Below are 57671 nucleotides of genomic sequence, written 5' to 3'. Positions count from 1 at the left end.
AATCCACCGCGATACAGCGGGAACTATGCGAGCCCACTCCCTGGCCACCTCATCACCGTAAACCGCGTAGGCGATCAGGTTCTGGCCCTGCTTGAGCAAGAGCACTCGCATCATCTCCTCCTTGCGTGGAAGCCCGGTGCATCCACTCCAACTAACGTCGTCATCGTATCAGCCCTGCTGCATCAGGTCACACACGCCAGGGATCGCAAGATCACCCTCAAGTCGGCCCGGGAACTGGAGCTGACCTATTCCTCCTCGCAGCCTCCGCTGTTGGTAACGGTGAGCAAGGAGGAGACCCACACCTTGAAAGCCTCCCGGGAGCCGGGCGGTTCGGCGATCGACGTGACTCATCTTGGCTTGCCCCTGGATGGAACGAAACCCGCACTACCGTCTCCTGGCTATGATCTGAAAGTCTCCAAGTACTGTCGGCTGAACAATGGCTTGATTTACATCATCAACGCCCCCACTCAACCAGGAGAGCCCGAGGAGCCGCTGGTCTGGCTACCCGATGGCGGCCACCCAGAAGTGCTCCAACGCGGTTCTAGCATGGATCTCTTGACGACGTGGCAAACGCCTTCTGTCGGCTTTGCGACGGATCGCCAGGTCGCCCTCCTGCGGCGCGACGAACGAGGAACGCTCTACTACCAGAGTTTCACGAAAACTCAGGAAGAGTGGCACCAAACCGCCTGTACCCCTTTTGCCACCTCTCCCTTATACTCCACGCTCCTTGGCATTGCCGTGGGCTCCTCCTCCACCTATGAACCTTGGGAAACCCGGTTCACGGGCATCCGGAGTTTCTCCCGCATCAAAGGGAACGAGCATGGAGGCCAGCCGCCAGATCGGTTCGAGGTATTGGACCAAGCCTCCCCTGCTGGCGAACAGGTCCCGTTGATCACCTCCGCCGGTGAGCTGATCCCCCATCATTTGCAGAACTGGGGTCCCATTCCCCTGACCGTCGAGCAACTCAGAACATCGGGCATCAACGCCTATCCCTACATCGACTCCCTTCCCCTCGGCACCTCGGAGGTCCGCATTGTCCGTGCCCCGAAAAACGGGGACACCGTGGCCAGGTTGATCCTGCATCCGGGAAGTCCGCGAGTCGTCGCTCTTACAGGGAAAGACGATGTCCTCGGCCAAGGACCCTGGCGTTTTCTCACAGGAAGGTCCGATCACCTGTCCGCAGAGTTCGTGGTGATCGGTCCTGGCGGACAACCCGAGTACTGGCGTTTTGCACCATCGCCCTCAGTCCGGGGCTGGCCATTGACAGATGAAGCGAAATTGGATGACCTCAACGTCGCCCAACTGCTGCAGGCGAAGTTCACCTCTGAACGCAAGCTCGATTGCCTCTGGGAGGACGGCTCTCGGGCGCGGTATGAGTTCCCCGGGAGAACTGATGTTGGCAACACTTCACCAACGCTGCGGACAGCCGTGCGATCCGACTTGTAGGGGTGCCAGTTCCTCGCCCATCAAAAATCCTTCAGCCGTTCCTTCTCCTTCTCTGCCTTCTCTGTTTTTAACCGCAGCTCCTCTGCCTTGGTGGTAAAGTTGAGTACGGAGTGGTTGGAGCTCAGACGTGCGACTTTTGCGGGAGGGGTCGTCGTTTCCCAGACAGATTCCGGCGCACTGGGAGGCACAAGCTCCCAAATTTGCCCGCCTTCATTGGCAGCTCTCAGGATGCCAATTTCGATGTTGGTGAATGGCGTGGCCGACCCAGCTGACGGTCTCGCCGAGTTGCGATAGGTGATGGAGACACACTTGTCCTCTCGGAACCTCGCGATGATCGTCACCCCGTTTTTCAAATGAGAGAACGTGCCATCTTCGCGGCCGGATTCGGTCGGCGTTCCGTAGCGCTTCTCGCATTCAGCCTTCGTTTCCCCCAGGCGGGCCTGGGAGGGGAGGACTGTCAGTTGAACCAGCAGCAAACTAAAAAGGAGTTTTTTCATCACAACGAGTGGAAGACCTGCATACGCTACTGGATCTCGCTCTTGACGAGCAATCATTTTGTCGATTGCGTCATTTTTGCAGGCAATGTTAGCTGAGGTTTTCCGTCACAATCTGGTCTCAACCCAAATGCATCCAGCATGACTCACACCCACAAGTTCCTTTCCCCTCTCTTCGGGCTCGCCCTGACAACCACCGCGCTTCTGACCCCGGCCGCCACCCAGGCTGGCCTGATCATGGAACAGACCATGGAGGGCTCGGAGGCGCCGAGCCAGACGACGATGCGCATTCAGAATGGGATGATCCGGACGGATATCAGTGAGGAGCTTTCCACGATTGCGGACACAAAGGCGGGAGAGGTGATGACCATCATCCACCCGGCCAAGATGGTGTCGGTGATCAGCCAGCCCAAGGGCGAAGCGGCGCCGAAGATTCCGAACCTGCCCACCCCCAAGTACAAGGTGCTCGGCATGACCGAGAAGGTGAACGGCTACGAATGCAACGTCGTGAGCATGGAGATGGGGGAGATGAAATCCACGTTCTGGGTGGCCAAGTCGTATCCCGACTATGACAAGATCAAGGCCGAGATGGCCACGATCAAGCCGGCCAGTGGTGCGCCCGAGACGCCGAAGGAACTGGACGGGCTGATCCTGAAAACCAGCACCGTGGGCCCGAAGTACCTGGGCATCGTCACGATCAAGTCTGTGAAGATCGAGGAAATACCGGCGGATGTGTTCAAGGCTCCGGCCGGGTACACGGTGAGCCGCCAGTGAGGTGAGGTTGAGGCCTGAAGGGGGCAGGCCTGGTTGACGCGCTCGCATGCAGCCAGTGTAGAAGAACCGTCTCGGTTCTTGCCCCCGCCTCACCCAGCGCTCCCAAGAGCCGGGACGGCTCTTCTACCTTGCCCGGGGCGTCCTCACTTGGTCTGGCAGCCCCAAGGAGCGGCGGTTTGTGCTTGCACAACCGCCGAGGGAAAGCGGAGTGAGCGATCCTCAACGGCCCTTCGCCGTATGCGACCCCATCGCTGCGGTCTGACTTGAGGGTGACATTCCTCCGGCCACCTCCGGCGGTTGTGCTTGAAGCACAAACCGCCGCTCCTTGGGGTCGCACAGACCTTGGGCGATGTAGGAGAAGCAACGCTTCCCATTTGCCTCCGCCCGCCGTTCCGTGTTGAATTCTGCCGTGCCTGCCGCGCCCCCACGGCGCGGCATTTCACGCCAAGCCCCCCTCGACAACTGACTCCCCATGGCCTTGCGAGATCTCTTTCAGCGCCTGTCCCAGGCTCCTACGAACCCCCATACCGCCCCGGTCAGCCGGCAGTTTGATGTGGCTGATCTCTACCGGGGGCCGGTCTCCGACACCGCCGCGACCGGCACAGGTGGAGGGCTGCCGCTGGATGAGAAGCTGCGGCAGGCGTACTTCTGGATCGTCAACACGGCGATCATCAGCCCGCACTATGATGTGGAGTACAACACCGAGCCGCCCCGCTCCTTCCTGCTGGGGGACTCCAAGAGCCGGCTGACGCTCCCTTCCTCGCAGAGCTACTCCAGCTTCGTCCTCCTACCGCTGTTGACCTTCGCCACGCGGCGCAAGTGCCTCTTCATCGGCGGACCGGGCCGGGGCAAGACGGCGAGCGCGCTGCTCATGGGAGTGCTAGGTGGTTACCCGGTGCGGGAGGTCCGACGGGCCATGCTGCACGGACATCCGCAGATGACCATCGCCGATCTGCTGGGCAATCCGCTGCCAGCCGACCTGGTGAATGCCCAGGACATCAAGGACATCCGGATCGCCTGGCGCGGGTGGCTGGACATGCGGGTGAAGATCATCGACGAATACAACCGCATCCCCACCCGCACGCAGAGCGCCCTGCTGACGGTGATGGGCGACAACTACGCGGAGATCATGGACCACATCCATGAGTGCCCGGAAGCGGCGTGGTTCCTGACGGCGAACGACGACCAGGGCGGTGGCACGTACCAGGTCATCGAGGCGCTGCGCGACCGTATCGACGTGGTGGTGCAGGCGCTGGCCTTCAACCCCCGCTTCCTGTCCGATCTGGTGACACGGATCGAGGAAAGGATCCGCCCCGAGGAAGTGGTGCCCAAGCAGATCATCTTCACCGAGACGGAGATCGACCGTCTGCAGGATGAGATCCGTGCCGTGGCGCTGCCTGTACAGGTGCGGCGGCGGCTGGAGTTCTTCACCAGCCAGTTTGAGTTCTGCGAGGTGGCGGGCGAACAGTTCGAGTACAAGACGAAAGACACCGCCCGCCTTGCCGGGGTGGAATGGGCCACGCTCACCGCCCGCGACACGGGGCGTGACAAGATCAAGGACCTGGGCTGCCAGACGCGCAACGGTCTCTCTGTTCGCGCGCTCATGACGATCATCCACTACGCCAAGGCGATCGCCTACTTCCGTGGGAATCCCGAAGTGGAACTGGAGGACCTGCGGCAGATCCTGCCATTTGTGCTGTTCGACAAGCTGGTGCAGGACGTGGATGCGCCGTTCTTCGAAAGCCCGGGCAACACCGCCTTCCGCTCCGACCGCGTGGGCTGGCTGCGCCGGGTGTTTGACCTGAGCTGCGCCGAGTACGACCGCCTGAACCTGGATCGCGACGATCCCGTGGCCCAGCTGGCCAGCGAGTTCCGCGTGGGCCTGGACGGGGTGGGCGAATCCGAAGTGGCCTCCCGCCTGGTGAAGATCGAGCGCCTCATCACCGACTGGGCCCGGGGCAACAAGATGTACGGCCATCTCTACGATGACATGCTGAAGCTGAAGTACCTGCACCAACGGTACACGAACTACCTGCGCTGGTTGAAGAGTCGGTAATTCAGTCATTCGGTAAACCAGTAATTCAGTAGCTCAGTGATTCAGTGAACCGGGATGCGGGCGAGTCGTTGAATCAAAAATCTTCCCTTCCTCTGTGCTCTCTGCGTCTCTGTGGTTAAACAGAATGGACCTCTTTCCCCCATGATCTCCGCCGTTTTCACCGCCATCCTCAAGTCCGGTCGCGAGGAGTTCAACGCCCAGTACGCGCTGGCGAAGAAACAGTTCCCGGCGCTGGAGGCGGAGTCGTTCTCAAACTTCCTGCAGATCACGCTGGATCCGCTGGTGGTGAAGGTGCATTCCACGAACCCGGAGGCAGCGGTGGCCGTGGCGCAGGCGGGCTATGAGGTGGGCCTGGAGCTGGTGGCCCAACGACTGGTGGGAGCCCAGGCCCGGCACCCGTGGATCCAGCGGCTCTGGGAAGAAGGGCTGCCCGTCGCACTGACTCATGTCATGGCCGCGCCTCGTGAGGTTATCGGGGCCCTGAGCAATGCTGCGCATCAACTGGGCACCGTGCCCGGCGCCCGGCCACAGGACTGGCTGGGAATTCTGACCCGTCTCGCCCCCTTGGCAGAATCGCCCGAGACCTTTCTCAAAGCGGGGCAGGTGGCGGCCTGGCGTTGCGGACTGGCTCACTACCGGGAGAGCGCGCTGTCGGTGGCGGACACGTTGCCTCCCGAACTGGCGCTGGCGGCGCTGACCATGCCTGAGACCTCCAACGGCTATCCGGCATCCCACGCGCCGGACATCTCCACCTGGCCAGAGATTCGTCAGCGACTGCAAGACGGGCGCTGGACCCGGGGACTGGGAAACAACGGCAGAGGCCATTCCAACGGGAGGGACCCGAGCACCTCGCGGCTGATACGGCGCACTGGGGCTTTTCGCGGATTCGGCGGCCTGTTTCCTGAACCACCGCGCCTGGTGGTGGCACAGGACCAGCTCTATGTGCGCAGCGGCAATGATGGCTGGCTGCTCACCGCGGATGCCTTTGGCGCGACCTTCCACCGGGCCACTCCGGAGGAGCTGGCCGCCGCCCGCCCGCAGATCCCACAGGTACCGGCCGGCGTGGAAGTGCCCGCGGACATCGGCCCCGTGACCAGTGTGGCCCGGCTGGACCACACCGTGGCCATCACCGGCGCGCTGACCCATGCGGTGCTGCTCTACGCGGTGCCGGGCCATGGAGGAGAAGACGACGCACCATGAAACGCAAGCCGCATCGGTTCGATCCCCAACAGCTGGAGGCCCTGCGCCTCCGGTGGGAGGAACAATGGCCGGCCGCGCTGGAGGCATGGAGCCGCTTCACCCGGTTGAGCCCGCCCCGGCTCTGCGTGACGCCGGACGAGGAGCGCCGCGAGGGGCTCGCGGGCAGCTTCGCGATGATCCGCCTCGCGGATCAGGCGGTGGTGGTGAGCTTGGCAGAGGTGATGGCCTCCGATGTGTCGGACCTGGGGGTCGAAATCCTGGCCCACGAGATCGGCCACCACGTGCTGGCCCCGGCCAACCTCACCGACCACGGCCGCATGCTCTCCCGCATGCGCTGGGGCCTGCCCACCCTGGAGCACCAGGCCCCCATGGTGGCCAATCTGTACACGGATCTCCTCATCAACGACCGCCTGCAACGCAGCGCGGGCCTGCGCATGGACGAGGTTTACCGCCGCATCCGCAAACAGCAGGAGGGCTCCGCCGATGGCGCAGTGTGGAAGCTCTACATGCGGATCTATGAAATACTCTGGCGGCTGGAGCGCGGGTCGCTGGCGGGCACGGTGGATGACCGCAGCGATGGCGATGCCTGGCTGGGGGCGCGGCTCATCCGCGTGTACTCCCGGGACTGGCTGCAGGGCAGCGGCCGCTTTGCCGCCCTGCTCCTGCCGCATCTGCTGGAGGACAAGAAGTCCCAGGAGCTGCTGGCGAAGTTCTTCGACACCAAGGGCGCAGCCGTGGGTGGCGAGATCACCGGCCTCACCGAAATGGAACCGGGCGAAAAGGAGGGTGCAATCCATCCCGCGCTGGATCCGGAGCTGAACGGCGAGTCCATGGGAGCGGACGCAGACACCGAGGTCGCAGGGGACGTCCTGCCCACGATGGTGCCCGCCAACCAGCAGGCGCGGGGTCAGGCACGGCAGCCGTTTGAATATGGTGAAATCCTGCGCGCAGCCGGTGTGCCCATCAGTGATCACGATGCTGCAGTGCGTTATTACCGCGAACAGGCGCTGCCCCACCTCATCCCCTTCCCCACGCGGGAGCTGCCCCGCAGTTCTGATCCCCTGCCGGAGGGGCTGGAGCCCTGGGCACTGGGCGATCCCATGGATGCCCTGGACTGGATGCAAAGTGTGCTGATCAGCCCCAAGGTCATCCCCGGCGTGACCACGGTGCAACGCATCTGGGGCGAGAGCGAGGGGGTGGAACCGCGCAAGGAACCCCTGGATCTGGATATCTATGTGGACAGCTCCGGCTCCATGGCCAATCCACAGATGCTCATCTCCTACCCGGCGCTGGCGGGGGCGATCATCTGCCTCTCCGCCCTGCGCACCGGCGCACGGGTACAGGCCACCCTGTGGAGCTGGAAGCAGCAATACACCACGACCCCGGGCTTTGTGAGGGATGAGGTGTCCATCCTGCGCGTGCTTACCGGCTACTTCGGCGGCGGCACGGCCTTCCCCATCCACCAGCTCCGCGACACCTTTGGCCCACGTCCGCCGGATGCCCGGCCTGCGCACATCCTCATCATCTCAGACGATGGGGTGGACACGCTCTTCCAACAGGATGAAAAGGGCAACTCCGGCTGGGATGTGAGTGCCATGGCGCTGGAGAAGGCGCGCGGCGGCGGCACCATGGTGCTGAACCTGGCCCAGAACTGGGAGCAGCATGCGGGAACCTATGCCTCGTTTGCCGCCATCAAAAGAGCGCGCGATGAACAAGGCTGGAACGTGCACCGGGTGGCCACCTGGGAGGATCTGGTGGCCTTTGCCCGGGCCTTCAGCCGGCAGCACTACGGCCGGGGTCAGCAGGTCACCCGCTCGGTAAAACCTCGAACCTTCACCAGCGGGACCGCCGGCCACGGCGCACCCCGCCCTCCGATCCAATTGTGAACCCGCTGGCGTCAGTTTCACAGGATCCCCTGGTGGTGGTGTGGCGTGTGACTGAGCGCTGCAATCTGCGGTGCCCTTTCTGCGCCTATGACGCCCGGCTGGAGCGCCCCCGGGGTGTGGCGGATCCGGCTGAGATACGCCGTTTTGCCGCCGTGCTGGCCGCCTGGTCCCAAGTCACGGGCCGCCCGGTGCTGCTGAGCTGGCTGGGCGGGGAACCGCTGCTGTGGAAGCCGCTGGAGGCGCTCACCCGCCATTGCCGGGATGATCTGCACCTGCGCCTCAGCACCACGACGAACGGCACCACCTTGCATCGCGCGGAGGTGCAGTCGCACCTTCAGGAATACTATGCGGAGCTGACCGTGAGCGTGGACGGCACTGCGGCGGTGCACGATGCCCTGCGCGGACAATCCGGTCTGCATGACGGTCTGCGGGAGGGCGTGCAGACGCTGGCGCGACAAAAGAACCTGACGGGCCAAGGCCCCCTGCTGCGGGCGAATGTGGTGCTCTTTCGCGAAACAGTGACCGCCTTTCCCGCTCTCTGCCAGAGTCTCGCGGACTGGGGAATCGAGGAAATCACTTGCAACCAGCTCGGCGGCCTGGACCGGCCGGAGTATTACCCCGCCCACCGGCTCCTCCCCGCCCAGGTGGACTGGCTGGCCGACCGCTGGCTTGGCTGGCAACAACGACTGGCTGATCAAGGGGTACACCTGCTGGGTGGGGCCGCCTACCTGCAGCGGCTGGCCATGACCGCCCAGGGCCGCCATCTGTCCGTGGCAGACTGCCACCCGGGGCAGAGCTTCCTTTTCGTGGACGAAGCCGGTCGCATCGCGCCGTGCAGCTACACCCCGGAGGCCTATGGCGTGCCCATCTCAGCATTGCGTACTGTAGGCGATCTGTTGTCCCTGCCGGACCGCTTTCGTCAGCTTCGCAACGGTCATCGTGCCGCCGCGTGCGAGGATTGTCACAGCACCCAAGTGTGTGCGAAGTTCACAACGGCCAAGGTCAAAGTTGGGACTTACGGGTTGTGAGCCAAGCCCGAACCTCCCGCCCCGCATTCCGCATTCCGCATTCATAATTCATAATTCATAATTCATAATTTCTCTCTCCCCCATGACCCACGAAGGCCCTCCACTCGAAACCCTGCTGCACCGGCTCGCGGAGACGCCGGCTGAGTTTCTGGATGAACCGAAGATCGGCTCCAAGGGACGAGTGCATGTGGACTCCGTGGTGGCAGATCTGCTGCGGCTGCATGGTGCCGCCCCCACACCCTCCGAGATGGCGGCCTTCACCGGCAAGGACGCCTCCCGGGACCGCAACCGGCTGGCTGTCACCCTGCTGCTTACCTGGCTGGCAGCGGATGAGTGGTTCATCAAACACCGGTTCAGTGCCGGGACCCTCCTGCCCCTGCTGGAAGGCACGGCCCGTGATCTGGCGGAGCAGACAGTGGCCCATGCATTCCTCACCGATCCGGACCGGAGCGAGGAAATCACCCGCATCACCCTGGCGCGGCTGGACTTCCGCCCAGAGGGCGAGTCACCCGCCCAGGCACAGGACCGCCTCACCAGCCTCAGTGCCACGGAACGGTCCCGCGTCATCGCTGCCGCCCGGGCTGCCGAGTTGAGGGCCCGGGCCATTCGCGAGGCGCTGGCCAAGAAGGCGGCGGAGGAATCGGCCGACAAATACACCCGCGAATAATCTCTCCGCATGGACGCCGATCCCCAGCCCACTGATCTGGACCGCTACCCCACCCTGACACCGGCGGGGCAGCGCCTGCTGAGTTTTCTGAAAGAGCATCCCCATGCTCCCATCTACCGCAATGAAAGCGGCAACCGCCTGCTGCCCGAGGAAGTGGCGCGCGTGCGGGCCTTTGAAAGCGAGGTCGCCGCGGCCGCCATCGACTGGCGCGCTGGGAAACCGCCGCGCTGGCTGGAGGAGTTCACCGCCAGCACCTATGCCGACGTGCCGCACTACCGCAGGCAGGGGGTGCCACCCGTAAGGTTCGAGGACATTCCCTCCGTCTCCCGCGCCGACCTGAGCCGGGACATTGCGGCCTTCGTGCCGGACAGCGTGCCGGTGGAGCGGATGATCAACTTCCGCACCAGCGGCACGAGCGGGCACCCCCTGCTGCTGGCCTCCCACCCCGTGGTGGCGGCCTCGTACCTGGCCTTTCACAAGCGGGCGCTGCGCCGCGTTGGCATCACGCTCCTGGCCGGCGCGGGTGAGGTGGGGGTGGTGCTGATCGGTCACCAGAAGAAGTGCTTCACCTATGTCTCCGTGACGCCCACGATGAATGAGGCGGGGCTGGCCAAGATCAACCTCCACCCGGACGACTGGCGTGATCCTGAAGACCGGGCGAAGTATCTGGATGACCTGAAGGCGGAGGTGTACACAGGAGATCCCATTTCCTTTGCCGAGCTCCTCACCCTGCCGGTGACCTGGCGGCCGCGTGCGCTCCTGAGCACCTCCATGACGCTGCTGCCCGGTCTCCGTCAGCGACTGGAGGCGCGCTTCCAGTGCCCAGTGCTGGATTTGTACTCCATGAACGAGGCAGGACCTATTGCCGTGGCAGATCCCAACTCAGGCGGGCATGTGCTGCTGCAACCGCGCATGTATGTGGAGATCCTGGATGACGAAGACCGCCCCCTGCCCCCAGGCGAACGCGGCGAGGTGACGCTGACGGGCGGCTTCAACTTCTGTCTGCCGCTGCTGAGATATCGCACCGGCGATCACGCGGCGCTGGACTTCCGCGGCCCGGAGCCAGTGCTGGTGGGCTTGCAGGGGCGGCCCCCGGTGAGGTATCGAACCACCTCGGGTTCGTGGATCAACAATATCGAGATCACCCACGCCCTCCGCCCGCTGGCCCTGCCCCAGTGGACGGTGCATCAGGGAACGGACGGAGCCGTGACATTCCGTCATGCCGGCATGGACTCTCTGAACACCCAACTGCGGCAGATCCTGCAATCGATTCTTGGCGACGGCCTGCGGTTGCACATCGAACAACAAGACTTCCTGGATGGCAAGGTCATCCAATACACCTCGGATCTCGCCGATCCCGCTACCTCATGAATCTGGATCTGATCCTGGAAATCGCCGCCAACACCGTCAACGCCCTGTCCATCCTGCTGGCGGGACGCAACAGCGTACACACCTGGTGGACGGGCATCCTGGGCTGCGCGCTGTTTGCCCAGGTGTTCTATGATGCGAGACTGTATGCCGACGTGGCGCTGCAGTTCTTCTTCATCGCCGCCAGTGCCCTGGGCTGGTGGCGATGGCTGCGTGGAGGAAACAAGGGCCTGTCCCCAACCGAGTTGCCGATCCGCCGCACGCCGCCCATGATGGGTCTGGTCCTGGTGATGGCAGCCCTGGCCGTGGCGGGGGCCTACGGGCTCATGCTGCACCATTACACCGATGCCTATGCGCCCTACTGGGACTCCACCGTGCTGACCTTCAGCGTGGTGGCGCAGTTCCTTCTGGTGGGCCGTCGGGTGGAGAACTGGTGGTGCTGGCTGGTGGTGAACACGATCTCCGTACCGCTCTTTGCAAGCCGCGGACTCTATGTGACCGCAGGCCTGTACTTCGCCTTCTGGATCAATGCGGTGATTTCCCTGCGGTACTGGCACCAGTTGCTGCGGACGCAACAAGCCAGCGGGGCGACATCCAATCCGGAGGCCGGTTCTGCCTCTGCTGTCGCATGATCACGCGCCGCTTTCAGCGTGGTCTGGTGGTGGGCAAGCTCTGCCCGCTGCACAAGGGTCATGAGGCTGTGATCCGCCGTGCCCTGGCGGAATGCGAAACCGTGGTGGTACTGAGCTACACCGTACCGGAGTTCCCGGGCTGTGAACCAGAGAAGCGGGCGGTGTGGCTGGAGAGCTTGTTTCCAGAAACCACCCGCATCGTGCTGGGAGCGGACAACCCCTGGGGTCTGGTGCCGCCGCCCAATGACGATCCCGATGAATCGCGGCACCGCCGGTTTGTCGGCCAGGGGTGCCGGGAGGTGCTGCACACTACCGTGGATGCCGTGTTCACAAGCGAAAGCTATGGCGACGGCTTCGCCGCGGAGCTCACGTGTTATTTCCGAGATGAAGTTGATGCCGACCATGCCGAGGTGGTTCACGTGCCCGTGGATCCAGGTCGCAGCATCTTGCCCGTGAGCGGCACCGCCTTGCGGGCAGATCCCCATGGCCTGCGGCAGTGGTTGTCCCCCGTGGTCTATGCCTCCTTTGTGAAACGCATCTGCCTCCTGGGCGGGGAATCCTCCGGCAAAAGCACGCTGGCCACCGCGCTGGCGCAGAAATATGACACGCTGCATGTCACGGAGTACGGCCGCGAGCTCTGGGTGGACCAGGGCGGGCACCTGTCGTATGAGGATCTGTTGCATATCGGAGTGGTGCAGGTGGCCCGGGAAGCAGAGGCCGCCGGCAGGGCAAACCGTTATTTGTTCTGCGACACCTCACCGTTGACCACCTTGTTTTACTGCCTGGAAGATCACGGCCGTGCCGAACCAGAGCTGCGGACTCTGGCGAAGCGGAAGTACGACTTGTACGTGCTCTGTGCCCCGGACATCCCCTTTGACCAGGATGGGACACGGCGGGACACGGCGTTTCGGCAACAACAGCATGATTGGTACGAGGAACAACTTACCGCCATGGGCGCGACATGGGTGGAGGTGCGGGGAGATGTGCAGGAGCGGATGGAGCAGGTAGATGCGTGCCTGCGCCAAGCAAGGTAGTCACAGTCCCGCATACGAGACTAGCACTACTTTCAGCTGCCACCCGCCGCGTAGTCCGGTTGTGCCAACCGGCTTTGGAAGCGGAGGAGGCCGCCGCGTTGGGCTCTTGATCGCAATGAGGTCTGCTGCGTCAGGACCGCACGTCCGACCGGGATAGGAATGCCCCTCCCTCCTTTTACGTACCGCAGGCCTGGAAGCTGAAAGGAGGCGGGGGTTCCCAGCCCCGCGTGGGAGCGAAGGGTTGGCCCGTCAGCTTCATGCTTGTCCAGTTTCCGCATTGGACTCAGTGCGCATTTCCCTCCGACCTCCTGAACGGCTGGGACAGCCGAACGACGATGTCAAAGCGGCCGCATCCTCCTATATAACACGTTGATGCCGAGCTCATCGATGGACTCCGACCTCCGGGGAGACTGATCAGAAACCTACAGAGGATCTGCCGCCCTTTTCTCCATCCGCGATCCATGGCCAGACGTAATCCGTCACAAACCACGGAAAACCCAAATGCAAGGAGTATGAAGACGAGCCCAATCCTCCGCCCCCTGCTCGGCATGGCTGTGGCCAGTGCCGCGATTCTCTGCACCGCTGGTCCTCTGCGGGCCGGGCTGGTGCTTGAGCAGACGGTGGAGGGATCTGAAGCCCGCAATGAGACGGTGATGCGCATCCAGGGCGGCATGGTCCGCGCTGACATCTGCGAAGAGCTGAGCACAATTGCCAACACCAAGGACCGGGAAGTGATGACGGTCATGCACCCGGCACGCGAGGTGACCGTCATGCGCCAGCCCGCAGCGGCGGCTGACAACACCACCACACCGCCGATGGTCCCAAAGTACACCGTCACCGGGCTGACCGAGAAGGTCAATGGCTACGACTGCGTCGTGGTCACCATGGAAGTGCTCGGCATGAAGTCCACCTTCTGGGTGGCCAAGTCCTACCCGGACTACGACCGCATCAAGGCCGAGCTGGCCACCGTGAAATCTGCAAGCGACACCACCGCCCTGCCGCCGGAAATGGATGGCATGATCCTGAAAAGCTGCACCGGCAGTGAAAGCTTCCCCTGCATCACCACCGTGAAATCGGTGCGGTTCGAGGAGATTCCCGACTCCGCCTTCCGGGCACCTGCAGGCTACACGATCACCCGGGCCGCGGACTGATGTGCCGGGGAAACGGCGGCCCAGCGTCAGGGTTCGCGGAACGAACTCGCCCGCAGGCGCACCGTTTCCCGCTCCGGTTGGGCTTTGAAGAAGAACCCGCCCTTCCTCTCTGAGTGGGCGGGCAGGAAGTCCAGCGTGGCACTGGCCGTCTCAGTCTCACCCCCTGACGCAGGCAGCTCCCCTTCCACTACCACTTCAGCGGCGGTCTCGCCACCGTCATTGCGAGCGCGGAACTTCAGCAGGTGGCCGTCCCCGCTGCGGGTGATGGAGTCCACCTCGACCGTAATGCGGGGTGGCGATTGATCTCCGGCCACCGCATCCCACACCATAAGCCCCAGGACAGCGGTGAAGACAAGGAGCCCCATGCCGGCGACGATCCACTCAGCGGGCGGGATGGGCGACGAAGTTTTGGCATTCATGGATTCGGATTGAGCTTGGGATGATGGGGTGGCGGCAAGATGAACCCGTCAAATAATGAGCCGGGAGGCACCTGCTCCAATGGCGGCAGGGAAGCCCAGTACAATGACACTGCCCATCAATGTGGCAGGGCCACAGGAGTCGGTGCGCTCAAACGCCCACAAGATGAGGGCACTGATGAGCAGGGCGATGACATACCCGGGAATGGTGATGCGCAGGAACACGCTCCAGAACGGCGTGCCGGAGGGTACATAGGCTTTCCCAGAAGACTCCACGGCATGCACGAACGCGTGCATCACCACCAGGGAAAGGAAGATCAATCCTAGCACGTGAGTCGGGGTCATCATGTAAGCAATGAGCATCATCTCATCCGTGGGGGCCATGCTCAGGGCCAGGAAGATCGCCCCCACCATCATGAGGAAGAGCTCGCCCTGATATTTCCTGAATCTTTTTTGATCCGCCTCCCGCTCCTCCGGGGAGGCGAACTGTCCGGTGGCGAGGAGGGCGCCGATGCTGGCGGGGAGGGTCTGCAGGCCGATCTTCCCGATGACCTCGCTGGCCGCCATGCCGGGCTCAATGAGCCCGAAGAGCAGCAGGATCACCCCGCTGGAGACAAAACCCACGGCGCAGGCCACAAAGGTGTCCACCACATCATCCACCCAGCCGAAAGTGGGCTCGAAACCCGAGTAGTGCGACAGTCCCACCAGCAGTGGGAGGGACAGAATGAAGAGGAGAGCCATGCGCCCACGATCTGCGTGAAAGCCCAGCCACCACATCTCCATGGTCATGAGCAGAGGCAGTCCAAACACGATCGCCCCCGCAAAGGCCCGGGCCAGTGCACGGAGAAAATGGCGGCTTGTACCACGGGGGGCGGGCTTGTGCGTTGCACTGGCACGACGGCTCATAAGTGTTTTGGGGCCGCGGCGGACCATTTCTCCTGTTCACCTACACATCGCGGACAAGCTCCAGCATGGATGCAGGCTGGCGCAAAACACCCTTGTCACCTCCGCACCGTTGTGGTGGACCTGGTTCATCCATGGAACCCAGCGAAGAACAGGATCGCATCCGGCGCTCCGCGGAGTGCTTCAATCTCACGTGGGACCTGCTGGTCAAACCGGAACGCAGCAAGGAGGAGGACGCCGAGATGGTCCGTCTGGCCCAGGAGTCGCTGGAACACTGGGTCCAGCGTGCGGACGTGACGGATCGCAACCGTTCCATCGGCCACTGGCTGGTCTCACGGGCCTGCGCGGTGGCCGGCCGGCATGCCGAGGCTTGGGAACACGGTCTCCAGGCCCTGGAGTTCGCCAGGGAGGACACTCCCTTCTACCTCGGCTACGCCCACGAGGCCCTGGCCCGTGCCGCGAAAGGCCTGAGACGACAACAGGCCTTGGAGGAGCATTTAAGGGAAGCCCGGGCTCTCGCGTCCCAGGTGCAGGACGCGGAGCAGCGGCTCATGTTGCGGGGCGATCTTGAGTGGTAAGTGGCAGGATGGTTAGAGGTAAGTTGTGGGATCCGAACCCGGAGGGTTCAACATGAATAGCCACAGGTCGACCGAGTGTAGCGAGGGTTACCTGTGGTTGCAAAGGTTCACATTCTACCGCGGAGCGGTAGGGTATGACGAACCCTCCGGGTTCATGAGATAACGCGCCACTTCAAACTTCAAACTTCAAACTTCAAACTTCAAACTTCAAACTTCAAACTTCAAACTTCAAACTTCAAACTTCAAACTTCAAACTTCAAACTTCAAACTTCAAACTTCAAACTTCAAACTTCAAACTTCAAACTTCAAACTTCAAACTTCAAACCAACCTACCAAACCTGCCAGGCCCGCAACTCAGAGTCGCTCCTGGCGAACACGCGGTTCCCGGCAAAGGCGGGATGCGCCCAGGTCTTGCCGATGATCTGATGACGGGCGAGTTCCTCCATCTTCTCGGGGGTGAAGCGGGCGTAGAAGAGCTCGCCGCTGGCATTGAGGCCGCAGGCGAGGTTTTGTTTTTCGTCCAGCCAGACGAGGCTGATCTGGGGGTTGCGGTCTTTGGGCGTCAGCTGATGACCGTCCTTCCACTGCACCTTGCCATCCTGGAGGCGGAAGCAAATGACGCCCTCCGCCTTGGTCAGGAGATACACGTATCCGTCCTTGTAGAGGGGCTGACTCATGAGGCCGCACAGAGTTTTTTCCTCGCTCCAGGCGAGGTTCACCTCTTTGACGTCCTTCTCCCCCAGACGCAGGGCGCGGGAGCCGTGCCAGTAGCCGGACACGAAGAGCAGCCCCTCATGGTACAAGGGCTGGGCGATGGAGACGCCGTAGGTGATCTCATAGGGGAAGCGCCAGTGCTCCGCCCCTGAGTCCGGGTTCAGGCTGGTGATATGCTTGGGCCCCCACTGGATGAGCTGCGGACCCGTGGGCGATTGGATCACCATGGGAGTGCAGTAACCGGCGGGATCGCTGCCACCGCGCCAGCGCTCGCGCCCGCTGTGGCGGTCCAGGGCCACGACACTGCCACTCGGTTGGGCGCCGCAGTGCAGCAGCACGGTGTCTTTCCAGAGGAAGGGGGGAGGCCGCAAAAACCCCCAGGTGGGAATGACGCCCCCGTGGTCCTTCACCAGATCCACCTGCCAGTGCACCTTGCCGGTGATCGCATCCAGGCACACGGCCACTCCTCGGGCACCCAGGGTATAGGCGCGTCCTTCGTGCACCGTCACCGAGGCCCGCGGTCCGTTGCCGTAGTCCATGGAGTCGTAGCTCGTCGGATAGGAGTGTTCCCAGCGCGCCTTGCCGGTCGCCCCGTCAAAGCAGAGAATGCGCTCCACCTCCGCCTTGCCGGAGCCGGACTGGCGGTCCATCACGTACACATTCCCCTGGGCCACGGTCACACCGCCGTAGCCGCCGCCCAGCGTTGCCTTCCAGAGCAGCCGGGGCTCAGACTCCGCCAGATCTACAGGACGTCCTGCCGGATTCCATGTGCCATTGCCTTCCGGTCCACGGAAGCGGGGCCACTCCTCCGTGCCACTGGCCCTGACGGGGTGAATGGCAGCGACGCAAAGGTTCACCGCCGCCACCAGGGCCAGCAGTGACAGCGAACGAGAAGCAGGAGTGAACCGGTGGTGCATTGGGGGGGAGAAGCCAGAGGTTGCAGACGACCGGACGGAGTCAGCGCCCGCCGGCCAGGGAGTCATCACCGCCAAGACGGCAAATCTTTCATCCTGATGCCTGCGGGCACCGCTGGGTCGTGCAGCGGCAGATGCCGCTGACCCTGTCAATTCACCGGCCCGGAACAGGATGGTGATTGTTAAAAAGACGGAAAAACCAAGTTGCCTACGCACACAGGGTCACGCTAGAAGGGGCACCATGGAATTTACCCCCTTCCTACTGACGGAGACTTTTGAGACTGCGGAAAAGGCAGGTGCCATCGCCGGTTCTGTGTTTGCGGCACTCGGGACGGCGTTCGGCGTGATCCGGTGCACCCAGATCATGCGCCGCCCCACCACCAGCACGCTGTGCGTCACCGCGCTCCTGCTCGTCATGATCGCCTGGGCGCTCTCGTCTGGCATCCGGTTTGTCACTCTGCTGACAGGCATCAGGAACGATGTGCTGCAGATGATCGTCAGCTTCACGGTGGCGGTGATCATGATCGGCGGCCTGGCGGTCGGGATCGTTGGCCTCTGCCTCTATGATTCCAGCCGCTACCGGCAAGGGCGGGCCCAGGCGATCTGGGCCATTGTCCTGTCCACCGTGATCGTCCTGAGCATAGGCGTCACCACGGCCATCAACGTTGCGAAACAGATTCAAGACCGTGACGGGGACTCACCCTCGGGCATTGCCACAGGAGGCCCCCGCGAGATAAAAAACGAGCAGTTCAACTTTTCCGTCACCGCTGACGAATCCTGGTGGGAAATCCCGAATCCCAAGCAACTCAACAAGCTGTCCTGCATGGCCCTCCGGCTCAAAAATTCGGAGGTCTTCATGATCGTGATCGCGGAAGAAACAGGTATGGGGCTCACCCTGGAGGATCTGAGCGAGACGGTGAAGATCGGGGCCCTTTCCGGTGCCAAGAACTCAACGCAAACTCAGGAGAAAGTTCAGCTGAACGGGCTGGAGTTTGCACGGATTCAAACCGTCAGCAGGCCCGAGGGAGTACAGATGAATCTGTACTACGACCAATGGGTGGCCGTGCATGGCGGCCGCTGCTGGCAGGTTCTCTTTTGGGGGATGGACCACCATGAGAAAAAAGTGAAGGCGCAGGCCAGCACGATGATGAGCTCCTTCCGCGTGCTCAACAAAGAACAAATCCTGGGCGAGGCGGCCAAGGACCAGACCAGACCAGAGCTGGGATACGCCACCCACCTGGAGCCCGGCATGTGGAACAAGTGGTCCGTCCCCTCAGAGCTGACGCGTCTTGCCGATTTCTCCGCCCAACGGCATCTGGAGGCGTTTGTGGTGGTGCCCCTGCGGTTTGAGGAAGGGACGGTCAATCTCGATGCCGCGGCCAGAGCCCTGCTCGCCACCATCAATCTGACCTACCCTACGGACAGTGAAAACCAGAACAGCTCGGAGAAGTCGTGGACTCCCCCGGACGCCGGCAGTTCTGCTTCGGGACTGGAGATAAGGCACCAGATGAAACAGGACGATGGTACCGGGTACCGCTACCTGGTTCGAGTAGCCCACTGGCCGACTGGCGCGGTGATGGTCGCTGGCTGGGCCACCGAGGACAAGGGAGACTTCCAGAAGGTGGAGACGGCGGTGTCTGCGGTGGAGCTGCATGAACCGCGGGGGGCCGCCCCAGCTGTGGCCAAAGAAGCCCTGGCCGACTACGGGACCGCCTGCAACCAGATCGGCCTGTACCACTTTACCCGGGAGGAATACCCCGAGTCCGTGCGGTGGTTTAAGAAAGGGTTCGAGCAAACACACACCGACCCCGTGATGTTGGAGAACATGGGGAACGCCCTGGAAAAGGCGAAACAAGCTGCGGAAGCTCTGGAATACTACAAAGCCTATGATGGAAAGTTCACCGACCACCTGCCACTGGAGGTCCGGAGGGCACGGCTCGCCGTCCTGACAGGAAAGACCGAGCAGGCAGAAAAACACTTTCTGGGGCTGCTCAACAAAGGGCTGAAGGATGAAGACGAACTGCTGGCCTGGATCAACCTGCTGATCGAGCAGGAGGACTACAAGACCGCAATCCACTCCGGTGAAGCCTGGCTGGCCCGACGCCCCAGCCTGAACGTGCGACGCTGGCTGGCGCAGACCGTCTTCACCAGTGGCGATCACAAACTGGCCCTGCAGCAGTTTGAGGAAATACTCGCGGCTGATCCTGCCAACAAACGCTCTGCGTACGACCTGGCCGAATACTGCAATGAGGCGGGGGAACACACCCGGGCGGCCGAGGTGGCGGAGAAGGTGCTGAAGGACGAGGCTGGATCCTCCCGCGCCCTCATGGCCCTGGGCTGGAGCCAGATGGGCCGGAAGTGGTACAAGGATGCCAAGCAGACCTTTGAGCGGGCCGCGCAGAAGAACCCCAAAGACAGCGAGGTGCAGAACGCCATCCGCTCCGCCTCCGCGGCGCTCGGCCAGGGCGACAACTCCGACATCAAGCAGATGCTGCCACCGGTGGAGACCCCGCCGGAGGTCCTCTCTGCGCTGGATCAGCTGAAGGTGCCCGACGACTTCGAAGAGGGTCAGTCCACCATCTCCCTGGTACGGACCACCGGGTACCACTACACGAAGGGCAAGCCCGCCCGTCGCACGCTGTACCGGAAGGTGAAGGTCCTGGACAACCAGGGGGCCAAGGATCTCAGCTCGCTGCAGTATTCCTTCAACCCGCTGGCCGAGCGTATTTTCATGAACCGGCTGGAAGTGCGGGACAGTGCCGGCGCACTGGTCTCCCGGGCGACGGTGGATGACGCCTATGTGCGTGACCTTCACGACGGGACGGCCAGTTCCGACCGGGTGTTGCATCTCCAGGTGGAAGGAGTGAAGCCCGGCTGCACCATCGAGTGTGAAATCACCATCGAGGACCTCTCCACCGCCACGCACTTCGAGTTCGCCCGCCGGGTGTTCGCCAGCTCAGCCCCGGTCGCTAGAGAGGCCGTCTTCGTCACGGGTGAGACCCCTGGTGTGAAGTTCCGTTTCGCCCAGGGCGAAAACGTGCAGACCATGAAGGACGACAAGTTCCTGGCGTGGGTCGTGCCGCCCCAAGGCATCACCGAAACGGAGAGCTACTCGCTGTGGGTCGAGCAGCTCTGCCCCATGCTCTGGCTCGGCGGCGAGGAAGGCGACTGGTCCACTGTGGGCAAAGACTACCTCAAGCAGATCCAGGACCGCCTGGAAGTGAGCAAGGAGATCAAAGAACTGGCGGCAAGTCTGGTGGAGGGGATCAAAGATCCCAAGGCCCGGGTGGCGGCCCTGGCACGACATGTCCAGAAAGAGATCGGCTACAAGGCCATCGAGTTCGGTGTGCGGGCCCGGCGGCCCAATACCGGCGCGGACACGCTCCGCTCCCGCTACGGAGACTGCAAGGACCACGCCCTGCTGCTGCATCTGCTCCTAAAAGCGGCCGATGTGCCCAGTCACCTGGCCCTGGTGAACACCGACTGGGAAACAGAGCCCAGCCTGCCTTCGCTGGACCAGTTCAACCACATGGTGGTGCACGTGCCTGCCCTGGGGAAAGACTGGCTGCTGGATCCCACAAACAAGACGCTTAGCCTTTCCAAATACCCGTCCAATGTAGCCATCCACAGTGCCGCCTTGATCCTGGACCCGGCCGGGCCCCGACTGATTGCCAAGCGGGGTTTCGTGCCCGCAGGAAGCTGCGTCGTGGAGAATCGCCGGAACGTCTCCATCAGTGATCGCGACTGGCTGGTGGAGGATCAGTTGGAACTCACCGGCTACTATGCCTCTGCCATCCGGGACGACTTCACCGGCCTGACAACCAAGGAGCAACGTGACAGGATCCAGGCCATCCTCGCACAGTTTGGCCCCATCCAGGTGGAATCGTTCCGCTTTGAGGCGCTAGAGGATCCGGAGATGCCGGCCCGGCTCTTCACCACCTATCGCGTGCGCGATGCCATTTCCATCACGGGAACAGGGCGGCAGGCCACGCTGCCTTCCTGCTGGGAGGACGACTACCTCGCGACGAAGTATGTGAAAGACCGCAAGACCAGGTTCGAATTCCTCTACCCGATGCAGATGAAGTCCCGGCTGACCTGGAAGCTCCCTGCCAAGCTCCGCACAGAGACGATGGCGGCCCTGGCGCAAAAGGGAGACTCCAAATTCACCACCTGGAATCTCGCTTCTGCGGTCGCGGACGACGGCACCGTCACGATGGACTTTGATTTTCAGGCGAGGACGGGAGAATTCCCGGCCTCGGACTACGGCGCATTTCATGACGCCTGGGAGGCCGCACGCCGCTCGTGGAATCCGCCGCTGCAATGGGAGGAGGCCCCGGCCAGCGGGCAGTAAATCCGGCCCGGGAGGGGAATTTGTGCCCCTCCCGTCCGTGGACGCGAGCCCGGCGTACTGCTAGATGAAGGGCTCTCTCCAGAGCCCAGACCCGATTCCGCTGGGTTTGACAAAACCTCCACCACCCCCTTCATTCGTCACCATGTCAACCACCGCCAATTTCCCCACCATGATTCAGCGTCCGACCAACTACATCATCCCTACCGTGATTGAGGCAGAGGGACGCATGGAGCGGGCGTATGACATCTACTCACGCCTCCTCAAGGACCGCATCATTTTCATCGGCACCCCCATTGATGACCAGGTGGCCAATATCGTGATCGCCCAGCTTCTGTTCCTGCAGATGCAGGATCCGAAGAAGGACATCAACATCTACATCAACTCCCCTGGCGGTTCCGTGACCGCGGGCCTGGCCATCTACGACACCATGCAGTTCGTCACCTGTGACGTGAACACCTATTGCATCGGCATCGCTGCCAGCATGGGCGCCGTGCTCCTGACCGCCGGCACCAAAGGCAAGCGCTACGCACTCCCGAACTCCCACATCATGATCCACCAAGTCAGCGGCGGTGCCCAGGGCACGGCCAGCGATGTGGAGCGCACCGTGGAGTTCATGTACCGCCTCAAGCGCCGTCTGAACAAGATCATCTCCCACCACACCGGCAAAACTGTGGAAGCCGTCGAGCGTGACGCCGACCGCGACTACTACATGAGCGGTGAGGAAGCCGCGGCCTACGGCCTGGTGGACAAGGTGCTCGACAACAAGAAGGAGTTCACTCCCGTCATGGAAGTCGTGAAAGAAGCCACCGGCGGCGGCAATGGCGGCGGCGATGTGTCTCCGCAGACCTCCGTGTAGTCTTGGTTTAATGCTCCGTCGGGAGTTGAAGTTGTTTCAACGAACGAAGTTTATTCAAACATGCAAAAGCAGGTCTCGAAAGGGGCCTGCTTTTTTGTTGGTGTGAAGAGAGCGCTCCGTACAGGCGTCTCAAGGGTGGGGTTAGACGTGCTCGGGCCTTTGGGCAGGCCGCAGCGTCCTGCGCGGGATGACTAGGGTCTGTCGAAACATGGCGACATCGGCGAGATAGGCGAAGCTTGCAGACGCTTCAGCTAGTGCCTGCCAAGGAACCTCGGGGGTGGTGAAACGTGGTCTGGCCGTTTCTCAAAATGGCCTTGCCTGGGAAGCTCGGGGAGCGCACGCATCCCTGCGTGCTGTTCGCGGCATCTTGCCGCGAATGTCAGGCGCAGTGCATGACATCGCATCCGCCTGACGTGGAGGCGTTGATGGCAGAGGGGAGAAAGCGGATGCTGTCGGCCTCCCCACCTGATCCTCCTCCGCGGAGGTACCCAACGTTGACTCGCTTAGGGCTCGTCCAACGTTGGGCTGTGTTAGAGATCCCCGCTGGGGATCAACTTCGAACTGAGATGGGAACCTCCAGGTGGTTCCTTGGCGGCCACTTGCTCAGTCGAAGTTCTTCCTCGAAGAGGATGGGGCTACAAGCCCAACGTTGGCGAGCTTCCAGCGAGTCTACGTTGGGTACGGTGTTGGAGGTTTTTACTCCGAAGGAGTTGCGGCGGTCTGGTCTTCACACGTCTCCACAACCGCCTCTTCCTCTCCCTACTACCTCAAAAGAGCCGGGACGGCGCTTCTACTTTGTCTAGCGGGCCAGACTCCTATCTACTCAGACAACACCGCACGAGCAAAAGACTGAATCTGCGCAGCAGCGAGCACGCCCAGCAACGCGGCCTTCAAAAACTCCAGACCGATGTAGGCGTTGTGATGCCAGGAGGCAGCCACGATCTCCCCTGCCAGCACCGCTTTGGCCCGCACATCCAGGGCGGGCATGAGGCCCCAAACTTGAAACGCCAGCACGGCGGTGATGATCGCCAGCAACACCACGCTGCCCCGCGTGCGCACCACCCGCAGCCGCAACATCAGGAACCAGGAGAACGCACAACAAATCAACTCGACCCGATTCAGCGCATGAAACACCAGCCGCCCGATGCTCAGAGCATGCTTCAACTCCACGCCCGGCGCTTTGAACTTCAACGGGGCTTCCACAAAACTGATGGCACACACAAACCCCAGCCATAGCAGGGTGATAACAAAAGCATAGAGGGCAAAACGGCGCATGATGGGCGCGAGTATGACTCAGGGCGTCTGCTCGCGCCAGTACGCAGGCAGGTCTTTCTTGGTGGCCAGCAGGATGGTACGGATGTGCCCCCGCTCGCTCTCAGACAGGCTGGCGAACTCCTTCTCCCGCCCATCGTGCCCGCGCAGAACCTGCCAGAGCTGGGAGTAGAATTCGTCCTTCATCTGCTGGGGCAGGGCCTCAAATGCCCGCGAGTAGATCATGTAACTGCAGCGGTGTTTGAAGAGGCGGGTGCGGAGCTGAAAGTCCTTGAGCGAGCGACCCTCTTCTGTCTCCTGGCGGTTGCGCCGGAAGGCGTCCTGAAACGACACGTCCCCTTCCACGCCATCATCCTGCAAGGTGTACTCATCGACGAAGAGCATCTGACGCAGCAGCTTTTCCGCCAGGCTGCGGATCACGCTCTGGGCCGAGCCCTGCGGCACCTCTGTCACGGGTTCATTGAAAGCCTTCTGCAGATCCCGCTGGCGGGCCATGGCGGCACGCGTGCTGCGGGCCGCCTCCGTCAGGAGGTTGTGGGTGCTGCACTGGTGCTCCAGCACCATGAGGGCCACGAGATCGCTCGTCTTCGTCAGATAAGGCTGCGTGGAGATGATGTCCTGCAGGGAGGTGATGTTAGCTCCTCGCTCCCGGTCCAGTTGCACGCCCGCCCCGGTCTCCTTGGCAATGGCATTGCCCATGTGCCTATCCTTGCCATGGCGACCCGTCACATACCAGCCACCCCAGCGTTCCGAAAGCGGACTCTCATGCGTGGTGACGTGGCTCCCTTCACTCAGGATGGGCTGCCCGGAGGCATCGGCAAACACCGAGCGCACCAGCATGCCCTTCACCCCGCCGGTGCGCGAGCTCTCATGGCAGCTCAGGCACTGCTCATCCGTTGCAAGTTCCGGGCGATAACCCACTGCCGCGCCACCTCTCTGGCTCAAGGTGTAGAAATGCGGCCCCGTCTCCGGATCCATGCCGATGATCTCAATCAGGCCGCCCTGCACCCAACCGACATACACCTCTTCAGAGAAATAAACCGCCCGCGGCCGCATCGGTCCGATCAGCGCGTTCTGCAGGCTGGTCTTGGAGAATACCAGCACCTGCGAGGCCACCGGCACATCCAGCTCCTTGAGCACAGCCTGTAGAAAGGTCTTCTCATCCCCCTCCACCAGGAGCTTCACCTGCCCACCCTGCACCCGCTGCCAGAGCCTGGCCACGGGATCCGAAGATGTCTTCCACGGTTCCGCCGGCGCAGGCTCCGCAGCAGAAAGCGGTAAATTGCAGGCGAGAAACACCACGCAGCATGAGGAAACAACTCGCGCGCGCCAGCCCGCCGCCGCAGTCCTCAGGGATGCGTGCCGTTCAGTGTCGCGCCCGCGACGTAGCCATGACCCGGACTGGGGCTGAGCAGGCGCAGGATCGGCTTGCCGTCCATCACCAGGTCCTCGAGCGTGTAGTGATCCAGCACGTCCAGAAACGCATCCCGCGCCTCCCGGAACACCCCGCGCAGACGGCAGGTGGGGGAGAGCTTGCAGAGATCGTTGGCGGGGTCGAAGCATTCGACAAGATTGAAATGAGTCTCTGTGCTGCGGATCACATCGCCGACCTTGATGTCGCGCGGTGCCCGGCCCAGACGAATTCCCCCACTCCGGCCGCGGCGGTTGCTGAGGTATCCCAGCTTGCCGAGGTAGTGGACGATCTTGACGAGATGGTGGTGTGAGACTCGATAAGCCTGGGTCAGTTCACTTAGGGTTACCTTTTCATGCTCGCGCGCTGCGGCATACATCAGTACGCGCAGGGAGTAGTCGCTGAAACGGCTGAGTTCCATGTTGAGGCATAAGTTGAATTACGCATGCACTTTTGCGGTGCTTGCGCAGACGTGGGAGCGTCGCTTGCGATATGCCAAGCATGGATTGGGCCAAGGTACGCATAACCCGCCTCTTTCGGGCAACTTTGGAGAGACAGGGTGGGAGAACGTTGAAGTTCAACCACAGAGGCAGTGAAAATGATGAATGCCGAACCGCCTTCCCGTCTGCGTGGAAGCTCCGGTCAGGGTAGCTCCTTCCTAATTCCTAATTCACCATTCCTAATTGTTGAGTTCTATGCCCTTCTCCATCTCGCCCGAAAAATCGGTTTCCCGAGGGCCATCCACTGTTTCTCAAAATCGGTGATGGGATAGAAGAACGCCCCGTCTGGCCAGTCCAGGCGGGTCATGGCGGGACGTTGGGTCAGGGCTTCGAGGGCGTTTTCGTAGTACGGGAGGTCGTCGGACTTGAGGAGGAATTCCCCTCCCGGGACGAGGACTCGCTCGATGGACTCTAGAAAGGCGGTGCTGTTGGGCAGGCGGCGGCCGTGATGTTTCTTCTTGGGCCAGGGGTCCGGGCAGAGGAGGTGCAGGCGGCTCACACTGCCCGCCGCGAGCAGCCAGCCGAGGGTGTAGGTGGTCTCCAGCCGGAGCACGCGGGCGTTCTTCAGCCCCCGCTGCTCAATCCGGCGGGCGGTCTTCTCCACGCGGCCAATCAGGCGCTCCACTCCCAGGAAGTTGCGCTCCGGGTGGGCGGTGGCCATTTCGATCAGAAACGTGCCGTCACCACAGCCCAGATCCAGCTCGAGGGGGCGGTCTCCCGTCTCGGGGAAGAGCGCATGGGGATCGTGATGCTGGAAGTAGTCTTCGGGAACAAAAACAGGGGTCATGCCGGATGTCAGAGCTGCCTTGGCCCGGTCCCACAAAGGGGCGGCGGGCGGAGCAGCAAGCTTTTACAAAATCAGAATCGGGATCAGGGTCAGAATCAGGCCGCTTCCACCGGGGCCGTGGGGGCATCCACCCAGCGATTGTGCTCCTTGATCAGATCGATCAGGCGCTCCACAGCCTCACCTTCCGGGATGTTGAACTTCACGGCGGTCTTGCCGACGTAGAGGTTGATCTTGTCCGGCGCACCGCCCACGTAGCCGAAATCGGCATCCGCCATTTCACCAGGACCGTTCACGATGCAGCCCATGACGGCGATGCGCACGCCCTTGAGGTGACCGGTGGCGGCGCGGATCTTCTGCGTGGTGGTCTGCAGATTGAAAAGCGTGCGGCCGCAGCTCGGGCAGGCCACATAGTCCGTCTTGAAAATACGGGTGCCAGCGGCCTGGAGGATGTTGTAGGAGATGCGGAAGGACTGACCGGGGGCCTCCTCACCCTGCACCAGGATGGCATCGCCAATGCCGTCGCACAGAAGGGACCCGATGTTCGTGGCAGCGCTGAGCAGCGTGGGCACGAAGTCCGTCTTGGGCTCCGTGGCAGGCTCAAACGTGTCCTTGAGCAGGATCGGATGCCGGGGCTCCAATCGTGAGGAAAGCAGACGGAACGCAGCGATCACCGGAAGGTTCACACCGTCCTTCACCGTCACGAGACAGGGACTCGTGGAGCTGTTGACATACGCGATGGCGGCATCGTCGCGGGGATCGAGTGCAACAGCCTCGCTGTCCTCCACCACCACCTCGGGCTTGAAGTCGCCGAGCTTGTCGATCTTGTGCGCCACGGCATCCCACTTCCGTCGGCTGGTGAAGACGGCCATGGTCTCGTGGCCGCCGACGCTCACGCCATTCACCTTGAGCACGGAGGACTGGCGGCGCTCGAACTCAAAGGGATCGTAGCTGACCGAAGGCGGATTGGCCACACCTTCAAAACGGGCGGGCACGCCGTCATTGTACGGCTGCACCAGGGTCTGGGCCACGGGGATCTCATACACCGCGTCCTCGGTCAGGCTCACGCGCACGGTGTCGCCAATGCCGTCCGCCAGGAGAGAGCCGATGCCGATAGCGCTCTTGATGCGGCCGTCCTCGCCATCGCCCGCCTCGGTCACGCCCAGATGGATGGGGTAGTTCCAGTCGCCGCCCAGATCATTGAGCCGGGCCACGAGGAGGCGGTAGGCCTCGATCATGACCTTGGGATTGCTCGCCTTCATGGAGAAGACGAAGTTGTGATAGTCCTGCTGGCGCGCCACACGGGCGAACTCGAGGGCGCTCTCCACCATGCCCAGCGGCGTGTCGCCGTACCGGTTCATGATGCGGTCGCTCAGGGAGCCGTGATTGGTGCCGATGCGCATGGCCCGATCCTTGGACTTGCAGAGCTCCACGAGGGGGATGAACTCCTCCTCGATGCGGCCCAGCTCCTCTGCGTACTGGTCATCCGTGTACTCGCGGATCGCGAACTTCTTCTTGTCCACGAAGTTGCCGGGGTTCACGCGCACCTTTTCCACCCACTTGGCGGCCTCCATGGCGGCGTCGGGCTTGAAGTGGATGTCCGCGACCAGCGGCACATCGCAGCCAGCGGCCAGAAGGCCTGCTTTGATGTTCTGGAGATTCTCCGCAATGGGCCGCGTCTGGGCGGTGATGCGGACGATCTCACACCCCACGGCCACGAGCTCCAGCGTCTGCTGGATGCAGGCCTCCGTATCGCGCGTGTCGGAGGTAAGCATGGACTGCACCCGGATCGGGTTACCGCCACCGATGCCCACCTTGCCCACCCGGACTTCCCGGGTTTCACGGCGCTGGTAGTGGTAGAGATCGGGGCAGTACTGAAGCGGGTGCATTACGGGTAGAGGGATAAGGGAAGAGGGGCGAGGGACAAGTGGCCGCTACTGGCCAGGAGCGGGAGCGGCACCGGTCTGGCGCTGATTGGCTGGGAGGAAGCGATATTCCTGCTTGGCCTCCCGTTTGTCTCCTTTGCCTCCACCGACCATGTCGCCAGCGTCCTTCATGCTCACGAAGACCATGAAGCCTAGGAGAAGGAAGACGCAGGCCATCTGCACCACCTCCAGAATGCGGATGTTGATCGGGCGGCGACGGATCCACTCAAAGAGCGCCATGGTGATGTGTCCACCGTCCAGCACAGGGAAGGGCAGCAGGTTCATGACGGCGAGGTTCACGTTCAGCACGACGCTGAACCAGAGCACGCGCTGCAGGCCATACGGATCGTCCAACAGGGTGTAATAGGCGCGGCCGATACCAATAGGGCCGCTCAGATGGCCCATGTTGATCTCCGACTTGCGGGAGATGATGGCGGAGATGGTGGCGCCCATGGTCTTGAGCGCGTCCCGGATCTGCGTCCATGGACGCGGGTGGGAGATCTGACGCAGACCGTTTTGGTCCCAGATCACGCCGATGAGCTGGCGGCCCTTGTCGTCATCCGGGCGGATGTCCGGCTGGCGGGGCGTGACGTGCACGGTCAGCGACTTCTCGGTCGGCTTGCCTTTGTCGCGCAGAATGCCCAGCTCCAGCTGCTTGCTGGGGTTCTTCTCAATGTAGTCGCCCAGTTGGTAGAGGCTCAGCAGTTCCTTCCCGTCCACAGAGGTGATGAGGTCCGTGGCCTGGATGCCCGCCTCGGCGGCCGGGCTGTTTTCCTGGGTGCCCGCCACCATCGGCGTCTGCTTCCCGGCGATGCCCACCTCACGAAGCTGCTTGCGCTTGAAGAGGAAGGAGAAGAAGGAGGTCTTTTCTTTCTCCACGATCTCTGCGGTCACCGGCACCAGCAGCGGCTTGGGTTCGCCCGGACGCTCCACAAGGAAGGGGATGGGGTTGTTCTCACTGGAGACCACGTTCCAGCGGACGCTGTCCACCAAGCCGCCGAAGGTCTTCACCGGACGACCGTCGATTTCGAGGATCTTGTCACCGGGCTTGAGTCCGCCCTTGTCCGCGTTGCTGTCAGGGGCCACCCAGCCGATTGTGGTGGTGACCATGCCTTCCTGCTCTGGTTTGCCCACATTGAACACCACGACGGCGAACAAACAGGCGAGCATGAAACTGAAGAGAGGACCGGCGAAAGCGACGATGATCTTGTCCAGCGGGCTGATCGGGGGAAGCTGCTCGCGCTCACCGCTACCGCCTTCAATGGCCTCCATGGGTGCCATCTGCGGCAGGGCCACGAAACCGCCGGCGGGGATCCAGCCCAGGCCGTACTGCACGCCGTTGTAGGTTTTCTTCCAGATGGGCGCACCAAACCAGATCTGGAACTTGTCCACCTTCAGCCCGCGCCAGCGTGCTGCCAGGAAGTGGCCCCACTCGTGGACGAGGATCATCAGGTTGAACACCATGATGACGAGGAAGATGATGCCGGCGTAATGGAGGGCGTTGAGGACTGATTCCATAGAAGGATGAGGGGAAAGGGAGTCTAGCACCCGCGCTGGGGGCGTGCAAAGCAGGAGTTCAGGGGGAGCAGCAGGGTTATCAAGGGGCCAAGTGAGCCGTCCCCAGCCCGGTCTGGGAGGGGTGTCACGCCGGAGTTGGAGCCTTCATCGGGCATTGTGTTCATTGATCGGATGCCAGAAAGGGGACTGGGGGGCCATTTTTCGGACGCCCACTGAATCGCGTCGCCTCCCACCTCAGCTTACGGCTGCGGGGCCGTGGGGGGCACGGCATCATCCGCGGCCATGTGGGCCTCTTTCCGGTCCAGGACCACCTCAGGGGTACTTGCCTCCACCTCGGTCTCGTTGTTCAGGCGGCGGTGCAGGATGGTCTCGTCCACCTCGCCGCACCACTTGCCCACCACGATGGCGGCCACGCCGTTGCCCACAAGATTGGTCAGCGCCCGGGCCTCGGACATGAAGCGGTCAATCCCCAAGATAAACGCCAGTCCGGCCACCGGCACATGACCGACGGCCGAGAGCGTAGCGGCGAGGACGATGAATCCGCTCCCGGTGACTCCGGCGGCTCCCTTGGAAGTCAGGAGCAGCACGAGCAGCAGGGTGATCTGGTGCTGAAGGTCCAACGGAGTGTTCGTGGCCTGGGCGATGTAAACCGCCGCCATGGTCAGGTAAATGGAGGTGCCATCCAGGTTGAAGGAGTAGCCCGTAGGCACCACGAGACCCACCGTGGACTTCTGCACCCCCAGATTCTCCAGCTTGGCCATGATACGGGGCAGCACGGACTCCGAAGAGGAGGTGCCCAGCACGATGAGGAGCTCTTCCTTGATGTACTTGATGAACTTCCAGATGCTGAAGCCGTGATACTTGGTGATGAGTCCCAGCACCCCAAAGATGAAGAGGAGACAGGTGGCATAGAAGGTCGCCATCAATTTCCCAAGGGAATACAGGGAGTCCAACCCGTGCTCACCGATGGTGAAGGCCATGGCCCCGAAGGCCCCGATGGGGGCCACCTTCATGACAATACCCACGATGCCAAAGAGCACGTGTGAGGTCTTCTCAATAAAGTCGAACACCAAAGTGCCGCGCCCACCGAACCGGTGAAGGGCAAACCCAAACAAGATTGAGAAGAGCAACACCTGCAAAATCTCCCCTTTCGCAAAGGCGTCCACCACACTGCTCGGAACAATGTTGAGGAGAAACTCCGTGGTGGATTTCATTTTCCCAGGCTCGGTGTACTGCGCCACCGAGGCGACATTGGCCGCAGTGGGCACTGAATTCATGCCCACACCAGGTTTCACCACATTGATGATCACAAGCCCCAGAATGAGAGCCACGGTACTGACGACCTCAAAGTAGAGCAGGGCCAGACCACCCGTCTTGCCCACCTTCTTCATGTCTTCCATACCGGCGATCCCCACCACCACGGTGCAGAAAATGATGGGAGCGATCAGCATTTTTATCAGCCGGATGAAGCCCTCGCTGAGGGGTTTCATCGCGACACCTGCGCCCGGGAAATAATGTCCGAGCAGCACCCCGAGGGCGATGGCGATGATGACCTGGACGTAGAGGATCTTGTAGAACGGTTTCCTGGCTCCCGGCGTGGGGAGGGCGGCGGCAGGGCTGGTCATGGTTGGCAGTGTTGAGCAGGGAGGGTGAGGAAACGAAGATTCGGCCGGGGGAGAAGCCGGGGCCGCATCAGATAGGTGAGGCGTAAAACTTTTCCATTAAAGAAAATGGACGGCTGACTCCAACGCCGTCCCGGGCCGAAGGTTTCAGCGGAAGTGGCGAGACGTTCCTGTGCATTCCCAACCCCTTGGCAACCGAGGCGGTCGCCCTACAACCCAAGGTGTTAGGGTGAGGGTTCGGGAATTGAACAAACAAAGTCGCTTTGTACGTGGCCTCTGCCCATGACACGCTGTAGGGCAATCCCGACGAGTCGGGATTGCCGCGCGCTACCCCTGACTCGGCACAACCGCGGCAGTCACCCTACAACCCACTGCACTTGGCCTCTGGTCCCGGAGGGACGCCGGAAATTAGCCGGGGGTGAGGGCCTGTCATCAGGCCGGGAACCACCGGACCAGCCCGCCCCCATTACCTTCGTCCCGGATGGGACGGCGGATCGAATCAGACGTGTGCGGGCGCGCTCACGGACGGGGTTCGATGCACCAACGTGCCCGCATCCATCACCGCCGCCCCTCACAAACCAAAGGCCCAACGCCCAAAGGTCCACATCACCAGCGGAATGAGCAAGGCAAAGAGCAGGTCCACCACCAGGCCCGCCTTCACCATGCGAGGCAGACTCACCAGTCCGGAACCAAAGGCAATTGCATTAGGAGGCGTTCCCACTGGCAGGGCAAAGTCCGCACTGGCGGCAATGGCCACCGGCACGCAGAGCAGCACTGCCGGTTGATCGATCCCCACGGCCAGAGCCCCGATCACAGGGAGGAATGCCGTGGTGGTGGCGGTGTTGCTGGTGAGAGCGGTGGCCCCGATCATGACCGCCACCACCAGAAACACGATGGCCAGCGCGGGCCAGGAGGCCATCACTGAAAGACCGCTGGCCATGGCTTTGACGAGCTGGGTCTTCTCAAACGACGCCGCGAGGCTCAGACCACCGCCGAAGAGCACCAGCACATCCCAAGGCAGCTTTTTCAGGCTCTGCCAGTCGAGGACGAAGACGCCCTTTTTCAGATCCACCGGAATGAAAAACAGCAACGAAGCGCAGCCCATGGCAATGACCTCATCGGTGAGGAGCGCACCCAGCGGCCAGTTGGCCCCAGGAGCCTTGGGCACCTCCGCCTTCCAGGCCTCCCGGGATACCCAGAGGACGATGGCGAGGGAAAAGGCCCCGATCACCACCCATTCAGGCCCGGTGATGCGGCCCAGCTTCAGCCTCTGTGTGGTGAGTTCGTCCTTCACGCCGGGCACTTCCTCATTACCCACCTTGAAGCTCAAACGCGTGAGGATGAAGTACACCGGGGGCAGGGCCAGCAGAATGAGCGGCACCCCCACCAGCATCCACTGCCCAAAGCCCACTTCGACACCATACGTCTTGGCCAGGAAGGCCTTCAAAATTGCATTGGGCGGTGTGCCAATGAGCGTGCCCATGCCGCCGATGTTGGCTCCGTAGGCAATCGCCAGCACCAACGCCGCACCCATCTCCACCGTGCCGCCTTTCGCGCCCTGACTGGCACGAAGCAGCCCATGCACACTGATGCCGATGGGCAGCAGCATCATGGCGGTGGCGGAATTGCTCGTCCACATGCTGATGAACGTGCCCGCCAGCAGGAAACCCATGATCAGCGCCCTCGGCTTTGTGCCCACGGCATGAATGATGTTCAAGGCGATGCGCCGGTGCAGGTCCCAGCGCTCCATCGCAATGGCGAGCATAAATCCACCCATGAAAAGGTAGATGATGGGGTCCGCGTACGCTGCGGCCGCCTCCTTCATGGGCGAGATGCCGAGTATGGGCAGCAACACGAGCGGAAACAACGCCGTCGCCGGAATGGGCAGCGCCTCCGTGACCCAGAAGACCGCCATGGTCACGGCCAGCCAGGCCACCTTTGTGGCACTGGGAGACAAGCCCAGCAAGGGTGGGCTCAAGAAGGTCGCCAACAACAGCGCCACCCCCAGCAGCAGTCCGATCCGCTGACGCCATCCATAGTCCCCTTCCAGCAGGTTGCCTTCGTCATCCACCAATTGATCAGGACGTTCTTCACCTTGCATGGAACGCATGCTAGAGGTCGCCGCTTGGAGAACGCAACGGTGCAAATGTGAATTCTGTCCGCTGCGCGGGGGACAGAAGACTGCAAGACCTGAGGAGGCCAAATGAAAGTAGTGCTGGGCTTTAGCCTGGCGTTGGAGGACGACGCAGCGGGCCTGTGACTACTTTGCTCTGCCCCCAACGCTGTAGGGCAAGCGCCCCGCTTGCCGCGCGCCGCCCCTGACGTTTCAGCCCCCATCACACTCAACCACCCGGCACGCGGCTTCTCTCCGCTCCCAATGCCGGTTGGGACAACCGGACTACGTCGCGAGCGGAGCGTTTGCCCTACAGACGGCTTTCGTCCTCCTATTTGGAACCTGGCATTCTGATGTCTAACAGCCTGGGATCTCCCATGCAGCGGGGCAGCTTGACTGACGAGCTAAAGCTCTGCACTACTTTGCTCCGCCCCTGACCTCAGGTCTGGCGTCTTGTGTCTTGTAGTCTTGTGTCTTTTTATGTCCTCCCCCGATCCCCAAACGCCCACCATCGAGACCCGTGAAGAAGTCATGTTCTTTGACACCGACTGCGGTGGCGTGGTGCACAACATCGCGTATCTGCGGATGATCGAGACCGCCCGCACCCGTTTGGCGGCCAAGCTGGGCATGGCGCTCAAGGAAATGGCGCAGACCCAGGTGTTCCCCGTCGTGCTGCGCACGGAGATCGACTACCGCAAGCCGGCTGTGCTGGCCGATGAACTCGTCATCCACGGCCGCCTCGACAGCGTGGAACGCGTCCGCTTCTGGTGCGCCTTTGAGATGCGTCGCGTGGTGGACAACACCCTCCTCATCACCTGCCGCCAGTCACTGGCGCTCGTTCAAATGCCTCAAGGTCGCCCCCTGCGCCTGCCGGATGACTGGGCAAAGAGGTATGCGCATTTGGTGAAGGCAAAGGCACAGTAAAAAGTCATAAGTGAAAAGTAAAAAGTGGAGCTGCTGACTCGACGCGACCCAAGGACCACCTACTGCCTTGCCCGTTTTCAACTTTTCACTTTTCACTCTTAACTTTTTACTATTCGTCATTCTCTTCAAACACCCACACTCTTTTCGCACCTTCATCCCCGGCACGGCGGGTTTCGCCATGGGCGTTGACGAGGTCGAGACGGCGGCAGGGTGAGCAGCGCTCCTCAATGGCTGCGGCCAGAGCTTGGGAATGGGTGACGACGATGATCTGCGTTTCCTCCGGGACTTGGGCAATGAGCTGGGCCACCGCCGGCATGAGCTCCGCATGGAGGCTCGTTTCGGGCTCGTTCAACACCAGAAGCGGAGGCGGCTTGGGACCCAGCAGGGCGGCACAGAGGCAGAAGTAGCGCAGCGTCCCATCGGAGAGTTCGTGCGCGTCCAGCCAGCGTTTCAGCGAACCGCGACCGATCTGAAGCTGAAACCTCCCCTGGTCATCCACAGGACGCCATTGCAGATCCGGAAATGCGGTTTGCACCGCTTCTTCCAACAGATGGCCCCGGCCGGATTCCATGATCGTTTGCAGCGTGGCCGCCAGGTTTGAGCCGTCATGCGCCAGCACGGGTGACCACGCCCCCGTCAAAGGACGCCGCAGTGGCGACTCCGAATCCGTGCGGAACTGGTGGTAGAACCGCCAAGACAACAGCGTCTCCCGAACCAGCGCCGGACCAGGGTGGCGGTTGGCATCTCGAACTTCAGAGATCAGAGACTCAGGGGTGTGCAGGGGCAGCGGTGACTTCTCCCATCCGCTGTCGAAGCTGCGCAGCTCCACCATGGGCCCCTTGCGCCTGGCCACCAGATGCACCTTGTTGCTCTTGCTGCCTCCGCTCAAGGGCACCAGGGAGAGCTCCTCCCGCTTCACATCGGGATCCGTACGAAACGCCGTGGGCGCGCCGGGTGCGAGCGGCACCAGTCCACACTCCATTTCATAGAGGAAGCGTTCATGCTCCAGTGACCACTTCACCCGGACCGGCTCGTTCTGCAACCGCTTGCCCGACCACACCAGACTGGGCATCCCGCCCTCCGCGGCAATGGCCTCAGCAAACCGCCCCTCTGCCAGCCGCTGCAACATCGCCAGGGAGCGGTACACATTCGACTTCCCCGCCCCGTTCTCCCCAGTGATCACCGTCAGCCGGGAGAGGCTCAGCCGAAAGTCCAACAACGACCGGTAACCTCGGAGGTGAAGGATCTTCAGCATCGGTTGGGGAATGAAGTTTTACCACAGACGCACAGACCTTTCGAAAACGAAAATTATGAATTAGAAATTAGGAATGAAACTTCCACCATCACCCTGTCAGGACGCTCCGGATTGAAGGAACCGCAGCTCATTCCTAATTCATCATTCCTAATTCCTAATTTTCGTTTTCCTCCGCGCCCTCTTCGTCTCTGTGGTTTTCCAACGCATTCCGCACCACCACCTCCAACGGCCTGACCAGGTTCGAGGTAAGCGGCCGCACCCGTTCCAGGATGCCGTTGCCGAGCTCGGTGCTCGTGCTGTAGCCCTTGCGGAACATCTCCAGCTTGGCATCCAGATTGTCCACATAATGCAGGGCCACGGCCTCGGGGGTCTTGGGGATCACCGGTGAGCCGAACTGCATCTCCCCGTGGTGGGAGCCTACCAGGTGCAGGAGATGCAGCCGCACCAGTTCGCTCTGCGGCTGCAGGGTCGCCCAGGCGGAGGCGGCATCGCTTTCAATGAGCTGCCGCCAGAGCTTGTTCACCAGCTCCATGCCCAGGGAGATGTGGCCGATGAGTTCGCCATGCAGCGTGTAGGGCATGGTAAAGCCGCCCTCCGGGTAGTTGTTCTCCCACAACTTCCCGCAGTCATGAAACAACACACCGGTCAGCAACAGGTCGCGATTGAGTTCCGCATAGGCTTCACAGATCTTGGCCGCGCTGCGCATCATCTGGGACACGTGCTCCACCAGCCCGCCCCGGCGGGCGTGATGATAGTCCCGCGCCGCTGCCGCCCGCTTAAAGCGGTCGCCATGCTGCTGGAGAAACAAAGAGGCCAGCCCGCGCAAACGCGGATCGTTCATGCTGGCCACGAGTTCCACAATGGTCTGGTAGTCCACCCGCTGCCGTTCCCGGGTTTCCTCATCGCCCGCCAGGAGGGACTGCACCTCCTGGTCATCCAGCAACCGCATGGCAGGGTTGCGCGGCTCCATGCCAAACTTGCCCGTGTCCACCCAGTGGGCCCCCAGCTCGATCCAGTTTCCGCGCTTGAGCGCCTGCGCCTCCAGAAAGAGCGGGCTGCCATCAAACACCCGCCAGGTCAGCGATTCTGTCCCGTCCGTCAGCTTGATGTCGTGGTACGGCTTCCCCTGCGAAGTCTCCTTCACCAGGTTCCCCTCCACCTGCACATGCACCCGGTAAGGCTGCGGCTGCGGCCCCGCCACCGTCTTGAGCTGACGCACGGTCAGCAGATCGAGGTCAGAGGGGGAGGCGCTGTGGGTTTCGGACATGCGGGATAGTAGGCGGCAAAACTAGAGACACAATCAGAGACACAGGACGAGAGGGCTCTAGGCACAAGACCTGAGGTCAGGGGTCGAAGAAGAGCCAGATTTCCTATTCCAAAACAGAAGTTCACGCCCACGGCGTGATACAGAACAGCCCGAGGTCAGACCGCGAAACGGTCGCTGCCCCGGGGATTTGGCGGTCTCGTTTGAGATGGTCGAGTTGGGGTTCATCCACCGCCCAACGAACTTCAACGGCACGCGCACCCTTCTCGCGACCTTTCAGGCCGCAATCCGAAGGAGACATAAGCCCAGGGTCTGCCCTCCGCCCTGGGCGGGGCTGTCTGGGCCCTTTAGGCCCGAGGGAGAGACGGGCGCGAGGCCCGCGCATCTGCTGACTCACGGATGTTACTCCCAGTCCATCATTCTAGTTTCTTCAACTGTGGTGAAGCAACTTCTGCCGCCCCCTCATCGCGAACGTCGAGGAAATATTATTTCATGCGGATACTAATGCAAAGAGCAACTATTCTTTAGGATAGTATTACTGCGATTCTGAAGTTTTTCACACACTTCAGGAAATTCCATGCGATCTGAAACAGTTATATTGTCGCCGCAGGGTACTCCCTCTCTGCGGCACTGCGGCTGACCGTGCGGACGGAAGCCGCACTTAAGAAGAACAGTACCATCCATCCTCTCTTGAAAACTCCGACTCAACACGCTCGTCGTGCGGGATTCAGGCTGGCATCGCTTGCGCTGCTCCTGAGTTCCCTTTCCCCTGTAGCAGCCCTCGCCGGTCCTCTCGACAAGAATCCGGTGAAGAACCCGAACCTGGATCCGGTTCAGGAAGCACACCCCATGTACCTCGGCACGATTACGGGGGGCGTAAAGACCAGCGATGTGTACACGGAGGGCAACTTCTCCATCGTCGCCCCGGTGTACAGCACCCTGGGTGCCGACGCCACCCTCTCAGGTGACGTCTTTTACCTCGAACCCTACACCTCCTGGGGTGAGGGCGGCGAGGTCGCGGCCTCTCTCGGCCTGGGCTGGCGTCACCTCTTCGGCTCGCAGCCTGTCTCGGCCCTTACCCGCAGGGATGCCGGCCAGGCCGGGTTCCTTGAGGAAGGCTTCTTCATCGGTGCGAACGTCTTCGTGGACATGCTCGACACCGAGGCCAACAACCAGTTCTGGCAGCTTGGCGTCGGCGTGGAAGCCGGCACCCGCTATGTCGAAGTTCGCGGCAATTACTACATTCCCCTCTCCGACAAGCAGCTGGCCGAGCAGACGCGCACCCGCGAGATCATCCGGAATTCGAACACCCGCCAGTCCAGCAGCACCACCCCGCTGAGCGATCCGTACGCGACGGGCAACACGGTGGCCCAGGACGCGCTCTTCACCACCCGCGCCACCACCACCACCCGTACCACGACGATTGACCGGCTCTTCCGCCGTTATGAAGAGGGAATGGAAGGTTGGGACGCTGAGGTGGCCGTTCTGGTTCCCGGGCTCGACAAGTACTTCGACCTCCGTCTGATCGGTGGTTACTACAGCTTCGACAACCAGCCCTTTGGCCCCCAGGTGGGCGGCACGGGCAATGTGGAAGGCTGGAAGGCCGGCGTGGAAATCCGCCCCGTGCCGGCCGTCATTCTGACCGGCACCTGGTATGAGGACGACCGCCTCACTGGCAGCGACTGGACGGCAGGTGTCCAGCTTCAGCTTCCCTTTGAATTGGGCGACATTGGCGATGGCAAAGGTTTTTGGGGTCGCATGGGCGACGCCTTCAAGCCCCGCCGCCGCCACCTGGCCGAGCGCATGGCTGAGCCCGTGCACCGCCAGAACGCCGCGATCAAGATCGCCAACAGCGTGGATGTGGACACCACCACCAGCACCAAGGTCAAACGTGTGACCAAGGTAGTCTCCCAGCGTCAGGGCCAGATCATCCTGGCAGATGACATCGTCTTCGTGAACAACGGCGGCGCGGTGGGCAATGGCATCCAGGCCGGGGACACCGAGGCCAACGGTGCCGACGGCACTGCCGAGCACCCCTTCAATACCATCACCGAAGGCGCCGTGGTTGCAGGGAACAACAGCAACACCAGCACCCGCCTCTGGAGTGTGTACGCCCAGGGCGACACGGGGAACCTCTACGAAGACACCTTCGACACGACGGGCAGCACCCGTTTCATCAGCTCCTACACTCCCATCAATGGTCTGAATGGCACCAAGTTCGGCGGCAATACCGAGAGACCCTTCTGGAACGGGGCGGTGCACGCGGAAGACGTCGACACCCTGGTGGTGCGCGGCTACACCCTATTCGGTGAAGGCTTCGGCGGCTTCGGGTCCCTCATTGAGGCCTACGACGTGAAAAATGTGGTCATTGAGGACAACATCGTCGGGTTCACGCCTGATGCGGCCATCTACGTGGAAGCCACTGAAGATGCAGACTACTACACGCGCATCGCGAACAACATTGCCGGACTCGCCACCTCGGCGGTTGAAGTCGAGCTGCGTGACGATGCCCGCATGCGCCTCGACCTCGTGAACAACCAGCTCTACACACTGGGTGAAACCGTCGGGGCCAGACTCGTGACCTTTGGCGACTCTTCCTTGACCGCCAACGTTTCCGGCAACCAGTTCGTCGGCCTTGATTTCGGTGGTGATGGAACGGCTCTCTTGATTGAAAGCAACAGCGACGAGCTGCTCACGGCCAATGTTTACAACAACAACTTCGAAGGCACCTTCGGAGGCAGAGGAGCCTGGGTAAGGGCACTGGACGGCACCGTTGACTTCAACTTCGTCGGCAACCGGTTCGACAGCTCCAGTGACATTGAAGACGGCGTCGACCTCTTTGCGGACGATGCCACCCTCAACGCAGTCGTCGTGGGCAACTTCTTTGCAGGCACGTTCGGTGACAGCGCCGTCGCGTTCTACTTGGAAGCGGCTGCCAATGGAACTCTCTTGGTGCAGGAGAACCGGTTCGGTGGCTACGTTTCCGACGAGACCATTGACCTGAATACCTCCAACCAGTCCAAACTCATCGCCACCATCTCCGGCAACAACTTCCCCGGCGAGCTCAACCAGGTGCTGAAGGGTGAAAAATACGGTCAATCGACCTTGGACGTGACCTTCACCAACAACGTCCTGAACGGTGAATACAACAGCAGCGCTATCGAGCTCAATGCCCACAACGGTCATACCAACGGCTCCAAGCTGGTGGCTGTGCTCGGTGACAACGTGTTCAACGGATACTTCGAGGGCATAGCCATTGATGTCGACAAGCTGGACAACGCTCTGGTGGACATCACCATCCGGGACAACCGCTTCCAGGGTGAGTTCGAGAACGACACCATCAACCTCTACACCTCAGGTGGCGAGGGCCCGGAAAACCGGATGATCGCCTCGATCACCGGCAACCAGTTCCGCGGAGAACACAACACCAACGGCGGTTATGGAGCCATCGTTCTTGATTCCCACGTTGACTCCAAACTGGACGCCGTCATCACCGACAACATCTTCGAGGGCAGCTTCGGGGCTAGCATCTTCGACCTGTACGCCGCTGACGACTCCCGGATCGAGGCCACCATCTCAGACAACCGCATGCGCAATGTGGCAACTGCAGCCGGGGACTTCCTCCACATCGAGTCCTACGACGACTCCAACGTCGTGATCCAAAACTTCAACCGCAACCTGATCCGCGGCAACGTGGATGACGGTCTGTCATTGGGTGAATACGGCACCAGCCGGATCAGAATCGACGGCACCCTCAACCCCGCCGCCTCCAACGAGATTCTAGATGTCAACTTCGACCTCATCTACATCCCGGGCAATGATCCAGCCGGCAGCTTCTTCCTGAACGGCAGCCAAGTGGACCTGCCGTAAGCAGCAACGCCAAGTTCTAGCACCTAACCTAACGCAAAAGGGGTGGCCGAAAGGTCATCCCTTTTTTTGCGCTCCCGTGGCGTTTCAGGCCCGACCCGCTGCGCGGGGGACAGAAGGACTATAAAGCCTAAGCTGGCTGACGTATGGTAGGGCGGAGCACAGTAGTCCTGTTGTGCCAACCAGCTGCGGGAAGGGAGGGAGCGAATGTGACTGCCCTTTGCGGCGATTCACCGCGACAGACTCTGGCCATCCGCGCATCAAGCGACCCTCTCTCGCGACCCTTCAGGTCGCGAAACTCGCAATGCTTACGAGCTCTACCTCGGCACAGCAGCATATTCCGTCGCATCGAGAAGACACGACTTCCTCAGCGAACCACGCAGTGCGAAGAACTGCGGTGCTTTCTCAAACCCGAAGACGCGATACACTTGATACTCTTCTTCGCGATCCTCTGAAACTCGCACCTCATTTCGAGAGGCGAAAAATGGGGTCCAAAGTCCGAAACGGGTCGTTTTCACCTCAATGAAGCGGTCGCGTCCATCCACTTCAAAGGAATGGATATCATAGCCGAGACCATCGCCCTGGGTCAGGGAGACGTGCTCGATCTTTTCCGCAAGTCGACGTTCCCCTGCTTCCCACAGCCGACGATGCTCGAAGGCCAGAGCCAACTGCTCCCCTGCCAATCCAAGGGATCGATTGCGTGATTCCATTTCGATGAAATTGCGACGGCAGGGTCGGGGTGGTGCACTGACCGTTCTTTCGTACAGAGCATTCTTTCGGTCCTTGCGCTCTGGCGGAGCCACTTGAATGGCCACTATGTTATTCACGGCCGCCACTTCAACCGTTTGCTGAACCTCATTCAGCAGAACGGCATCAAGCTCGCCCAGCGCTTCCAGCCTCTCTCGAACAACTCTGCCAAGCATCTCCTGGTAGTTTCCCAAGGGCTTGTAGCCGTCGATGTAGGGATACCCCAACTCCAACAAGACAGCGCTGATGTTCTGGTGTTTCCGCTCCACCGATCCCCGGGTGCGCGTCGTGACGATGTTTCTCAACAGCCGGTTGTTCTCAGCCTTGTTGAAAGGGATGCCATTGCGTTCGAGCAGGAGCATCTGCAGATAGTCTGAGACTACTGCTTCCACCTCTGGTTCTGACCAGTTTTCAGACATTCAGTGAACCGGACGTTGCCGGATGAAAGAGTCATCCACGTCTGACACCCGCAATCAAGCCGAATCCACTTCATGCCTGACGTCTTCACGCCCGAAAAGCGCTCGCAGGTGATGTCCTTGATCCGGTCCACGGGCAACAAGGACACGGAGCTGCGGCTCATGCTGCTGCTGCGCGCGGCGGGGATCAAAGGGTGGCGGAGGCATGCGCTCATCACCGTGCCGGACACTTCCCGCCATGCGACTCGGCCGATGCTCAAGGTGAAGCCGGACTTTGTGTTCTGGAAGCTGCGGGTGGCGGTGTTTGTAGACGGCTGTTTCTGGCACGGGTGCCCGCGCTGCTATGTGCGGCCCAAGCAGAACCGGAAATTCTGGGACACCAAAGTCGTGGCCAACCGAGCACGGGATACCAAAGTGACGCGGCAGCTCCGGAAGGCCAACTGGCGGGTTCTGCGACTCTGGGAGTGCACGCTGACCGCGAAACACGTCAATCGGACGATGGGCCGTCTGAACCGGATGTTGCAAGCCAGTACTCCTGATCGGCGGCCCTGAGCCGGCCACCGGGGAGTTCCGCCGCCCTGCAAACCGACCACTCCAACGCAGGGCACAACGCTTCTGGATGTGGGAATTTGCATTAAGTTTCCACCCGCTCAAAGGATGTTGCCACGGCTTGAGTTTGAACTCACTATGCGCCGATGGAACTCCCCCGAATCGTCGAGAGTCTCTTCCCCTTTTCCAAAGTCCACTCAAGGTCCGGATCCCGGTCCAGCACCCGATCTGGCCCCGGTAAGCGGTCCAAGGCGGACCAGGCCAACCCCTGGGCCGTCAAGAAGCAGAACGCCGCCGAGAAAGCGGAACGCAACTGCCCCGTCTGCTGCGGCTCAGGGCCCAAGGCGGAGGCCTACCGGGTGACAGCCCCCTCTGATCCAGGAGAGACCCTGCTCATCCGCCACTGTCTGGATTGCCGCTCCTATTTCTACGATCCCATCGACCTCGCCGAGTATGGGGCGGAGGCGCTGATGGCCTCGCTGGATTTCTACGTGGAGTCCGTGGGAGCACCCCGCTTCATCTGCCAGCTCCTGAGCCGCCTGCCCCGCAGAAAGTCGCCGCGGCTACTGGAGATCGGGAGCGGCTACGGCCTGCTGCTGGATGTGTGGCAGACCCAGTTCGGCGGCACGGGGGTGGGGGTGGAGCCCTCGCCCCTGGCGGCGGCCGGGATGAAGGACCTAGGAGTCAACATCGTGCGCCAGTTTCTGAAGCCGGGATTGCAGCTGCCCGGCGGGGAGGAGGGCTTCGACCACGTGGTGGCGGTGGAGATCATCGAGCATGTGGCGGATCCCCTGGCGTTCGCGAAGACGGCAGTGAGCCATCTTCATGAGACCGGCGTGCTGGTGCTGACCACCCCCAATGCGAAGCTGCTGGAGGATGAGCACGCCGCGCCGCATGAGCTCTGGAGCGCACTCAGTCCGGGCAAGCACACCCTCTTGTTCAATGAGGACAGCCTGGAGAGCCTTCTGCGAAAGGCGGGACTCACCCACTTCTACTTCCGCACCACGGCCTCTCAAATCGTCTGCTATGCCTCGCGACATCCATTCGAGCTGCGTGACGCGGATGCGACGACCGTGGAGCAGGTGCATGAGCAATACCTGCGCTTGCGGGTGCGCTCCGCTCCTGAGACGTCTGCGCTACGGCGCGGCATGGCCTTCCGCCTGCTGGAGACGCTGGTGCACCGGGGTGACTTCGCCGCGGCCATGGAGGTCTGGAGGTCGCTGGAGCAGGCGCTGATGGCGGCATTCGGCCCGGAAGTGCTGGATCCCAAGGAGCAACTCCGCCGCGTGAAGCGGGGCCGCAAGGCAGCGGAACTGCGGGGGAAGGTGCCCACCTTCATCGCCGCGCTGGAGCATCTGCTGGGCCTGATCGCCCTGCTGCACCTGGGCGAGCGCAAGATGGCACGACGGCACTTCCATCAAGCCCATCTGCTGGCAGTGCGACTGCTGCCCGGTGACGATGTCATCTACCCCCTGGTGGCCCCGGTCGTCTGGCAGGCACGGTTCGAGGAAGCGAACACGATGCTGGCAGAGGGAGGCGACCGCCTGGCGGAAGGGATGAAGCTGATGGAAAAGATCGCCGCCAGCGGTCAGGAGCGCCAGAGGGACTATGCGCTGGTACCGGCACCGGCACCGCTGTGCACCCGCGCGCATGTGGAGCGGCTCAAGGTTTTTGTCTTCCGCAACGAGTGGGAGGCAGCCCGCCGTGAGCTTGAGGCGCTGGAGAGCACTTGTGCGACGCTGAAACTGCGGCTGCCCCAAGGGCCGGGGGAACTGGTCGCCAGCATTGTCACCAACGGACTGGGGAGCGCCGTGCCCGCCGAGCCCTTGTGGTACCTGTACGCGCGGGGCAAGGTGGACGAGACAACGCCAGACCAGTGGACCGCGGGGCTGGATCACTTCCGACAACTCGGTCGCGCCTGTGATCTGCTGGCAGGCCAGACACCGGTGGCGGATGTCTTCCGCCAGGAAAGCCGCTTTTGCCAGGCGGAGCTGTGCGTACGGCTCTGGCTCAAGACGGAGGCCCAACAGCTGTACACGAACCTGGCCGCACTGGAGCCTGCCGCCCGGCCGGAGCTGGAGCGTGCCAGGCACTGGGCGACCCTGGCCAGCGAACGTCTGGCGGAGATGGCCCTCGCAACGGCGATAGATGGCTCCTCGGACCCTGGGTCTGGTATGATCGAACCGCAGACCTCCAGGCTCTTCGATTATCAAGCCGGGGCCCTGCAGGCGGAAGGGACCCACGTGCAAATCGAGACCACGTGGTCTGACGACCAGTTCGTAGGCATCAGCGGATTTGTCCTGGTGCAGACCGGCCTGCCAGAGGACGTGCAGATCGTGTACGAGGGTGCCACCCTGCTGGACATTCAGTGGCACGACCGCCCGGACGTCTATGAGCACGAGGTGTTCGCCAGCTACACACGCCAGCCGCGTTGCGGGTTCCGCGCACGGTACCAACGGCGCGCCGTGCATCCGCTGGCGGTCCGCATGCGCTCCGGTCCAGATGCGCCCGATTTCCAAAGGCTGCATCTGGCGGCCACCGGATTCCCTCCTCTGCCACCGGCCGTCCCGCCGGGCCTCACGCTGGCGGAGTTTGCCGGACGGGTGAATCGCGCGTGCCGCAGCGTGATGGAGATTGGCTCCCGCGTGGTGTGCCCGGACAGCGCCAGCAAGCGGAGGTTCTTCCAGCCGCATGTGCAGTACACGGGCTTCGACTATTACCCGGATGCGAACACGGACGTCACGGGGGATGCGCACCGGCTCAGCAGTTATTTCCCTGAAGGCACCACGTTTGACGCCATCTTCTCCCTCTCTGTGCTGGAACACATCGCGATGCCCTGGGTGGTGGCGATGGAGATCAACAAGCTGCTGCCTGTGGGTGGCCTGGCCTATCATTCCACCGTCTTCACCTGGCCGCTGCATGAATCCCCCTGGGACTTCTGGCGGTTCTCGCACGAGGGACTGCGGGTCCTCTTCTCCCCGGCCCTTGGGTTCGAGGTGATCACCCTTGGGATGACCGGCCCCTGCCGCATGCACATGGAGGGGGTGTTGGACGCAAACATCGGCCAGAGCCCCGCCCACCCGAACTATGCAGAAAGCAACATCCTGGTGTGCAAGGTTCGAGACATCAACCCAGACGACTTCCGGTGGAACGCCTCGATCGCCCAGGTGCTGCCGGAGCAGAGCTTTTATCCCGCGCCGGCTTAGGCGGGTCTGGCATGGCGGCCCCCTGCCCCGCCTCGCCATCCAGCCAAGCCAGCAGGCTCTGCACCCCTGCCTGCTCCGCCAGCGCTTCCGGAACGTAGGCGAAGTAATGCCAGGTGGAGAGACGGGGCCCTTCGAACGGGGCCACCAGACGACCGCTGGCGAGGTCCTCTGCCACCAGCAGCATGGGCCCCATGGCCACGCCCAGACCGTCCAGCGCCGCCTGGAGCGTGAGGTAGAAGTGATCAAACGTCACCACGGCCCGGGCCTCCAGGCGCGGCACCCCGGCCAGCTCCAGCCATTCACTCCATGCATCTGGCTGACTGGAGGTGTGAAGCAGTGTGTGCTTCCGCAAGTCCGCGGGATGCTTGAGCGGCAAGGCTGCAAGCACTGCGGGGCTGCAGACCGGAAGACGATGTTCCGTGAGGAACTCGTGCCCCACGTAGCCCTTCCAGAGACGGGGCCCACCCCGGATCACGAGATCAAAGCTCTCCCGCAAGAACCCCACCTCCTCATTGGAGGAAGAGAGGTGAATCTCCAGATGCGGGTGCTGCGTGTGAAAGCCGGACAGACGCGGGATGAGCCACCGCAGGGTGAACGTGGCCGGTGCATTGACGCGCAGCACCCGGCGGGGATTCTGCGCGAGTTGGCGGAGCGTTGCTTCCTCGATCCGCTCCAGCGCAGGCATCACCTCCCGCAGATACTCCTGCCCGGCAGCGGTGAGCGCCACCCCGCGATGTCGCCGTTCAAAGAGCAGGCGGCCCAGCCAGTCCTCCAGCTGCTGGATCTGTCGGCTCACGGCCCCGTGAGTGACGTGCAGCCCCTCCGCAGCCCGGGAGAAACTTTCGAGCCGGGCAGCGGCTTCAAAGACCCGCAGGGCATTGAGCGGAGGCAGCTGCCGGTTCAAACGGGTCTCCCCTTGCTGTGAGTTTTCCTGACGCACAGGGTCATCTTAAGTCGATTGTCACCCTCCGCCAAGCGGAGAGCTTCTGCGGCATGAAAACGAATCAACAATGCATCGTGATGGGAGCCCAATGGGGCGATGAAGGGAAAGGCAAGATCGTGGACCTGCTGGCAGCCCAGGCCGACCGGGTGATCCGGTTCAACGGCGGAAACAACGCGGGACACACCCTGGTGGCCCGCGGCAAGATGTGGAAACTGAACCTCCTGCCCTGCGGTCTGCTCCATGGGCGACCCGGGATCATCGGCAGCGGCGTGGTGCTGAATCCGGAGGCCCTGTTTCGCGAGATGGATGCGGTGCAGCAACAGGGTCTTGATGTGAGCCCTGATCAACTCATCGTGTCAGACCGGACGGCGCTCGTTTTGCCGGTGCACCACCAAGTGGAGGCAGCGGAGGAATCCCGACGGCGTCGGCCGATCGGCACCACCCTCCGGGGGATCGGTCCCGCGATCCAGGACAAGGCTGGTCGGCGCGCCATCCGCGCTGGGGATCTGGCCGATGCCGCCCTGCTGGAGGAGCGGGTGGAAGATTTGCTCTCCTACCACAACGCCCTCCTCACTGGCTGGGGTGAGCCGACAGTGAAGAAGGAAACGCTGCTCCAGCAGTTGCTGGCTCTGGCTCCCCGCCTTCTCCCCTATGTCGCCGCCGTACCCCCGCTGCTGGAGGCCTCCGCCCGGACAGGTGAACGTCTGTTGTACGAGGGCGCTCAGGCCATCCTCCTGGATGTGGATCACGGCACCTATCCGTACGTCACCTCCTCCCATACCGCCGCCGCCCAGGCCGCGCTGGGCACAGGCTATGGGGCGGCCGTGCAGGCCACGGTGCTGGGCGTCTGCAAGGCCTACACCACCCGGGTGGGTAACGGCCTCTTCCCCACGGAACTGAGCGGTCCGGAAGGCGACGCCTTGCGCGAGCGCGGTGGCGAGTATGGGGTGAACACCGGCCGGCCGCGACGTTGTGGCTGGTTCGATGCGGTCACGGTCCGCGCGGGCATCCGTGCCGGAGGCATTCAATCCCTGGCGCTGACCAAGCTGGATGTGCTGGACGGCATGGTGGAGGTGAAAGTGGCCACGGGCTACCGGTTCAAGGGCCAACTCCTCAAAGAACCACCAGCCAGTCTCTCCGAAGAACTGAATGCGGTTTATGAAACCCTGCCCGGCTGGCGACGGCCCACCGCCGGTATTCGTGATTTCCAAGAACTGCCGGAGGAGGCCCGGAACTTTGTCCGTCGCATCGAAGAGCTCGTGGACGTCCCGGTCACCATGGTCTCTACAGGAGCGCATCGGGACGACACCATCGTACTGGAGTCTCCTTTCGGGGTGGCATCTTAAACTCGTCCAGAGCTTTAGCTCGTGTTGTTCGCGCTCGAACCCACGACTGACACACTCCTTTGCCACGCCATTCCTGGGGCGGCAGACGATCACTATGTCCAATCACCCCACACGCATCCCGCTTCGCTCCCAAAGCCGGTTGGGACAACCGGATTACGAGGCAGGCGGTAGCCTAAAGTAGTGCAGAGCTTTAGCTCGCGTTGTTCGCGCTCGGCTACGCGACTGACTCACTAAAATGCCGCACTACTTTGCTCCGCCTCTGACATCTGGTCTTGTGTCTTAAAGCCGTCTGTCTCCCGCGTAGCTGGCCGGATTACCTTCTCCGTTCACGCCCGCTGGTACCGCCTTTGCTCTTGCTGGAGCTGCTACTCCGGCTGGAGATGGTGCGGGTGTTCAGCGTGCTGTCGCCACGGCGAATCATAGCGTTGTGCTGGTTCTTCCTCAGCTGACTGGAGTGGTAGTGATCTCCGTGCGGCACCTGCCGGTTCGAGTAGGATCCTCCACTGCGGTTCGCATAGTACCGTCGGTGATTGCCGTCGTGATCATGGTGGCGATGGTTGTCGTAGTACCGGTTCCGATAGTAGTACGAACTGCCGACCAATGCACCGCCACCGTAGGCGTAAGGATACCCGTATCCATACGGGTACCCCCCGTAATAAGAGGAGGAGTACGACGGGTAGCCTCCATAGTAGGAGCCCCGGGAGCGCACGGGATAGTAGTCGTCATCATCGTAATACCCACCGCCATAGGGTTCGCGGTAGGCATAACCATCCACTACGCAGCTGGACAGGAGCATCGCCAGACCCAGCGCGGTGGCCAAAAGGGGGATTTTTGCTAAAGGAGTCATGGCAAAGAGGTTTGACGTCCCCCTCTGCCCAATCATTCAAAGACGCGACAAACTATAATCAGCGCTGCTGATCATTTCTTGAATCCACCGCCGTGCCGAGGCGCGAACGAGGGCGATGTTAGGTGTTAAAAGTTAGATGTTAAGAGAGGCGAGAGACACGCTTGATGCCCCTCCCATCTCTTAACCCTTAACGTCTAACTCTTAACGCCTCTCCCGCCCGTGGATGCCGCCCTTCTTGTTGTCATCGTCATCCTTTTTCTTGGATGAGGAGCTGCGGCTGGAGGAGGAAGACTTGCGATCGTCATCATCCCCACGACGGATCATGGACTGGTGCTCCGACTTCTTCCTCTGGCTCGAATGGTAGTGATCCCCATGTTGCACCTGCGAGGACCGGGACGAACTGGAGGACGAGTACTTCTTGCTGGAGGAGGAGCTGTACTTGCGATTGTGGTCATGATCATGGTCGTGGTCATGATCATGATTGTCGTAGTAACGCCGGCGGTTGTACGAGGACCCGTACCCCGAGCCGTAGTAGTTCCCGTAGTTTCCACCATAGTAGTTCCCATAACCGCTGCTGTAGCGTCGCGGGTAGGAGGAGCCTTCATAGTAGCCGCCGGGGGAGTCGGAGTAGCCATACCCGTCGTCCACCACACAACTGGAAAGCAGGAGGGGCAGGGCCACGGCAGCAGAAACAACGGGAAGGGAAGCGCGGAGGTTCATGAGATGATAGAGGCTCGGGATGTTCTGACGCAGCGGGCAGCTCGTCCATTCAAAGAATGGAGAAAGTTCTGCATGGGCTGCCGCTGGCGGCGATGGATGGTGGAGCAGGATTGAAGGAGGCACGGCAGCCTACTTCCTACCCGTGTATCGGATGAACTGCTCCGCTTCGGCTGATCTTCTTGAGGCGTTGACACCGCCAACTCTCCTGCGAGCCGTGAGACTGCTGCACTGCACTTTTCACTGGGGTCCCGTAGGGCGATCGCCCTGATTACGCGCAGTCAGGGATGCGCGTAGCAAGCGGAGCGATCGCCCCACAGCTTCACACCCTGGGCGCGCAAATCAGTGAATGGAGCGGGGACATGCCCGCCCCAGTCCGGGCAAAGCGTCCCAGAAGGCGGCTGGGCTGCACTTTTCACTCTCAACTTTTTCACTTCGCCCCCTAAACAGTTCACCAGGCCCCCTGCGCGAGCACTAGTTGCGCTCCCTGCCTCCGATGCCACCGGAGGGGCTGCTGTCCTTGTCGTTGGAACTGTTGTCGCTCTTGCTGTCGCTGCTGCTCCCTTTGTCGTCGCTTCCACCGCCGCTGCTTTCCCGGCTGCTGACCGCATCAGATGAGGACGACGAGGAGGAAGTGTCACTGCTGCTGGAGCTCGATCCCGAATCCGAGCCAGAAGACCGCGAGCCACTGCGCTCAGCCTTGCCGTGCTCCGACTTTCCCTGCGATGATTTGGACTGGGTTCGACCACCGCCTCCGTAGTATCTCTCGTCGCTCAGGCTGCGGGCATCGGCCGCATAGTCGTAGCCGTGGTTCCGCCACTCGTAATTCTCAGGGGCGGAGAACTCCGGGATCTTGCAGCCGGGCAGAAGTAAAACCGACAACGCGGCACCAGCAATGACACAGACGGAGTGACGACCCAGGCGGGTCGCAGATGAGGAGAGGGACGGGCTCGAGTTCATGGGGATGTCAATCCAACGCTACGACGGAAGAAAACCGGTCGTACAGGAAATTTTGGACAATGACAGAAGCCCCCTTGGGTGGGCTGCCTTGCGCGAACGCATTTCATCCACTCGGCGCTTGGCCGCTATGGGCCTTCCGCTCCGCGGTAGCCTTCTCCGCCCGGGTTACCATGGCGAAACCTCCGGGTTCATGCATGGCGCGCCACACGGTTCCGGTCACCGCTTACCTTTTTACCTCTCACCTCTTACCGAACTACTCCTTGTCCGTCGGGGCGCTCTTGGCAGGTGGAGGCGGGGTCACCCCCAGGGCCTTTTGCGCCCTCGCTTTTACTTCTTCGACGTCGGTTTTAGACTCCAGCACCCGCTTCCAGTAGGACTTGGCGTCCTCCGTCTGGCCGAGCTGCTCATAGGTCTGAGCGATGTGGTCGAGGATTTCCGCATCGGCTCCGGAGTCCGAGAACTCCTTCATGAGGTGCTCAGCGCGAAGCAGTTCCGTAAGCGCTTCCTTGGCTTTGCCGCGCTTGAAGAGCAGCCAGCCCAGGCTGTCCACAAAGGCAGGATTGTTCTGTTCCAGCTCGTTGGCCTTGCGAATGAGCTGCTCTGCCTTGTCCAGATGCTGCCCCTGATCCAGCCACATGTAGCCCAGATAGTTCATCGTGTTGGCGGCCCGGGGAGGATCGTGCGCGGGCGTCAGGGTGATGCTCTTTTCAAACTGACGGGCAGCTGCGTCGAACTGGTGGCTGCGCTCCAGCGCCACGCCCCAGTGGAAGTGAAACTGGTCATCCAGGAGCTCCGCAGCATTGGTCTCCGCCTGGCGGGACGCCTGCTCAAAGAGCTTCGCCGCATCGGCATACTTGTCCCCCTGAGTCAACGCGATGGCCCGGTGGTAGGTGATGCGGGGCTCTCCGGGGAAGAGCTGCTGGGCGCGCTGGGTGAACTTCTCGAACCGCTCCGCATTGTTGGCAAAACGCAGCAGCTTGCAGAGGTTCAGGTAATCATTGAGGTCGCCCCCGCCCGCTTGGAGGGCGGCCTCGAACTGGTCCGCCGCAGGGCCGATCTCCTGCTTCTGCACGAGGTGGGCACCCAGCAAGCGGCGGTGCTCCACGTCACTGGGATAAGCCTCCACGAGGTCCTGAAGAGCTTTGAACGATTCGTCCGGCCGCTCCAAGGCTTCATAGAGCCGAACCAGCCGCTTGCGGGCATCGAGGCTGTTGGAATGGGCCACCATGTCCTCGCAGATCGCTGCCGCCTGATCGAGCTGGTTGCTGAAGAGGTAATAGTCCGCCACTTGGATGAGCGCGTCAGGATCGCGGGAACCTTGGGCCTGCTCTCGGGCTTTCGTGATGAAGGCATTCACCTTGCCAAGATGATCGGCGCGACGTTCCTGGTCGGCGAGAGGCCACACCTCCTGGGCCATGCGGGCCAGCTGCAGCCAGAAGGTGGCAGACGAGGGTTTGGCAAAGTCAGGAGCCAACGCCCGCTCCAGAACAGCACTGGCCTCATTGCGCCGCCCCTGGGTAAGGTGGAGACGCACCGCCGTCTCATAGGCTGCGGCATCCTGCGGGAAGCTGGTCAGGGCCTGCTCCGCGACCTTCGCCGCCCGCGCCAGCAGGCCGTTCTCTGCCGAGCCATGCGTGAGGCAGAACTGGATGAAATTGGCGGAGGGCTCGGGCGACTTGGGGTGGGCCTTGATCCCCTGCTCCAGGAGCGCCACGGCGGCCTCTTCCCCCTGGAAATTCAAGGTGAGCTCTGCGATGTGCGCGACGAGTTCCGGCTCGCCCGCATCCCCTTTCAGGAAGCTCAAATAGTGCGGCAGGGCATCGCGGACCTTGCCCGAAGCTTCAAGATTCCGCGCTGTCAGATAGTGGGCCAATGCGATGGCGTGCTGCTCGGCTGCTCCGGCCAGCTGCTGCCCCGGTTGCGCAGGCGCGTTGGCGTCAAGATCAGCCAGCGCCGGCACGGCGGCACCGAGGGTGGCGGGGATCAATCCGGAAGCCATCAGCCCCAGGCTGATGCTGAATCTGACCGCGGAATGCATCTTCATGACGGTAATGTAACACGGACACTAGCGGGAGTTGCTATCCGTTACGAGCAGGGAATGTGCGAGCCCCCGGGTCATTTTGACCACAGGCAGGGTCAAATCGTTCCCCAGAGGGATTTCTGACCGCTCCACCACCTCATAACCGCCAGCGGCATAGAGAGGCTCCCCGGCCAGGGTGGCGACCAAGTCGGCCCGCTGGAAACCTTGTGCCAGCGCGGCCGCTTCACACGCCTCAAGCAAACGTCGCCCCAAGCCACGCCGGGCCCACTGGGGGTGCACAAAGAACGCCCGAACGCGCGCCGCTTCCCTGGCAGGATCCAGCAGCGACTCATCACCCGCTGCAGCGGAGCGATCCGTGCTCCCACCAAAAAGAGCCCTCCTCCGACTCCAGCCTCCGCAAGCCACAATTTCTGCGTCGGCGGTTTCGATCACAAAATAGGTGCCGTCATCGATCAACTGCCGATCCACCCCAAACACCGGCCCCAGCGCCGCCTGCCGCTGCGCCTCCGTGTACTGGGCCGCTTGCAGGGTGTTCACCGAGAGCTCGATCAGCTCTCCCAAAACCGGAGCATCCTCGGCACAGGCAAGACGGAGGGAGGGGGCGTCAGGGGAAAGAGACACAGAGCAAAAATTAGGAATGAATTGCCTAGCTCCACAAGGAAGGGGCTTTGGAAGCCTCATTCATAATTCCTAATTCATCATTCCTAATTTCCAAAGCTCCTCTTGGAAACACCGAAAGCGTCGATGCACTGGGCACCGACGCTTTGCAGGACAAACTGAGATAAAGAAACGAACGGGCAGCGGAAGGCGGCCTGGGCGCACCTCCCTGCGGGCTCTAGCTCTTGTAACGCAAGCGCTTCTTGTGGCGGTTGGCCTTCATGCGCTTCTTACGCTTGTGTTTGTTGATCTTCGTCTTACGACGCTTCTTGAGCGAGCCCATGTCTGTATGTTTTTGGTTTTAGTTGGAGTAGAGTCTGGTCTTAAAAAAAGCGGTCAGTGGACGACTTTGTTCAATGGATACTCAATGATTCCCTCAGCACCCAAGGCTTTGAGGGCGGGTATCATCTCACGAACGACGGATTCGTCAATGATCGTTTCCACCGCGACCCAGCCGCCACCGGCCAGGTTGGAAATGGTCGGACGACGCAGGGAAGGCAGTGCGTGCAGCAGGTTTTCCAGCTTGTGGTCCGGCAGGTTCATCTTGATGCCCACCTTGTAGCGGGCCTCAAGGGCGCCGTTCAGGAGCAGGGCGAGACGCTGCATCTTCTCCCGCTTCCAGGGATCGACGTACGCGTTCTTGCTGGAGACGAACTGCGGATAGCTCTCCATGAGCGTGTCCACGATGCGCAACTTGTTCGCGCGGAGGGAGGAGCCGGTCTCCGTGATGTCCACGATGGCGTCCACCAGCTCAGGCACTTTCACCTCGGTGGCACCCCAGCTGAATTCCACCTCGGCGTTGACGCCGTTCTTTTCCAGATAGGTCTTGGTCAGGCCCACGGCCTCGGTGGAGATGCGCTTGCCTTCCAGATCCTTGACGCTCTTGATCGGGGAGTCCTCAGGCACCACAAGCACCCAGCGGGTGGGCAGGGAGGTGGCCTTGCTGTAGCGCAGGTCGGTGATGACCTCGATGTCCGCCTGGTTCTCAGCGATCCAGTCGCGGCCGGTGATGCCGCAGTCCAGGAACCCATGGTCCACATAGCGGCCAATTTCCTGGGCGCGCAGCAGGCGGATCTCCAGCTCGGCGTCATCCACGGTGGGCCGGTAGGACCGCGAGTTGACGATGATGTTGAAGCCCGATCGCTTAAAAAGATCAAGCGTCGGATCCTGCAGGCTGCCTTTGGGCAGACCGATTCGGAGGATGTTTTTCGGGGCTTCCGCCATGGTGCGATTTTGCAAAAGGGCGGAGAGGATACACAGGGGGGGCAGCTTGGCGAATGGAAATTTCAATCAAGGGTGGAGAGGGGTCAGTGAGGTGGCGTAAGAGAAGGTAAAACCACAGAGAACACAGAGGGGGTTCAGGAGCGGATTAGGGTCGGTAAAAATGAACCGATCCGCACATACGCGAACTCGAGCCCTGCAAGGAACGAAGAGGGTTGGAGTTCTGTCCCGCACGCGGGACGGACGTTCAGAAAACCCTTCCTCCTACCACAGCAGTGTTTTTTGCCGGGCATCGTGCGCATGCTATGATAAATAGCCCCCAACTCCTTCCCCCTTTTCTCCCCTCCCCATGAAGATTTCCATTGGCTCTGACCACGCCGGATTCGCTTACAAAGAGAAGATCAAGACCTTCCTCCAATCCCTGGGGCATGAGGTGCTGGACTTCGGTACTTATAGTGCCGATCCGGTGGACTACCCCACCTACGTGCGACCGGCCGCCGAGGCGGTGGCCAGGGGGGAGGCTGACCGTGGGATCGTGCTGGGCGGTTCCGGCAACGGAGAGGCCATCGTGGCCAACAAGGTGCGCGGCGTGCGCTGCTCCCTCTGCTGGAGCCACGACACCGCCCGCTGGGCCCGCGAACACAATGACGCCAACGTCCTCGCCATCGGCGAGCGCACCATCTCCCCGGAACTGACGATCGAGATCGTGAAGATCTGGCTGGAGACTGAGTTCACCGCCGGCCGGCATCTGGCCCGGGTGCAGGCGATCGAGGGGAAAGGTTAGGAGTTAGATGTTATGAGTGAAGGGTTATGAGGCGGGATTGAGCGGGGCAATGCTCATCACCCATAACTCTTAACGCTTAACTTCTAACGTTTAGCGCCTAACGTCCTCCCCACCTCTGCGGCGAATCGCGCAATCAGGCGACTCTCTGCCGCCACCAGTTCATCGTAGCCGTCTTTGCTGAGGGCCTCGGTGCCGGACCAGGAGCGGGTGGCGATGAGCTTGCGGTCTGGGAGGGAATAGACCCGCCAGGTGGCTTCCAGGACGGCATCTCCCTCTGAGGTGCCGTGCAGGTGGGTGAGATCCACGGAGATCTGGTACTTGAGCCCTTCATCCGTCTCCCACGGATAGGTGCGGAGATTGCCTGTCTTGAGCTGACGCCCCAGATTGGTGGCTAGGACGCGGGCGAAGTTGTCCTCCAGCTTGCCGGCCCAGCGATGAGACTCCGCCACGGCGATGCGGGTGCCGTTTTCCTGCATCACAAGATTGGGCCGGTCCAGGTACCCTGCCAGAGCCACGGGCCCGACGCCAATGCCCACGCCACTGCCAGAGGGCGCGGGACCATCCGCCGTGAGCACGTAGAAGGCCCGGGTGGGTGCGGAGGAACAAGAGGATAGAAGCCCGAGACCGAACGCCAGGGGTGCGAGGAGGAACAAAGCGCGATGGAGAGTCATGGAGGGGGGGAGATGACAATGACGGATCGGATCAGGCGGGGAGGACGCGCTCCAGCAAGGCTGGCAGCTCCGATACGCTCTGCAGCGTGTGCGAAGCTGCGACCGTGGCCTCCTTTTCGCCTAGGACTCGGATCGTGCAAGGCACCCCAGCGTTCACCGCCATCTGAATGTCGCGGTCGTGATCGCCGATCAACCAAGAGCGGTTGAGGTCCAGATCATGGGCCGCTGCCGCCTGCTCAATCATCTCTGGAGAGGGCTTGCGACAGGTGCAGTCGGGATCGCTGGAGAGGCAAGTGCAGGCATAGATGGCGTCAAACGCGGCCCCATGCGGCTCCAGGGCAGCCTGCATGCGGGCGTGAATGTCATCGAGCGTGGCCTGGGTCATGAGGCCTTTGCCGACTCCTTGCTGGCTGGTCACGACGACGAGTTTGAATCCGGCCGCCTTGAGTCGGGCGAGAGCCTCGATGATGCCCTCGGAAAAATGGAACGCCTCCCAGCTCAGCACATAGCCCGCACCGGGCGAGACATTGACGACACCATCACGATCAAAGAAAAAAGCGGGGTATGACATGGAGCTGAGAAGTGGCCTGCGCCAACCCACAGCTAGCGGATGGATACGCACCCGTCATGCGCAAATACGGACTGGCGGGCAAGAAGACCGGCGATACGTCAGTAACCCTGCCTGCACAGTTTTTGCATTTTTCCGCTTCATGAAACGCAAACGCACCCTCCTCTCCTGCCTGCTGCCCCTGGCGCTCGCCACTGCCGCCTTCTCTCAAAGCCCGGCTCCCCATCTGGGTGCGGGTGCCAAGCCCGAAGAGGGTGCGGAGGTCATCCTGGACGGATCCCGCCAGATGCTGGATGACAAATGGACCTACTGGGAGGGGCCCCGCTTCGCCTCCGCCCTGCCCATCAAGTGGAAGGCCGTGGAAGACCCGGTGGACGGCGGCACCGCCATCATGACCGATGACCGGGCGGCGGACAAAGGAAAGTACGGCGCGGCAGACATTGTGACGAAGAAGCCGTACCGCGACTTCCGTCTGCACATCGAGTTCTACATCGCCAAACCCGGCGGCAACAGCGGGGTGTATCTGCAGAACCGCTACGAAATCCAGGTGCTGGACGGGGACAAGACCAAGCACGGCATGGGGGCGGTGATCAATGAGACCGAATCGCCCTATGAAGCCTACCTCGGCGTGGGCAAGTGGAACAGCTACGACATCGTCTTCCGCGCGGCCCGGTTCGTGGACGGCAAGCTGGTGGAGAAGCCGCTGGTCACGATGTATTTCAACGGGAAAAAGGTGCACAAGAACGTGGCCATCAGCAAGGTCTGGGGCGGCCCCAACTCCGGGGTGGACGGAGGAAACAACAACGGCTTCGGCATCACAGACACCCCACAGGGGTTGAAGCTCCAGTGCGAAGGGCACGATGTGAGATATCGGAATACGTGGATCAAGGAGCTGGATTTGAAGAAGGCGGACACGGATTTTTAGGTCCAGGTCCGGTGCAAGCGCCCCATGAGGCTGCCTCTCTCCCGCGCTGTCAAAAAAACCTGGGGTGTAGGGCGACCGCTCCGGTTGCCACATCAGGAGACATACGCGGCAAGCGGAGCGCTCGCCCTACAACAGGTCACGCGCTGGATC

46 protein-coding genes (1 of these 46 running past the window's edge) are annotated in these 57671 nt (G+C 61.9%); 21 read left to right on the top strand and 25 right to left on the bottom strand.

Annotated elements, in window-relative coordinates:
• Positions 1-1446, top strand: partial view of a hypothetical protein gene (locus tag BV034_RS01335; protein ID WP_265592505.1) — the 3' portion only. Its footprint begins 294 nt before the window's first position; 1446 of the gene's 1740 nt are visible here — the last part of the coding sequence; the start codon falls outside the window, past its left edge; it ends in the stop codon at positions 1444-1446.
• Positions 1447-1466: 20 nt separating this feature from the next.
• On the opposite strand, the gene BV034_RS01330 is transcribed toward BV034_RS01335, so the two are convergent.
• Entirely contained in the window at positions 1467-1943 is a 477-nt protein-coding gene (locus BV034_RS01330) for a hypothetical protein (RefSeq protein WP_050023343.1), read from the bottom strand.
• A gap of 138 nt (positions 1944-2081) precedes the next feature.
• Between BV034_RS01330 and BV034_RS01325 the strand changes: the two genes are divergently transcribed.
• From BV034_RS01325 to BV034_RS01280, 10 genes are all read left to right on the top strand, one after another.
• The gene (locus tag BV034_RS01325; protein ID WP_050023341.1) at positions 2082-2714 is read left to right on the top strand and encodes a DUF4412 domain-containing protein; all 633 of its coding nucleotides are present in this window, start codon (positions 2082-2084) and stop codon (positions 2712-2714) included.
• Positions 2715-3186: 472 nt separating this feature from the next.
• Positions 3187-4770 carry an AAA family ATPase gene (locus tag BV034_RS01320; RefSeq protein WP_050023339.1) on the top strand — a complete coding sequence of 528 codons (1584 nt, stop codon included), beginning with the start codon at positions 3187-3189 and terminating at the stop codon, positions 4768-4770.
• Between the two features lie 141 nt (positions 4771-4911).
• Complete coding sequence (locus BV034_RS01315; RefSeq protein ID WP_050023337.1) at positions 4912-5970, top strand: hypothetical protein; 1059 nt, start codon at positions 4912-4914, stop codon at positions 5968-5970.
• Complete coding sequence (locus BV034_RS01310) at positions 5967-7856, top strand: hypothetical protein (RefSeq protein WP_050023335.1); 1890 nt, start codon at positions 5967-5969, stop codon at positions 7854-7856. The genes BV034_RS01315 and BV034_RS01310 overlap by 4 nt, the downstream gene beginning before the upstream one ends.
• The gene (locus BV034_RS01305; protein WP_265592504.1) at positions 7853-8884 is read left to right on the top strand and encodes a radical SAM protein; all 1032 of its coding nucleotides are present in this window, start codon (positions 7853-7855) and stop codon (positions 8882-8884) included. Before BV034_RS01310 ends, BV034_RS01305 begins: the two co-directional genes overlap by 4 nt.
• Positions 8885-8966: 82 nt before the next feature.
• Positions 8967-9551, top strand: coding sequence for a hypothetical protein (locus BV034_RS01300; protein WP_050023332.1), 585 nt, complete (start codon positions 8967-8969; stop codon positions 9549-9551).
• A gap of 9 nt (positions 9552-9560) precedes the next feature.
• Positions 9561-10922: an AMP-binding protein gene (locus BV034_RS01295; RefSeq protein ID WP_050023330.1), complete on the top strand. Its 1362-nt coding sequence runs from the start codon at positions 9561-9563 to the stop codon at positions 10920-10922.
• The gene (pnuC, locus tag BV034_RS01290) at positions 10919-11551 is read left to right on the top strand and encodes a nicotinamide riboside transporter PnuC (RefSeq protein ID WP_050023328.1); all 633 of its coding nucleotides are present in this window, start codon (positions 10919-10921) and stop codon (positions 11549-11551) included. Before BV034_RS01295 ends, pnuC begins: the two co-directional genes overlap by 4 nt.
• Positions 11548-12585, top strand: coding sequence for an AAA family ATPase (locus BV034_RS01285; protein WP_081887501.1), 1038 nt, complete (start codon positions 11548-11550; stop codon positions 12583-12585). Before pnuC ends, BV034_RS01285 begins: the two co-directional genes overlap by 4 nt.
• A 512-nt stretch (positions 12586-13097) precedes the next feature.
• Complete coding sequence (locus BV034_RS01280) at positions 13098-13736, top strand: DUF4412 domain-containing protein (protein WP_050023326.1); 639 nt, start codon at positions 13098-13100, stop codon at positions 13734-13736.
• Between the two features lie 26 nt (positions 13737-13762).
• On the opposite strand, the gene BV034_RS01275 is transcribed toward BV034_RS01280, so the two are convergent.
• Both BV034_RS01275 and BV034_RS01270 read right to left on the bottom strand, forming a co-directional pair.
• Positions 13763-14155 (bottom strand): TIGR02588 family protein, encoded by a 393-nt coding sequence (locus tag BV034_RS01275; protein WP_050023324.1) that lies wholly within the window; start codon positions 14153-14155, stop codon positions 13763-13765.
• Between the two features lie 48 nt (positions 14156-14203).
• Complete coding sequence (locus BV034_RS01270; RefSeq protein WP_050023432.1) at positions 14204-15058, bottom strand: TIGR02587 family membrane protein; 855 nt, start codon at positions 15056-15058, stop codon at positions 14204-14206.
• A gap of 131 nt (positions 15059-15189) precedes the next feature.
• On the opposite strand from BV034_RS01270, the gene BV034_RS01265 reads away from it, so the two are divergent.
• Complete coding sequence (locus tag BV034_RS01265) at positions 15190-15633, top strand: hypothetical protein (protein WP_050023321.1); 444 nt, start codon at positions 15190-15192, stop codon at positions 15631-15633.
• 329 nt (positions 15634-15962) lie between these two features.
• Here BV034_RS01265 and BV034_RS01260 read toward each other — a convergent pair whose 3' ends face one another.
• Positions 15963-17264, bottom strand: a complete 1302-nt coding sequence (locus BV034_RS01260) for a PQQ-binding-like beta-propeller repeat protein (RefSeq protein WP_050023319.1) — start codon at positions 17262-17264, stop codon at positions 15963-15965.
• Between the two features lie 238 nt (positions 17265-17502).
• Between BV034_RS01260 and BV034_RS01255 the strand changes: the two genes are divergently transcribed.
• Together BV034_RS01255 and BV034_RS01250 are read left to right on the top strand one after the other, a co-directional pair.
• Positions 17503-21612, top strand: coding sequence for a tetratricopeptide repeat protein (locus tag BV034_RS01255; RefSeq protein ID WP_050023317.1), 4110 nt, complete (start codon positions 17503-17505; stop codon positions 21610-21612).
• A 142-nt stretch (positions 21613-21754) separates the two neighbouring features.
• A complete protein-coding gene (locus tag BV034_RS01250) occupies positions 21755-22468 on the top strand; it encodes an ATP-dependent Clp protease proteolytic subunit (RefSeq protein WP_081887498.1) in 714 nt (237 codons plus the stop codon).
• A gap of 819 nt (positions 22469-23287) precedes the next feature.
• Here BV034_RS01250 and BV034_RS01245 read toward each other — a convergent pair.
• The 8 genes from BV034_RS01245 to BV034_RS01210 form a co-directional block, all read right to left on the bottom strand.
• Complete coding sequence (locus tag BV034_RS01245) at positions 23288-23743, bottom strand: hypothetical protein (protein WP_050023315.1); 456 nt, start codon at positions 23741-23743, stop codon at positions 23288-23290.
• Between the two features lie 18 nt (positions 23744-23761).
• Positions 23762-24961 (bottom strand): hypothetical protein, encoded by a 1200-nt coding sequence (locus BV034_RS01240; protein WP_265592503.1) that lies wholly within the window; start codon positions 24959-24961, stop codon positions 23762-23764.
• A 128-nt stretch (positions 24962-25089) separates the two neighbouring features.
• Positions 25090-25572: an Rrf2 family transcriptional regulator gene (locus BV034_RS01235; protein ID WP_050023311.1), complete on the bottom strand. Its 483-nt coding sequence runs from the start codon at positions 25570-25572 to the stop codon at positions 25090-25092.
• A 272-nt stretch (positions 25573-25844) separates the two neighbouring features.
• Positions 25845-26438, bottom strand: a complete 594-nt coding sequence (gene trmB / locus BV034_RS01230) for a tRNA (guanosine(46)-N7)-methyltransferase TrmB (protein WP_050023428.1) — start codon at positions 26436-26438, stop codon at positions 25845-25847.
• A gap of 95 nt (positions 26439-26533) precedes the next feature.
• A complete protein-coding gene (gene ispG, locus BV034_RS01225) occupies positions 26534-28324 on the bottom strand; it encodes a (E)-4-hydroxy-3-methylbut-2-enyl-diphosphate synthase (protein WP_050023310.1) in 1791 nt (596 codons plus the stop codon).
• A 45-nt stretch (positions 28325-28369) separates the two neighbouring features.
• Entirely contained in the window at positions 28370-29878 is a 1509-nt protein-coding gene (gene rseP, locus BV034_RS01220; protein WP_050023308.1) for an RIP metalloprotease RseP, read from the bottom strand.
• A 239-nt stretch (positions 29879-30117) separates the two neighbouring features.
• On the bottom strand, positions 30118-31503 hold the full coding sequence (locus BV034_RS01215) for a dicarboxylate/amino acid:cation symporter (protein WP_050023306.1): 1386 nt from the start codon (positions 31501-31503) through the stop codon (positions 30118-30120).
• Positions 31504-32071: 568 nt separating this feature from the next.
• Complete coding sequence (locus tag BV034_RS01210) at positions 32072-33610, bottom strand: SLC13 family permease (RefSeq protein ID WP_050023304.1); 1539 nt, start codon at positions 33608-33610, stop codon at positions 32072-32074.
• A 483-nt stretch (positions 33611-34093) separates the two neighbouring features.
• Between BV034_RS01210 and BV034_RS01205 the strand changes: the two genes are divergently transcribed.
• A complete protein-coding gene (locus BV034_RS01205; protein WP_050023302.1) occupies positions 34094-34537 on the top strand; it encodes a thioesterase family protein in 444 nt (147 codons plus the stop codon).
• 109 nt (positions 34538-34646) lie between these two features.
• Here the strand turns inward: BV034_RS01205 and BV034_RS01200 are convergent, their stop codons facing one another.
• Both BV034_RS01200 and BV034_RS01195 read right to left on the bottom strand, forming a co-directional pair.
• Positions 34647-35792, bottom strand: coding sequence for an AAA family ATPase (locus BV034_RS01200; protein ID WP_050023300.1), 1146 nt, complete (start codon positions 35790-35792; stop codon positions 34647-34649).
• A 154-nt stretch (positions 35793-35946) separates the two neighbouring features.
• Complete coding sequence (locus BV034_RS01195) at positions 35947-37059, bottom strand: HD domain-containing protein (RefSeq protein ID WP_050023298.1); 1113 nt, start codon at positions 37057-37059, stop codon at positions 35947-35949.
• A 687-nt stretch (positions 37060-37746) separates the two neighbouring features.
• Between BV034_RS01195 and BV034_RS01190 the strand changes: the two genes are divergently transcribed.
• Positions 37747-40926, top strand: a complete 3180-nt coding sequence (locus BV034_RS01190; protein ID WP_265592502.1) for an inverse autotransporter beta domain-containing protein — start codon at positions 37747-37749, stop codon at positions 40924-40926.
• 314 nt (positions 40927-41240) lie between these two features.
• On the opposite strand, the gene BV034_RS01185 is transcribed toward BV034_RS01190, so the two are convergent.
• Complete coding sequence (locus BV034_RS01185) at positions 41241-42089, bottom strand: DUF3883 domain-containing protein (protein ID WP_050023293.1); 849 nt, start codon at positions 42087-42089, stop codon at positions 41241-41243.
• A gap of 72 nt (positions 42090-42161) precedes the next feature.
• Here BV034_RS01185 and BV034_RS01180 point away from each other — a divergent pair, with 72 nt between their 5' ends.
• Positions 42162-42638, top strand: a complete 477-nt coding sequence (locus BV034_RS01180) for a very short patch repair endonuclease (RefSeq protein ID WP_050023291.1) — start codon at positions 42162-42164, stop codon at positions 42636-42638.
• A gap of 143 nt (positions 42639-42781) precedes the next feature.
• Positions 42782-45841 (top strand): methyltransferase domain-containing protein, encoded by a 3060-nt coding sequence (locus tag BV034_RS01175; RefSeq protein ID WP_050023289.1) that lies wholly within the window; start codon positions 42782-42784, stop codon positions 45839-45841.
• On the opposite strand, the gene gcvA is transcribed toward BV034_RS01175, so the two are convergent.
• Positions 45762-46745: a transcriptional regulator GcvA gene (gene gcvA, locus BV034_RS01170; protein WP_081887513.1), complete on the bottom strand. Its 984-nt coding sequence runs from the start codon at positions 46743-46745 to the stop codon at positions 45762-45764. The two genes, BV034_RS01175 and gcvA, sit on opposite strands and share 80 nt — an antisense overlap.
• Before the next feature lie 89 nt (positions 46746-46834).
• Here gcvA and BV034_RS01165 point away from each other — a divergent pair, with 89 nt between their 5' ends.
• On the top strand, positions 46835-48130 hold the full coding sequence (locus BV034_RS01165) for an adenylosuccinate synthase (protein ID WP_050023288.1): 1296 nt from the start codon (positions 46835-46837) through the stop codon (positions 48128-48130).
• Between the two features lie 313 nt (positions 48131-48443).
• Here BV034_RS01165 and BV034_RS01160 read toward each other — a convergent pair whose 3' ends face one another.
• The 7 genes from BV034_RS01160 to hisG all read right to left on the bottom strand — a co-directional run bounded on the left by BV034_RS01160 (position 48444) and on the right by hisG (position 54642).
• A complete protein-coding gene (locus BV034_RS01160; protein WP_265592501.1) occupies positions 48444-48977 on the bottom strand; it encodes a hypothetical protein in 534 nt (177 codons plus the stop codon).
• A 201-nt stretch (positions 48978-49178) separates the two neighbouring features.
• Positions 49179-49697, bottom strand: coding sequence for a hypothetical protein (locus BV034_RS01155; RefSeq protein ID WP_265592500.1), 519 nt, complete (start codon positions 49695-49697; stop codon positions 49179-49181).
• A 471-nt stretch (positions 49698-50168) separates the two neighbouring features.
• Positions 50169-50654, bottom strand: coding sequence for a hypothetical protein (locus BV034_RS01150; protein WP_050023283.1), 486 nt, complete (start codon positions 50652-50654; stop codon positions 50169-50171).
• A 253-nt stretch (positions 50655-50907) separates the two neighbouring features.
• Positions 50908-52698 (bottom strand): tetratricopeptide repeat protein, encoded by a 1791-nt coding sequence (locus BV034_RS01145; RefSeq protein ID WP_050023282.1) that lies wholly within the window; start codon positions 52696-52698, stop codon positions 50908-50910.
• A gap of 21 nt (positions 52699-52719) precedes the next feature.
• Positions 52720-53316: a GNAT family N-acetyltransferase gene (locus tag BV034_RS01140; protein WP_050023281.1), complete on the bottom strand. Its 597-nt coding sequence runs from the start codon at positions 53314-53316 to the stop codon at positions 52720-52722.
• Between the two features lie 214 nt (positions 53317-53530).
• Positions 53531-53635 (bottom strand): AURKAIP1/COX24 domain-containing protein, encoded by a 105-nt coding sequence (locus tag BV034_RS34360; RefSeq protein WP_009965996.1) that lies wholly within the window; start codon positions 53633-53635, stop codon positions 53531-53533.
• A 53-nt stretch (positions 53636-53688) separates the two neighbouring features.
• The gene (hisG, locus tag BV034_RS01135; protein ID WP_265592499.1) at positions 53689-54642 is read right to left on the bottom strand and encodes an ATP phosphoribosyltransferase; all 954 of its coding nucleotides are present in this window, start codon (positions 54640-54642) and stop codon (positions 53689-53691) included.
• Between the two features lie 280 nt (positions 54643-54922).
• Here hisG and rpiB point away from each other — a divergent pair, with 280 nt between their 5' ends.
• Positions 54923-55357: a ribose 5-phosphate isomerase B gene (gene rpiB, locus BV034_RS01130; protein WP_050023279.1), complete on the top strand. Its 435-nt coding sequence runs from the start codon at positions 54923-54925 to the stop codon at positions 55355-55357.
• Between the two features lie 83 nt (positions 55358-55440).
• Here the strand turns inward: rpiB and BV034_RS01125 are convergent, their stop codons facing one another.
• Both BV034_RS01125 and BV034_RS01120 read right to left on the bottom strand, forming a co-directional pair.
• On the bottom strand, positions 55441-56028 hold the full coding sequence (locus BV034_RS01125; protein ID WP_050023277.1) for a PqiC family protein: 588 nt from the start codon (positions 56026-56028) through the stop codon (positions 55441-55443).
• 31 nt (positions 56029-56059) lie between these two features.
• Positions 56060-56599 carry an HAD family hydrolase gene (locus BV034_RS01120; protein WP_050023275.1) on the bottom strand — a complete coding sequence of 180 codons (540 nt, stop codon included), beginning with the start codon at positions 56597-56599 and terminating at the stop codon, positions 56060-56062.
• A 139-nt stretch (positions 56600-56738) separates the two neighbouring features.
• Here BV034_RS01120 and BV034_RS01115 point away from each other — a divergent pair, with 139 nt between their 5' ends.
• Positions 56739-57521 carry a DUF1080 domain-containing protein gene (locus tag BV034_RS01115; RefSeq protein WP_050023273.1) on the top strand — a complete coding sequence of 261 codons (783 nt, stop codon included), beginning with the start codon at positions 56739-56741 and terminating at the stop codon, positions 57519-57521.
• Positions 57522-57671: the final 150 nt, after the last annotated feature.

The organism is Verrucomicrobium sp. BvORR034, from assembly GCF_000739635.1.
Lineage (GTDB): Bacteria > Verrucomicrobiota > Verrucomicrobiia > Verrucomicrobiales > Verrucomicrobiaceae > Verrucomicrobium.
This window is presented reverse-complemented; position numbering and strand designations above follow the sequence as displayed.

Bases quoted from the DNA above. Each gene is read 5' to 3' on its own strand.
- BV034_RS01325 (WP_050023341.1), top strand. From the start codon at position 2,082: ATGACTCACACCCACAAGTTCCTTTCCCCTCTCTTCGGGCTCGCCCTG.
- BV034_RS01150 (WP_050023283.1), bottom strand. From the start codon at position 50,654: ATGAACTCGAGCCCGTCCCTCTCCTCATCTGCGACCCGCCTGGGTCGT.
- ispG (WP_050023310.1), bottom strand. From the start codon at position 28,324: ATGCACCCGCTTCAGTACTGCCCCGATCTCTACCACTACCAGCGCCGT.
- BV034_RS01250 (WP_081887498.1), top strand. From the start codon at position 21,755: ATGTCAACCACCGCCAATTTCCCCACCATGATTCAGCGTCCGACCAAC.
- BV034_RS01200 (WP_050023300.1), bottom strand. From the start codon at position 35,792: ATGCTGAAGATCCTTCACCTCCGAGGTTACCGGTCGTTGTTGGACTTT.
- BV034_RS01115 (WP_050023273.1), top strand. From the start codon at position 56,739: ATGAAACGCAAACGCACCCTCCTCTCCTGCCTGCTGCCCCTGGCGCTC.
- BV034_RS01210 (WP_050023304.1), bottom strand. From the start codon at position 33,610: ATGCGTTCCATGCAAGGTGAAGAACGTCCTGATCAATTGGTGGATGAC.
- BV034_RS01265 (WP_050023321.1), top strand. From the start codon at position 15,190: ATGGAACCCAGCGAAGAACAGGATCGCATCCGGCGCTCCGCGGAGTGC.
- BV034_RS01285 (WP_081887501.1), top strand. From the start codon at position 11,548: ATGATCACGCGCCGCTTTCAGCGTGGTCTGGTGGTGGGCAAGCTCTGC.
- BV034_RS01145 (WP_050023282.1), bottom strand. From the start codon at position 52,698: ATGAAGATGCATTCCGCGGTCAGATTCAGCATCAGCCTGGGGCTGATG.
- BV034_RS01185 (WP_050023293.1), bottom strand. From the start codon at position 42,089: ATGTCTGAAAACTGGTCAGAACCAGAGGTGGAAGCAGTAGTCTCAGAC.
- pnuC (WP_050023328.1), top strand. From the start codon at position 10,919: ATGAATCTGGATCTGATCCTGGAAATCGCCGCCAACACCGTCAACGCC.
- BV034_RS01320 (WP_050023339.1), top strand. From the start codon at position 3,187: ATGGCCTTGCGAGATCTCTTTCAGCGCCTGTCCCAGGCTCCTACGAAC.
- BV034_RS01120 (WP_050023275.1), bottom strand. From the start codon at position 56,599: ATGTCATACCCCGCTTTTTTCTTTGATCGTGATGGTGTCGTCAATGTC.
- BV034_RS01215 (WP_050023306.1), bottom strand. From the start codon at position 31,503: ATGACCAGCCCTGCCGCCGCCCTCCCCACGCCGGGAGCCAGGAAACCG.
- BV034_RS01245 (WP_050023315.1), bottom strand. From the start codon at position 23,743: ATGCGCCGTTTTGCCCTCTATGCTTTTGTTATCACCCTGCTATGGCTG.
- BV034_RS01235 (WP_050023311.1), bottom strand. From the start codon at position 25,572: ATGGAACTCAGCCGTTTCAGCGACTACTCCCTGCGCGTACTGATGTAT.
- BV034_RS01295 (WP_050023330.1), top strand. From the start codon at position 9,561: ATGGACGCCGATCCCCAGCCCACTGATCTGGACCGCTACCCCACCCTG.
- BV034_RS01255 (WP_050023317.1), top strand. From the start codon at position 17,503: ATGGAATTTACCCCCTTCCTACTGACGGAGACTTTTGAGACTGCGGAA.
- BV034_RS01195 (WP_050023298.1), bottom strand. From the start codon at position 37,059: ATGTCCGAAACCCACAGCGCCTCCCCCTCTGACCTCGATCTGCTGACC.
- BV034_RS01330 (WP_050023343.1), bottom strand. From the start codon at position 1,943: ATGAAAAAACTCCTTTTTAGTTTGCTGCTGGTTCAACTGACAGTCCTC.
- rpiB (WP_050023279.1), top strand. From the start codon at position 54,923: ATGAAGATTTCCATTGGCTCTGACCACGCCGGATTCGCTTACAAAGAG.
- BV034_RS01175 (WP_050023289.1), top strand. From the start codon at position 42,782: ATGGAACTCCCCCGAATCGTCGAGAGTCTCTTCCCCTTTTCCAAAGTC.
- BV034_RS01180 (WP_050023291.1), top strand. From the start codon at position 42,162: ATGCCTGACGTCTTCACGCCCGAAAAGCGCTCGCAGGTGATGTCCTTG.
- BV034_RS01270 (WP_050023432.1), bottom strand. From the start codon at position 15,058: ATGAGCCGTCGTGCCAGTGCAACGCACAAGCCCGCCCCCCGTGGTACA.
- BV034_RS01160 (WP_265592501.1), bottom strand. From the start codon at position 48,977: ATGACTCCTTTAGCAAAAATCCCCCTTTTGGCCACCGCGCTGGGTCTG.
- BV034_RS01310 (WP_050023335.1), top strand. From the start codon at position 5,967: ATGAAACGCAAGCCGCATCGGTTCGATCCCCAACAGCTGGAGGCCCTG.
- BV034_RS01275 (WP_050023324.1), bottom strand. From the start codon at position 14,155: ATGAATGCCAAAACTTCGTCGCCCATCCCGCCCGCTGAGTGGATCGTC.
- BV034_RS34360 (WP_009965996.1), bottom strand. From the start codon at position 53,635: ATGGGCTCGCTCAAGAAGCGTCGTAAGACGAAGATCAACAAACACAAG.
- rseP (WP_050023308.1), bottom strand. From the start codon at position 29,878: ATGGAATCAGTCCTCAACGCCCTCCATTACGCCGGCATCATCTTCCTC.
- BV034_RS01300 (WP_050023332.1), top strand. From the start codon at position 8,967: ATGACCCACGAAGGCCCTCCACTCGAAACCCTGCTGCACCGGCTCGCG.
- BV034_RS01260 (WP_050023319.1), bottom strand. From the start codon at position 17,264: ATGCACCACCGGTTCACTCCTGCTTCTCGTTCGCTGTCACTGCTGGCC.
- BV034_RS01205 (WP_050023302.1), top strand. From the start codon at position 34,094: ATGTCCTCCCCCGATCCCCAAACGCCCACCATCGAGACCCGTGAAGAA.
- BV034_RS01280 (WP_050023326.1), top strand. From the start codon at position 13,098: ATGAAGACGAGCCCAATCCTCCGCCCCCTGCTCGGCATGGCTGTGGCC.
- BV034_RS01315 (WP_050023337.1), top strand. From the start codon at position 4,912: ATGATCTCCGCCGTTTTCACCGCCATCCTCAAGTCCGGTCGCGAGGAG.
- BV034_RS01125 (WP_050023277.1), bottom strand. From the start codon at position 56,028: ATGACTCTCCATCGCGCTTTGTTCCTCCTCGCACCCCTGGCGTTCGGT.
- trmB (WP_050023428.1), bottom strand. From the start codon at position 26,438: ATGACCCCTGTTTTTGTTCCCGAAGACTACTTCCAGCATCACGATCCC.
- BV034_RS01155 (WP_265592500.1), bottom strand. From the start codon at position 49,697: ATGAACCTCCGCGCTTCCCTTCCCGTTGTTTCTGCTGCCGTGGCCCTG.
- BV034_RS01165 (WP_050023288.1), top strand. From the start codon at position 46,835: ATGAAAACGAATCAACAATGCATCGTGATGGGAGCCCAATGGGGCGAT.